The sequence below is a fragment of the Streptomyces sp. NPDC032161 genome, from assembly GCF_040636995.1.
Classification (GTDB): Bacteria; Actinomycetota; Actinomycetes; order Streptomycetales; family Streptomycetaceae; genus Streptomyces.
Genome location: NZ_JBEZVN010000006.1, coordinates 111,878 through 169,548 on the forward strand (window position 1 = coordinate 111,878; position 57,671 = coordinate 169,548).

Annotated in this window: 43 protein-coding genes and 2 pseudogenes (2 of these 45 running past the window's edge); 21 read left to right on the plus strand and 24 right to left on the minus strand. The window is 69.8% G+C overall.

Annotated features, from left to right (window positions below; all coding sequences use genetic code 11):
• The 4 genes in view from AB0E67_RS16550 to AB0E67_RS16565 are tightly spaced (at most 18 nt apart) and all read right to left on the minus strand, a layout consistent with a single transcriptional unit that may run on beyond the window.
• Positions 1 to 5,574, minus strand: the 5' portion of a protein-coding gene (locus AB0E67_RS16550; protein WP_362026736.1) for an SDR family NAD(P)-dependent oxidoreductase. 279 nt of this gene lie to the left of the window's left edge; the window shows 5,574 of its 5,853 coding nt (coding positions 1-5,574); its start codon is at positions 5,572 to 5,574; the stop codon falls past the left edge of the window.
• Positions 5,571 to 6,569 (minus strand): enediyne biosynthesis protein, encoded by a 999-nt coding sequence (locus AB0E67_RS16555; RefSeq protein ID WP_362026739.1) that lies wholly within the window; start codon positions 6,567 to 6,569, stop codon positions 5,571 to 5,573. The genes AB0E67_RS16550 and AB0E67_RS16555 overlap by 4 nt, the downstream gene beginning before the upstream one ends.
• Positions 6,566 to 8,530, minus strand: a complete 1,965-nt coding sequence (locus AB0E67_RS16560; RefSeq protein WP_362026742.1) for a CRTAC1 family protein — start codon at positions 8,528 to 8,530, stop codon at positions 6,566 to 6,568. The genes AB0E67_RS16555 and AB0E67_RS16560 overlap by 4 nt, the downstream gene beginning before the upstream one ends.
• Before the next feature lie 18 nt (positions 8,531 to 8,548).
• Positions 8,549 to 9,529 carry a DUF1702 family protein gene (locus AB0E67_RS16565; RefSeq protein ID WP_362026745.1) on the minus strand — a complete coding sequence of 327 codons (981 nt, stop codon included), beginning with the start codon at positions 9,527 to 9,529 and terminating at the stop codon, positions 8,549 to 8,551.
• A 323-nt stretch (positions 9,530 to 9,852) separates the two neighbouring features.
• Here AB0E67_RS16565 and AB0E67_RS16570 point away from each other — a divergent pair, with 323 nt between their 5' ends.
• From AB0E67_RS16570 to AB0E67_RS16605, 8 genes are all read left to right on the plus strand, one after another.
• Complete coding sequence (locus tag AB0E67_RS16570; protein WP_362026748.1) at positions 9,853 to 10,497, plus strand: winged helix-turn-helix transcriptional regulator; 645 nt, start codon at positions 9,853 to 9,855, stop codon at positions 10,495 to 10,497.
• 305 nt (positions 10,498 to 10,802) lie between these two features.
• Positions 10,803 to 11,273, plus strand: coding sequence for a YdeI/OmpD-associated family protein (locus AB0E67_RS16575; protein WP_362026751.1), 471 nt, complete (start codon positions 10,803 to 10,805; stop codon positions 11,271 to 11,273).
• Between the two features lie 126 nt (positions 11,274 to 11,399).
• Entirely contained in the window at positions 11,400 to 12,437 is a 1,038-nt protein-coding gene (locus tag AB0E67_RS16580) for an SRPBCC domain-containing protein (RefSeq protein ID WP_362026753.1), read from the plus strand.
• A gap of 32 nt (positions 12,438 to 12,469) precedes the next feature.
• Entirely contained in the window at positions 12,470 to 13,729 is a 1,260-nt protein-coding gene (locus AB0E67_RS16585) for a cytochrome P450 (protein WP_362026756.1), read from the plus strand.
• Between the two features lie 40 nt (positions 13,730 to 13,769).
• A complete protein-coding gene (locus AB0E67_RS16590; RefSeq protein ID WP_362026759.1) occupies positions 13,770 to 14,795 on the plus strand; it encodes an ATP-binding cassette domain-containing protein in 1,026 nt (341 codons plus the stop codon).
• Positions 14,792 to 15,592, plus strand: coding sequence for an ABC transporter permease (locus AB0E67_RS16595; protein WP_362026762.1), 801 nt, complete (start codon positions 14,792 to 14,794; stop codon positions 15,590 to 15,592). The genes AB0E67_RS16590 and AB0E67_RS16595 overlap by 4 nt, the downstream gene beginning before the upstream one ends.
• A gap of 33 nt (positions 15,593 to 15,625) precedes the next feature.
• Entirely contained in the window at positions 15,626 to 16,363 is a 738-nt protein-coding gene (locus AB0E67_RS16600) for a sulfotransferase family protein (RefSeq protein ID WP_362026765.1), read from the plus strand.
• Positions 16,364 to 16,409: 46 nt separating this feature from the next.
• The gene (locus AB0E67_RS16605) at positions 16,410 to 17,726 is read left to right on the plus strand and encodes an alkyl sulfatase dimerization domain-containing protein (protein ID WP_362026768.1); all 1,317 of its coding nucleotides are present in this window, start codon (positions 16,410 to 16,412) and stop codon (positions 17,724 to 17,726) included.
• Between the two features lie 89 nt (positions 17,727 to 17,815).
• Here the strand turns inward: AB0E67_RS16605 and AB0E67_RS16610 are convergent, their stop codons facing one another.
• A complete protein-coding gene (locus tag AB0E67_RS16610) occupies positions 17,816 to 18,211 on the minus strand; it encodes a VOC family protein (protein WP_362026771.1) in 396 nt (131 codons plus the stop codon).
• 153 nt (positions 18,212 to 18,364) lie between these two features.
• On the minus strand, positions 18,365 to 19,060 hold the full coding sequence (locus tag AB0E67_RS16615; RefSeq protein WP_362026774.1) for a hypothetical protein: 696 nt from the start codon (positions 19,058 to 19,060) through the stop codon (positions 18,365 to 18,367).
• 187 nt (positions 19,061 to 19,247) lie between these two features.
• On the opposite strand from AB0E67_RS16615, the gene AB0E67_RS16620 reads away from it, so the two are divergent.
• From AB0E67_RS16620 to AB0E67_RS16630, 3 genes are all read left to right on the plus strand, one after another.
• A complete protein-coding gene (locus tag AB0E67_RS16620) occupies positions 19,248 to 20,093 on the plus strand; it encodes a methyltransferase domain-containing protein (protein WP_362026777.1) in 846 nt (281 codons plus the stop codon).
• Between the two features lie 8 nt (positions 20,094 to 20,101).
• Complete coding sequence (locus AB0E67_RS16625; RefSeq protein ID WP_362027073.1) at positions 20,102 to 21,439, plus strand: cytochrome P450; 1,338 nt, start codon at positions 20,102 to 20,104, stop codon at positions 21,437 to 21,439.
• Positions 21,440 to 21,704: 265 nt separating this feature from the next.
• Entirely contained in the window at positions 21,705 to 22,142 is a 438-nt protein-coding gene (locus AB0E67_RS16630; protein WP_362026780.1) for an enediyne antibiotic chromoprotein, read from the plus strand.
• Positions 22,143 to 22,512: 370 nt separating this feature from the next.
• On the opposite strand, the gene AB0E67_RS16635 is transcribed toward AB0E67_RS16630, so the two are convergent.
• Both AB0E67_RS16635 and AB0E67_RS16640 read right to left on the minus strand, forming a co-directional pair.
• Positions 22,513 to 22,932 carry an RNHCP domain-containing protein gene (locus tag AB0E67_RS16635; RefSeq protein ID WP_362026782.1) on the minus strand — a complete coding sequence of 140 codons (420 nt, stop codon included), beginning with the start codon at positions 22,930 to 22,932 and terminating at the stop codon, positions 22,513 to 22,515.
• 39 nt (positions 22,933 to 22,971) lie between these two features.
• Positions 22,972 to 23,310 (minus strand): RNHCP domain-containing protein, encoded by a 339-nt coding sequence (locus AB0E67_RS16640; protein ID WP_362027075.1) that lies wholly within the window; start codon positions 23,308 to 23,310, stop codon positions 22,972 to 22,974.
• 706 nt (positions 23,311 to 24,016) lie between these two features.
• Here AB0E67_RS16640 and AB0E67_RS16645 point away from each other — a divergent pair.
• Positions 24,017 to 26,599, plus strand: a complete 2,583-nt coding sequence (locus AB0E67_RS16645; RefSeq protein WP_362026785.1) for a bifunctional FO biosynthesis protein CofGH — start codon at positions 24,017 to 24,019, stop codon at positions 26,597 to 26,599.
• A 141-nt stretch (positions 26,600 to 26,740) separates the two neighbouring features.
• Here the strand turns inward: AB0E67_RS16645 and AB0E67_RS16650 are convergent, their stop codons facing one another.
• On the minus strand, positions 26,741 to 27,103 hold the full coding sequence (locus AB0E67_RS16650; protein ID WP_362026788.1) for a hypothetical protein: 363 nt from the start codon (positions 27,101 to 27,103) through the stop codon (positions 26,741 to 26,743).
• Positions 27,104 to 27,475: 372 nt separating this feature from the next.
• Between AB0E67_RS16650 and AB0E67_RS16655 the strand changes: the two genes are divergently transcribed.
• A complete protein-coding gene (locus AB0E67_RS16655) occupies positions 27,476 to 28,591 on the plus strand; it encodes an ADP-ribosylglycohydrolase family protein (protein ID WP_362026791.1) in 1,116 nt (371 codons plus the stop codon).
• 141 nt (positions 28,592 to 28,732) lie between these two features.
• Here AB0E67_RS16655 and AB0E67_RS16660 read toward each other — a convergent pair whose 3' ends face one another.
• Complete coding sequence (locus tag AB0E67_RS16660; RefSeq protein ID WP_362026794.1) at positions 28,733 to 29,515, minus strand: SDR family oxidoreductase; 783 nt, start codon at positions 29,513 to 29,515, stop codon at positions 28,733 to 28,735.
• 115 nt (positions 29,516 to 29,630) lie between these two features.
• Between AB0E67_RS16660 and AB0E67_RS16665 the strand changes: the two genes are divergently transcribed.
• Complete coding sequence (locus AB0E67_RS16665) at positions 29,631 to 30,518, plus strand: hypothetical protein (protein WP_362027078.1); 888 nt, start codon at positions 29,631 to 29,633, stop codon at positions 30,516 to 30,518.
• Positions 30,519 to 30,743: 225 nt separating this feature from the next.
• Here AB0E67_RS16665 and AB0E67_RS16670 read toward each other — a convergent pair whose 3' ends face one another.
• The 3 genes from AB0E67_RS16670 to AB0E67_RS16680 all read right to left on the minus strand — a co-directional run bounded on the left by AB0E67_RS16670 (position 30,744) and on the right by AB0E67_RS16680 (position 33,240).
• Positions 30,744 to 30,950, minus strand: a complete 207-nt coding sequence (locus AB0E67_RS16670) for a DUF397 domain-containing protein (RefSeq protein WP_362026797.1) — start codon at positions 30,948 to 30,950, stop codon at positions 30,744 to 30,746.
• A gap of 248 nt (positions 30,951 to 31,198) precedes the next feature.
• On the minus strand, positions 31,199 to 32,068 hold the full coding sequence (locus AB0E67_RS16675; RefSeq protein ID WP_362026800.1) for a helix-turn-helix transcriptional regulator: 870 nt from the start codon (positions 32,066 to 32,068) through the stop codon (positions 31,199 to 31,201).
• A 455-nt stretch (positions 32,069 to 32,523) separates the two neighbouring features.
• Positions 32,524 to 33,240, minus strand: a complete 717-nt coding sequence (locus AB0E67_RS16680; protein WP_073787079.1) for a GPP34 family phosphoprotein — start codon at positions 33,238 to 33,240, stop codon at positions 32,524 to 32,526.
• A gap of 145 nt (positions 33,241 to 33,385) precedes the next feature.
• Between AB0E67_RS16680 and AB0E67_RS16685 the strand changes: the two genes are divergently transcribed.
• The 3 genes from AB0E67_RS16685 to AB0E67_RS16695 all read left to right on the plus strand — a co-directional run bounded on the left by AB0E67_RS16685 (position 33,386) and on the right by AB0E67_RS16695 (position 39,450).
• Positions 33,386 to 35,956, plus strand: a complete 2,571-nt coding sequence (locus AB0E67_RS16685) for a D-alanyl-D-alanine carboxypeptidase (protein WP_362026804.1) — start codon at positions 33,386 to 33,388, stop codon at positions 35,954 to 35,956.
• A gap of 407 nt (positions 35,957 to 36,363) precedes the next feature.
• The gene (locus tag AB0E67_RS16690; RefSeq protein WP_362026807.1) at positions 36,364 to 38,181 is read left to right on the plus strand and encodes an MFS transporter; all 1,818 of its coding nucleotides are present in this window, start codon (positions 36,364 to 36,366) and stop codon (positions 38,179 to 38,181) included.
• 126 nt (positions 38,182 to 38,307) lie between these two features.
• Positions 38,308 to 39,450: an isocitrate lyase/phosphoenolpyruvate mutase family protein gene (locus AB0E67_RS16695; RefSeq protein ID WP_362026810.1), complete on the plus strand. Its 1,143-nt coding sequence runs from the start codon at positions 38,308 to 38,310 to the stop codon at positions 39,448 to 39,450.
• On the opposite strand, the gene AB0E67_RS16700 is transcribed toward AB0E67_RS16695, so the two are convergent.
• Complete coding sequence (locus AB0E67_RS16700; protein WP_362027098.1) at positions 39,416 to 39,904, minus strand: hypothetical protein; 489 nt, start codon at positions 39,902 to 39,904, stop codon at positions 39,416 to 39,418. The genes AB0E67_RS16695 and AB0E67_RS16700 overlap by 35 nt on opposite strands.
• Here AB0E67_RS16700 and AB0E67_RS16705 point away from each other — a divergent pair.
• Together AB0E67_RS16705 and AB0E67_RS16710 are read left to right on the plus strand one after the other, a co-directional pair.
• Positions 39,788 to 40,801, plus strand: a pseudogene (locus tag AB0E67_RS16705) (hypothetical protein); the annotation flags it as partial. The gene AB0E67_RS16700 and the pseudogene AB0E67_RS16705 overlap by 117 nt on opposite strands.
• A gap of 597 nt (positions 40,802 to 41,398) precedes the next feature.
• Positions 41,399 to 42,109 carry a DUF6338 family protein gene (locus AB0E67_RS16710; RefSeq protein ID WP_362026813.1) on the plus strand — a complete coding sequence of 237 codons (711 nt, stop codon included), beginning with the start codon at positions 41,399 to 41,401 and terminating at the stop codon, positions 42,107 to 42,109.
• A 143-nt stretch (positions 42,110 to 42,252) separates the two neighbouring features.
• Here the strand turns inward: AB0E67_RS16710 and AB0E67_RS16715 are convergent, their stop codons facing one another.
• Positions 42,253 to 42,810 carry a hypothetical protein gene (locus tag AB0E67_RS16715; RefSeq protein WP_362026816.1) on the minus strand — a complete coding sequence of 186 codons (558 nt, stop codon included), beginning with the start codon at positions 42,808 to 42,810 and terminating at the stop codon, positions 42,253 to 42,255.
• 191 nt (positions 42,811 to 43,001) lie between these two features.
• Here AB0E67_RS16715 and AB0E67_RS16720 point away from each other — a divergent pair, with 191 nt between their 5' ends.
• Positions 43,002 to 46,217: a CHAT domain-containing protein gene (locus AB0E67_RS16720; RefSeq protein WP_362026819.1), complete on the plus strand. Its 3,216-nt coding sequence runs from the start codon at positions 43,002 to 43,004 to the stop codon at positions 46,215 to 46,217.
• Between the two features lie 620 nt (positions 46,218 to 46,837).
• Here AB0E67_RS16720 and AB0E67_RS16725 read toward each other — a convergent pair.
• Positions 46,838 to 47,914 carry a hypothetical protein gene (locus AB0E67_RS16725; RefSeq protein ID WP_362026822.1) on the minus strand — a complete coding sequence of 359 codons (1,077 nt, stop codon included), beginning with the start codon at positions 47,912 to 47,914 and terminating at the stop codon, positions 46,838 to 46,840.
• Positions 47,915 to 47,944: 30 nt separating this feature from the next.
• The gene (locus AB0E67_RS16730; protein ID WP_362026825.1) at positions 47,945 to 48,583 is read right to left on the minus strand and encodes a hypothetical protein; all 639 of its coding nucleotides are present in this window, start codon (positions 48,581 to 48,583) and stop codon (positions 47,945 to 47,947) included.
• 125 nt (positions 48,584 to 48,708) lie between these two features.
• Between AB0E67_RS16730 and AB0E67_RS16735 the strand changes: the two genes are divergently transcribed.
• The gene (locus AB0E67_RS16735) at positions 48,709 to 48,858 is read left to right on the plus strand and encodes a hypothetical protein (RefSeq protein WP_362026828.1); all 150 of its coding nucleotides are present in this window, start codon (positions 48,709 to 48,711) and stop codon (positions 48,856 to 48,858) included.
• A 128-nt stretch (positions 48,859 to 48,986) separates the two neighbouring features.
• On the opposite strand, the gene AB0E67_RS16740 is transcribed toward AB0E67_RS16735, so the two are convergent.
• The 7 genes and pseudogenes from AB0E67_RS16740 to AB0E67_RS16770 form a co-directional block, all read right to left on the minus strand.
• A complete protein-coding gene (locus AB0E67_RS16740) occupies positions 48,987 to 51,599 on the minus strand; it encodes a tetratricopeptide repeat protein (protein ID WP_362026831.1) in 2,613 nt (870 codons plus the stop codon).
• A 929-nt stretch (positions 51,600 to 52,528) separates the two neighbouring features.
• Positions 52,529 to 52,999 (minus strand): annotated as a pseudogene (locus tag AB0E67_RS16745) (hypothetical protein); the annotation flags it as partial.
• A 159-nt stretch (positions 53,000 to 53,158) separates the two neighbouring features.
• Positions 53,159 to 54,211, minus strand: coding sequence for a serine hydrolase domain-containing protein (locus AB0E67_RS16750; protein ID WP_362026834.1), 1,053 nt, complete (start codon positions 54,209 to 54,211; stop codon positions 53,159 to 53,161).
• 146 nt (positions 54,212 to 54,357) lie between these two features.
• A complete protein-coding gene (locus AB0E67_RS16755) occupies positions 54,358 to 55,455 on the minus strand; it encodes a glycosyltransferase family 4 protein (protein WP_362027081.1) in 1,098 nt (365 codons plus the stop codon).
• 14 nt (positions 55,456 to 55,469) lie between these two features.
• Positions 55,470 to 56,006, minus strand: coding sequence for a deoxycytidine triphosphate deaminase (locus AB0E67_RS16760; RefSeq protein WP_362026837.1), 537 nt, complete (start codon positions 56,004 to 56,006; stop codon positions 55,470 to 55,472).
• Positions 56,003 to 56,542: a dCTP deaminase gene (gene dcd / locus AB0E67_RS16765; protein ID WP_362026840.1), complete on the minus strand. Its 540-nt coding sequence runs from the start codon at positions 56,540 to 56,542 to the stop codon at positions 56,003 to 56,005. Before dcd ends, AB0E67_RS16760 begins: the two co-directional genes overlap by 4 nt.
• On the minus strand, positions 56,539 to 57,671 hold the 3' portion of the coding sequence (locus AB0E67_RS16770; protein ID WP_362026843.1) for a metallophosphoesterase. The gene runs 112 nt beyond the window's last position; 1,133 of the gene's 1,245 nt are visible here — the last part of the coding sequence; its start codon lies beyond the right edge, outside the window; it ends in the stop codon at positions 56,539 to 56,541. Before AB0E67_RS16770 ends, dcd begins: the two co-directional genes overlap by 4 nt.

Sequence of the window (57,671 nt, forward strand, 5' to 3'; positions counted from 1 at the left end):
CCCCAGCAGCCGCTGCCAGTCGGCCTCGGCCCGGTGGACCACTGCCTCGATGTCACAGCCCACGGGTCCGTCCGCGGCGACGGCGAGGGTGACCCCGGCGCCGTGTGACGCGCTCAGGTACCAGCCGTCGGGTGTCCGGCCGGGTCTGCCGTCGGCGCGGCGGACGACGCACGGACGGCCCGCCCCGGCGAGCCGGGCGAGCGCTTCCTGGGAGGCTCCTCGTCGTTTGACGCCCCCTTCCTCGACGACGGCCCGCAGCCGCGGCCCGTGCTCCGTCGTCCCCGCCGTCCGGACGAGGAGCGGGGCCAGCAGCGGCACGGGCCAGTGGCGCGGCCGGTGGCGGCGGTCACCGGTGGCCCGGAAGACCACGTCGTTCCAGTGCTCGACGATGCGGCCGGACCCGTCGGTGACGGTGAGGCGATAGGTGAACGCATCACCCGTGTGCGCGGTCTCCTGGGCGGTGAGGAGCAGGTCGCCGACCGGCGCGGCAGCCGGGCGCACCGTCACCTGACCGACGGAGACCGGCAGCAGTGTCCGGTGCGGGACACAGACCTGCACGGCGTGCAGGAAGGCGTCGCGCGCGCCCGGGTCGGGCAGGGCGAGGGCCGGGACGTGGAACATCCCGAACCACCCCTTGTCGTCGCCCGGCGCGATGACGGCCCGGCACGCGTGTGCGCCGATGTGCCGGTAGCCCGTCACCCGCTGGAAGCGCCCGCTCTGGAACAGCAGGCTCCCGTAGAGGTCGCGGGCGGGGACCAGCCGGGCGGCGGTCGCGTTGCCGACGGGTGCCGCGACGGGCGCCGCGGCCCGTGCGCGGGGGCCGGTCGCCTCGCCGACGTGCACGGTGGCGACGAAGTGGTCGACCGCGAAATCCGTCTCCTGGCTGCGCATCACCACGGCGACGCTTCCGTCCGCCCGTACCAGGGCGGCCGTGCGCACGGCCGTGGTGCCGCGCTCGGGAACCGTGATGGGTCTGAGGAACCGGACATCGCTCAGCGCGGCGACGGGCCACACACCGGTGACCGCGGCCGCGGTCTGTGCCATCGCCTCCATGCCGATGACGCCGGGGAGCAGGGCCTCGCCGTCCAGTACGTGGTCCGCGAGGTAGGGATCCGCACCCAGGGAGAGCTCGGCCTCGGTGACGAGTTCGACCCCGGGGTAGTCGATGAGCACCCGCTCCAGGAACCGCCCGTGGGGGGCGGTCGTCCCCCGGTGGGCGAGGGTCGGCAGTGTGCCGGTGCGGGAGGCGAGCACCAGCGGCCCGCGCAGCTCGTCGTCGGCGAGCACCCGGCCCAGGATCTCCAGGCCGTCGTCGACGGTGACCGGGCTGATGCCCTGCCGGGTGAGGGAGTCGAGCACGCCCAGGCGGTCGCCCATGCCGATACCCGCCCAGACGGACCACTCCAGGGTGAGACCCCGGCACGAGGGACGGGCGCGGCAGTAGTCGTCCACGTAGGCGGCGAGCCATTCGTTCGCGGCGGCGTAGTGGGCCTCGCCCCGGAGGCCGGAGCGGCCGATGATGCTGCCGAACGCCAGGAGCAGCCGGGGCGGGTGGTCGTCCAGGGCGTGGAGCAGCAGCCGTAGGCCGTCGAGCTTCGGCCTGCCGGTGGCCTCGAACTCCTCCTCGTCGAGGTGCTCCAGGGACGTGGGGGAGTTCCTGCCCGCACCGTGCAGCACCACCGTGACGGGACCGAGCTCGGACCGGACGCGGCGCACGGCGGACTCGACGGCCTCGGGATCCGTGATGTCCGCGGGGAAGTAACTCACCCGGGGACCGAACCGCGCGAGGTTCTCGGCGAGCAGCGAGTCGTCCTCGACGCGCGTGCGCCCGAGCACCGCGATCCGCGCACCGCTGTCGCCGACGAGGGCTCCGGCGCACTCGGTGCTGATGCCCTTGCCCCCGCCGGTGACCAGGACCACGTCGTCGGGGCGCAGCCCCGGCCACGGGGCCGTGGGCAGCCGGACCAGCGAGAGGGCGGGCGTGAGCCGCGTACCGTCGGCGCGGTAACGCACCTCGGTGAAGCCCTTCCTGGTGGCGCGGATCTCGGCCGCGACGCGGGCGAGCCACGGCGGGGAGCACAGGTCCTGGTCGCTCGACCCGGGAAGCGTGATCAGGCACACGGCGACGTCCGGCCGTTCGAGGTGCAGCGACTTGACGAAGCCGCCGCCGACCGGTCCCCGCTGGACGACGGCCAGCGTGCCGTGGTGCCCGACCGCGTCGGCCGCGGTGAGCAGCAGACCGGGGATGTCGGCGGTGGCCCGTTCCGGCAGGCACAGAAGTGTTCCGGGCGTGGGCGCTTCACGGGCGAGCGTGTTCGCGAGGGGACCGGCCACGGGGTCCTCCGGCACCGAATGCACGTTCCAGCTCGCGGTACCGGCGACGGACGAGGACCCGTCGGAGGCCGGCGGGTACGGGGGCAGGGGTGCGGGAGCCCAGTCCACGCGGTAGGCGCGTACCCATGACCCCGCACCGGGCACCCGCGTCGGACACGGGTCGTCCGAGGCGCCGGAGCCGCCGTCGAGCAGCGCGGCGATGTCGCCGACCGTGGCCGTGGCGATCGACAGGATGTCCAGGGGCGGTTCGACCCCGACGTCGGCGGCGGCCCGCGCGACGATGTGGCCCACGGTGATCGAGCTGAGGTGCAGTTCGTCCAGCAGCCGGGTGCCGGGGCCGATGGCCTCTGCGGGCAGTTCCGCCCGTTCGGCGATACGGACGCGGAGCGCCGTGAGCGCGTCCGATGGGGGTTCCGCGTCCGCACCGGCGGGGTCGTCGTCGGGGGGGGTGGCGCGCGGCGCGGGTGTGGTGGGTACGGGCTCGCCGGAGGGCGGCGCTTCCGCGAGCGGACCGGGCGGGGCCTCTTCGCAGGGGTTGGCGAGGAACCGCGGCGGGGCGTCGAGGGAGAAGGGGCGGGTGAACCGGTCGGAGAACAGCTTCTCCGGCCGCAGCGGTGAGCCCAGCACGTAGGCGGCGGCCATGACCTCCAGCAGCCCTCGCAGGAGGGGGCTGTCGGTGGCCGTGCTGACCACGGGAACAGCGTCCGCGCAGTCCCTGGTGATCGTCGCAAGTGCGCGACCCGGACCGACCTCGACGAACAGGTCGGTGCTTGCGGCGACCTCTTGTACGGCCTCCGAGAACCGCACCGGGCTGATGAGCTGCTGTCCGAGCAGCGCGGCCAGGTCGGCCTCGGGGCCGATGCGGCGGCCGGTGACGGTGGAGACGACCGGGCGTTGCGGGGCCTTGACCGGTTCGGCCGCCAGCGCGGCCGGCAGGGCCTGGGCGGCGCAGGCCATCTGCGGCGAGTGGAAGGCGTGCGAGACGTCGAGCGCGGTGACGTTCACCCCGGCCTCGCGCGCCGCCCGCGTCACGGCGGCCACGTCGGCCCGCGGCCCGGCGACGACGGTCTGCCTCGGCCCGTTCAGCCCGGCCGGCACACAGTTCGTTCCGCTGGTCCAGCGGGCCGCCGCCTCCGGGCCCGCCGCGAGCGCGGCCATGGCGCCCTCGCCCTGCGGCACCCTGCCCATCAGAGCGGCACGCCGGTCGACCATGCGCAACAGCGCGTCCTCGTCCATGCAGCCGGCCCAGTGCAGCGCGGTCAGCTCCCCCAGACTGTGACCGACGGCGGTGTTCCCGCGGACGCCCGTCTCGTCCAGTACCTTCAGCGCCAGCAACGACGCGCACACGACGCGTGGTTGGGCGAGCCGGGTGTCCGTGCCGTCCCGCAGTCCCGCCCCCTCGATGGCCGTGACCTCGCGGTGGGCGCGGTCGAAGCGGGTGCGCATGGCCGGTCCGACGCCCCCCGATCCCTGGCCGGGGAAGAGGAAGGTGATCCTCGGCCGCCGGTTCCTCCGGCCGAGCCAGACACCGGCCGCCGGGTCGATCGTCCGATCGGCCCCGGACGCGGCCAGGCGGGCCAGGCGCCGCAGACGCGCGGCAGCCTGTCGCGGGGTCGCGGCGACCACCGCGCCCCGTACGCCTGGCCCCGTCTCTCCGCGGGCGTCCGATTCCCGGGCCAGGGCGGCCGCCAGGTCGGTGAGTTCGGCGTAGGAGATACGGTCGGCGAGGGCGGCCAGGTGTGTGCACCGGGCGTCGAGCGCGGGCCCGTCCGCGGCCTCCACGAGGAGCAGTTCGGTGTCCTGCCGCGTGCGGGCCGCCAGCGGCAGGAGGGTCGTGTCAAAGGCCCGTCCGTCGGCGGCCTCCACGGCGATGTGCGTGTTGATGCCGCCGAATCCCATGGCGGAGACGCCCGCCCGTACGGCGCGTCCATCCGGGAAGGCCTCGGGCCGCTCGGCGAGCCGCAGCGCCCGGCCGGCCCCCGTCAGCTGCTGACGGGGCTGCCGCACCCCCGTGGCGGGGGGCAGCACACGGTGCCTGACGGCCTCGACGGTCTTGACGAGTCCCGCGATGCCTGCCGCGGCCTTGGTGTGGCCGATGTTCGCCTTCACGGAGCCGATGACCGCGGGGGGCGTCGAGGTGCCGTGGGCGGAGGAAAGGGCGTTGAGCTCGGTCGCGTCACCCACCGGCGTGCCCGTGCCGTGTCCTTCGAAGTAGCCCACCGACGCGGGTGAGTACCCTGCCATCGCGTAGGCACGCCGGACTGCCAGCAGATGCCCTTCGGCGGCCGGTCGGGTGATGCTGCCGGAACCGTCGGTGGAGATCCCCCACCCGGTGAGTACGGCCCGGACGTCGAGCCCGGCGGCGCGTGCGTCGTGCTCGCGCATGAGGACCACGACGCCGCAGCCCTCGCCCGGCAGGAAGCCCTGGGAGGCCTGGTCGTAGACCAGCATGTCGTCCTTGGCGAGTGCTCCGGTCCGGGCGAAGCCGATGAGTTCGAAAGGATCGATGCTGAGGTCGACGCCGCCGACGAGGGCCGCGTCGGCTTCCCCGGTGGCCAGCATGCGGCACCCGTCGGCGACCGCGAGGAGCGAGGACGCGCACGCGCCGTCCACGGTGAAGGCTCCGCCGTGGAGGTCGAAGTGGTTGCTGACCCGCCCGGCGACGGTGTTGGCCAGACCTCCGGCGAGGCTGTCCTCGTCGGGCTCGGGGAACGGCGCCTTGAACCGCTTCTCCAGCTCCGCCAGCAGTTCCGCCGCGGCGTGCCGGTCCATGCCCCGCTCGTCGAGCAGTCCGGCGAGGACCCGTCGGACGTAGGGGTAGCGGAGTCTCAGGGCCAGCGACCTGCTGCGGTCGCCGGTGAGGGAGTTGCCCAGGACCACCGCCGTCGAGCCGCGGGGCAGGCCGTCGCCCCGGGGCAGGTTCGCGTCCAGCAGCGCGCGGTGGGCCGTGTCGAGCGCGAGCCAGTGCACGGTGTCCGTGGCACGGAACGTCGACCCCGCGACGCCGAAGGTGCCTCGGTCGAACGTGAACCCGTCCAGCAGGGCGGCGTGGGTCACGCCGAAGGAATCGGCTCCGGCCGCCCGGGGGAGGTAGTCCTCCGTGTTCAGCCGCTCGCGCGGGATGGGCCGGAAGGCACGGCGTCCGGCGAGGACGTTCTCCCACAGCCGGCCCGGACTGTCGGCGTCCGGGTAGCGGCAGGCCATGCCCACCACCGCCACGCGGACCGGGACGGCGCTCATGCGGAACCTCCCGTGGAGTGGACGGCGGGAGCCGGGCGGGGGTGTCCGGCCGCGGCCATCGCGTGCCTGATCCACCAGCCGATGCCCCGTGCGAGGCAGACCGCGGTGACGGCGAAGAAGAGGGTGTAGGCGACGTGCAGCGCCATCAGCACGCCGTAGACGAGGCCGACCGCCGCGCCGAAGAGGACCTGGTCCCGGGGGCGGAACGGTGTCGTACCAGGATCGGTGATCATGTAGTTGGTGAACAGGATGAAGGCCACCCCCGTCATCACCGACAGGGCCGAGACGAGACTGTCGCCGAGGAAGGCCCAGCGGGCCACCGCCTGGAGCACGAAGGCCCCGACCCACCCGGCGATCAGCGGCAGCTTGCGTGTCAGCTTGCCGTTGAGCAGCGTTCCGGCCGCCAGGATCACCGCGGGCAGGGCCCAGCTCCCGTACGCGTTCAGGTGCTCAGTGAAGTGGTACGGCGGAGCGATCGCGACCCAGCTGTAGGTCAGCAGGACGACGGTGATGCCGAAGTTCGAGGGGTTCATGAAGTGCCGCATGCGCCCGTGCACCGGCGCGCGCAGCACGGTCTTCTGCCCCACCCCGACGACCACGGCGCATAGCATGGGCAGGATGTGGTCGTTGGCGTAGAGGAGCATGTTGCAGGCGAGTCCGGTGATGTGGGCCGGCAGCAGGAATTCGTAGACGGCCCGCGGGCCACCGGCGAAACGGACCGGCCGCCGCTCGCTCCATGCGCTGAGGGCCTCCAGCAGGAGTTCTGTCGCGTAGGCGGTGGCGACGGCCGCCAGGGGCCAGAGCCAGGGTTGCTCGAAGCCCAGCAGGGTGTAGCCCAGGATGTTGAGCACCGAGATGGAGAGGGCGAAGTTGCGCAGGGCCAGGTAGCGCGGATCGGGGGGCCGGGGCTTTTGGGGCGCTTCCGGTGTCGCCGGGCCGGCGTCGCGCTGCGCCGTCCGTGTGGCGTCCGGCCGGTGTCTGGCGAGATCGGTCATGGTGCCGTCACCTCCGTGGCGCGATCGTCGAGCAGCAGGGTGTGGTGCCCCGGCCGCAGCGTGACCGTCTCCTGGTGCGTGCCGCCCGTTGTGTCGAGCCAGCGCACCTCGACCCGTACCGGGGTGTCCTCGGCCGTGCCGAGTCCGAAGGAGAGGGTGAAGTCGCGTTTGCCGGAATGTCCGCTGCCGCCGTCCACCTGTTGCAGAGACGTTTTTCCGCCGACCGTCACCCGTGCCTGGGCGCCGATGGCCGCGACGGTGGCGCCGGAGTCGACCGGCGCCGCGGAGGCGGGTCTGACGAGGTCGAGCGTCAGCCGCCGGTTCACGGACGGCGAGTCGTTGCGGTAGTAGAGCGGCGGCGCCCACTGCCGGGCGATGGCCAGGTCAGGCGCGCCGTCTCCGTCGCCGTCCCCGATGGCGATGCCGCGGCTCGGGGTGGTGTCGCCGACCTCCAGCCGCCGGGCGATGTCGATGTACGACCCGTCGTCCGCCGGGGCGTACAGCGCCAGGTGCTGATGGCCCGACAGGTCGTCGCCGGGCTTGAAATTCGGCCATACCCCGGGGTGCTTGAGCAGTTCGTCGTTGGCCATGGCCAGTTCCTGGAGTTCGGGCCACCGGTTGGTGTCGCCCTGGACGAATCCGGTGGTCTGCACGATGGCGGGCAGGCCGGAGCCGTTGAAGTCGGCGGCCTTGGCGTCCCAGCTCCAGCCGCTCCACGCGAGCCCGAGGTCCGCGCTGCGATCGGTGAACGGCGCCACACCGTCCCGCAGTTTCCGGCGGGCGTCCGCGGGGTCGGAGGCGTCGTTCATGAAGGCGAAGTTGCTCTCCTGCAGGCCGAAGGACGTCGTGATGTTCGAGACGAAGATGTCCAGGCGGCCGTTGCCGCGCAGATCTGCGAAGTCGACCCCCATGCCCTTGAAGGAGTCGTTGCCCAGCGCCTTGGACTTGGGGGTGGTGGGGCCCAGCCGTCCGCGCATCGTCGTGAACCGCACGCGTCCCGGCGAGGAGACGTTGTGCAGCAGGTGGTCGGGGCCGAAGTCGTTGGCGATGTACAGCTCAGGCAGCAGGTCCCCGTCCAGGTCGGCCGCGGCCGCCGCCAGGGTCCAGCCCGTGGCGTCGCCCGCGGGCAGGGCGTTCTCGACCTCCTTGTACACGGCGCGTCCCGCGTCGGGTTCGCGGCGCAGGACGTGTCCGCCGCCGGCGTTCTTCGCGTGGGACATGGAGTGCTGCATGACGACGCGGTCGTCGTCTCGCGTGCTCAGGACGCCCGAGTCCGGGAAGTAGGTGGTGACAAGGACGTCCGCGTGGCCGTCGCCGTCGAAGTCCGCCACGGAGACCGCGTTGGAGTTCCAGCGTGCGCCGTGGTAGCGGCCGTCGTCGGGACCGTCGGCCGGAACCAGCTCCTGCGGGAGGTACGAGTCGTCCGACAGCCGGCCGGTGGCGCCGCGGTGCAGGAACAGGACGGGGGTGCGCCCCCAGTAGTACACGAGGAGGTCCACGCGACCGTCCTCGTCGTAGTCACCGGGCACGCAGCCCATGGGCGCCATCTCGGTGTCCGTCGGCAGCGGTGCCGGGTCGAGGACGAAGGGCGTGTACCTCCGGCCGGTTCCCGGAACGGGGGTGACGACGACCTCGTCCGTCCGGGAGTCCACGACGCAGAGGTCCGACGAAGTGCCGGTGCCGTCGAGGTCGTTGACAGCGATCCCGGCACCCACGGACGAGATCCACGACTGAATCCCCTGATACGCGGGGTTGACCGTGCGGACCTTCCGGTCGCCCGCGTCGTAGCCGGGTGGAAAGGCGATGGGCAGTTCGGTGAACGCGTAGCGGGAGGCCGCCCTGTCGACCGCCTCGGACGACGGACCGGGCTTGCGGGCCGCCGTCAGAACGGTGGCCATGAGCGCGATGGCGACCAGGACGGGTATTCCCTTGCGCAGACGGTAGGAACGGTCTCCCGGCATGTGCCTCCAATCAGAGGGTCAATCACTGAAGTGGCGCTGTATCCGGCCGCGCCACTCCTGGTAGGCGGGCCGCGATCCGTCCGGTGGCAGTTCCTGCCGGGCCGTGTGGGTGACCTCGGCGGCCTCCGCGGCTCCGACGCCGCACACGAGCCGTACCGCCTGCTCGGTCCAGTCGGTGGCGAGTCCGGCACCGAGCCGTGCCTCCGCGGCGAACGCGGCGCCCTGGCGCAGTTCGGGCAGATGCCTGCCCGCGTACTCCGTCAGCTGACGCAGCGCCTGCGGGGTTCCGGCCTCGGAGTAGACGGCGGCCAGCCCCGCCCCGGCCCACAGGTCGGGGTGGCGGTCCGGGGCGTAGCGCCGGATACGGCCGGCCAGGCGGCCGGGGTCGGCGCACTCGACGAACCACATCGCCCGGCCGATCCCCTGGTCGACCACATGGGCCACCGCCGACTGCGGGCCGGGCCAGGCCGGCAGCCTCGCCGCCCAGCGTCCGTCGGCCCGTGTTCCCGTGCGGAAGTAGGCTTCGTGGAACCCGTATCCGTCCAGTGCCAGCCAGCGCAGCAGCGGATCGTCCGGTACGACGTGCCGCCACAGGGGTGGGGGAAGACGGGCGAGGGCCCATCCCGCGCCCACGTGCACCATGTACCGATGGGCGGTGCCCGAGGAGCCGAGGAGACGGGCCACCCGGTCGCGCCGCCGCGGACCGACGGCGTCCAGCATGGCCAGCCCCATCGCGGCACCCTCGTAGGCGAAGCCCTGGTGCGCGCGCGGAACGCCCGCGCCGAGGACGTGACCGAGCCGCTCGACGTCGGTGCCGGAGGTGGCCGTGCGCAGCCCGGACAGAAAGGCGAGCCCGACGGTCTCCAGGCGGCGTCGGTCCCTCTCCGTTCCCTGATGGAAGCCCCTTCGGGCGAACGTGGTGGCGCCGGGCGGAGGAGTGATGAGAAGGCCGCGGAGTCGCAGCAGGAGCCTGGAGGAGAAGCAGTGGACCGCGGGCACGGACTCTCCCAAAAGTCGGATGTGGCCCAGGGGGTGGGTTCCCCTGCACGGGGCACAAGTGGTTCGCGGCAGGAACTCGGCCCACATTCTTGCGGCTACGGCCGGAGTCGTTGAAGAGCCCGAAGGTTTCTGACTGAAACTACTCGTTCAGTGTGAGTTTTTATAGCTGTAAGCCGTTCACGGAACTCGGGTTCTCACCTTCGGTGTTACTCCTAGGGTGTTGGCAGTTGCCGGGATCACGTCAGCCGGGGCGCCGTATGGCGTCTCTCACATCCCGAGATGTTACTATTCAAACGTATAGTATCTGGCCGAGGTGAGGCAGCGTGGCGCAACGTACGTACGGGCAGATGTGCGGGATAGCCGTCGCCCTGGACGTTCTCGGTGAGCGGTGGACACTGCTCCTCGTCCGCGAGTTGCTGATCGGCCCTCAGCGGTTCAACGAACTGCTCGCCGGGCTGCCCGGCATGGGCCCCAACCTGCTCTCCGAACGGTTGCAGTCGCTCACCGGACGAGGCGTCGTCGAGGCCCAGCGGGTGGCGGATGACAAGCGCGCGCGGCTGTACCGGCTCACCGCGCTCGGCGAGCGGCTGCGCGAACCGGTCCTCCTGCTCGGCCGCTGGGGCATGGCCATGCTGGAGCCCGACGAACACGCCCACACCCGTGCCGAGTGGGGCGTGCTGGCCGTGGAGGCGATGACGCGCGGTCAGGAAGTCGCCGACCGCGACGAGGCCTACGAGTTCCACATCGACGACCTGGTGTTCCACATTGCGGTGGCCGACGGGACGGCGTCGGTGCGGCGGGGGCCGGCACAGGAGCCCACGATGACGGCCGTGTCGTGCTCACAGACCTTCGTCAAGATCGGGGGAGGGCTGATCAGCCCCTTCGAGGCCGTCGCGGCCGGGGAACTCACCCTCGGCGGGGACCGGGAGGCGATCCTGCGCTGCTGCAAGTTGCTGGGCCTGCTGTGACGGCCTGCCGGGCGACCTTCGACCGAAAGCGGACGCGGCGTGGTGCGCGCGATTCCGAGGCGGCGGGATGGCCTGGACGGGTCCCCCTGTTCCAGCGAAGCCGAGAGCTCGGGGAAGGCGCTGCCATGGGATTTCGGCAACGCCGGAAGCGTGCGTGCCAGGGCGTGGCCGCCCGGTCGGAGGTCACCCGGCAGGCTCTGAGCCGGAGTGGCGAAAACCGTCGCCCGCGGCCGCCGGGCCGGTAGAGTCCGCCTCCTTCCGAGCCGCCCGGCACGGGCGGCCGTGTCGAGTGAGAGGAGCCGTTCGTGAGCGAGACCTTCCGCGCCACACTGGTCCGTGAGGCCGGTGTCGGAACGTGGACCTATGTGGCCGTGCCCCCGGAGACGGCGGCACGCCTGGGTACTGCGGCGCGCATCCCGGTGGTGGCCGAGGTGGAGGGCGTTTCCTTCACCGGTTCGGTGATGACGGGACGGGAGCAGTCGCGGTATCTGGTGGTCAACCGGTCCGTACGGGACCAGGCCGGCGTCGCCGAAGGGGACACCGTCTCCGTGCGGTTGCGCGTCGACACGGCCGAGCGCCGGGTCGAGGCCCCCGACGACCTGACCGAGGCGCTGGCGGGCGTCCCTGCCGCACGGAGGACCTACGAGGGCCTGTCGTACTCGCGCCAGAAGGAGTACGTCACGTGGCTGGAGGCGGCGAAGCGGCCCGAGACCAGACAACGCAGGCTCGCGAAGGCCCTGGACCTGCTCGCGGAGGGGCGCGCTCTGAAGGGCTGAGGCAGCGCGACGGGTGCCTGCGGACCGCGGGTTCAGGGCAACCTGCGAGAAGCTTCGCGCGGAAGACACCCCCTAGCGTGATCAAGCGTCACTGACCGGCGTCCACGACCGCTTCGGGGGTTGCCCGTGCCCACAGAGTTCGCCGCACACGATCCCGCCGCCGCCCCCGACTGGCCCCGGTTCCCCGGCCTCGCCCCGGGCGAGGCGGTCAAGGCGTTCCCGCCGCTCGACACCGCACCCGCCCGCTCCATCGTCCAGGACCGCTGGGAGCGGCTCGTCGCGCGTACCGTCGTCCCGGAGCCGCCGGAGCGGGTATGGGCGGCCCTGACCGCTCCGGACGAGGTGCGCCACTGGCTCGCGGTGTGCCGGGGTGTGCCCGCACGCGAGGGCCGGGAGTATCTCCTCGACTTCGAGGACGGTGAGTTCTTCCAGTGCCGTACGGAGGCGGCGACGGCACCGTCCGCCGACGGGAGCGGGATCCTGCGCCACCTCTGGCGCTGGGGCGGCGTGGGTCCGGCGACCCGGGTGATCTGGGAACTCGACCCCGTGGACGGGGGCACCCGGCTCACGGCGACCGAGGAAGCGTTCAACCCGCCCTCCGACTGGCGGTCGTGGAACGGCAACGGCTGGCCCGGCATCCTCGACCAGCTCGCCGGCTATCTGCGCACCGGTACGACGTGGCGCTGGCCCTGGCGACGCATGGGCCCCTACGTGCAGATAGAACTGGAGGCGGCCCCGTACGACGCCTGGGACGTGCTGTCGAAGCCCGAGGCGCTGCGGTACTGGCTCCAGCGGCGTCGCGGCGACTTCACCACGGGATCGAAGCTCGTCCTGGTCATGGGGGACGCCAGCGGCATCGTGGAGATGACCGTGCACCGGCACGTCGAGCCGAACCAGGAGTTCCCCTCGTACCTGCCCTGGCTCGAATTCGGGCTTCGCCGCGCGTCCTGGCCCGTGGAGCTGGGCGGAAAGCTGTACATCGAGCCCGCCGGACTCGACCGCAGCCTCTTCCAGATCTTCGTCGACAACTGGGAGAACGTACCGGCCGCGGCGCAACGGGAGGAGCGCCAGGTCGTCGCGCGGTTCTTCCGCGACTCCATGGTGCGGGCACAACAGCTGGTCGCCCCGCGGCCCAGCCCGTCCCATCCGCACGGCTGGTCCTGATCCGCTCTCCGTCCGGACGACAGAGGTATGCCATGACTGAGCAGGACATCGCCAAGGTGGTGCCGGGCCCTGGCCGGGACGTGCTGCAACTGCTGATGTCGCCCCCGGCCCACCTCGACCCCTACCCGGTCTATGCGTGGCTGCGGGAGAACGCGCCGGTCTGCGCGAGCGCGTACGGGGCCTTCCTCATCAGCAGGTACGCCGACGTGGAGTTCGTGCTGAAGCATCCCGAGATCTTCCCCGGGGTTTCCGAGGAGGCCATGGCGCAGATGTTCCCGCAGGCGGTGGGGCACGAGGCGTACGAGGTGCTGGTGACGTCGCTCGTCGGCAGCAATCCCCCCAGGCACACCCGGCTCCGCGGGCTGATCGGCAGGGAGTTCACCTCCCGGCGCGTGGGCGGACTGCGGGCGTCCGTCGATTCCCTGGCGGACCGCCTGGTGGACGAGGCCGCCGAACGGCTGCGGGCCGGGGAGGCGGTGGACCTGCACACCGCGGTGTCCCTTCCCATGCCCCTGCACGTGATCTCCGACCTGCTGGGCATCCCGTCCGCCGACCGCTCACGGCTGGCGGTGCTGGTGCCGGCGATGATGAACGTGGTCGACCCCGCTGCCTCGCCCGAGGCGGTGAGCGCCGCCGATGCCGCCTTTTGCGAACTTGGCGAATATCTCGACGGGTTGATCGCCGAACGACGCAGGGCGCCGCGGGACGACCTCGTGTCCGCGCTGGTCCTCGTGCACGACGAGGACCACGACCGGCTCGGTGACGACGAGTTGCGCACGCTGTTGTTCACCTTGTGGTCGGCGGGGTTCGAGACCACCGCCACGGGCATCGACAACGCGCTGCTGGTCCTCATCGAGCGGCCGGAGACGCGGAAGTGGCTGCTCGGCGACGAGTCCGGCACGGCCGCCTTCGTGGAGGAGACGCTGCGGCACGACCCCTCCGTGCAGGTCGCGCCAGGCATCCGGTTTGCCGCCATGGACACGGTTCTGAGCGGGGTGACCATTCCGCGGGGCACACAGGTACGGCTCATGCTCGGCGCCGCCAGCCGGGACCCCGCCGCCTATCCGCAGCCTGACGAATTCCTGCCGGGGCGCGAAGGCGCCGCCCCGCTGAGCTTCGGAGCCGGCATCCACTACTGCCTCGGGGCCGGACTGTCCCGCCTGGAGATGACGGCCGTACTGCCACGGATGCAGCGCAGGCTGCCGGCTCTCGCCCTGGACGGCCCGCCCGGGCGCCGTCGGTCCATCCCGCTGAGGGACTTCACGTCCCTCGTGGTGCGACTCGCGGAGTGACATGGGGCCCGGTACGCAAGAGCGACAGAAAGGGGTGGCCGTGGCGGACTCGATCACGGTGGAAGGACTCGGCAAGCGACTCGGCAAGAAGCAGGTCCTGGAGGGCATATCGCTGTCGGCGCCCCCGGGGTCGGTGGTCGCGCTGCTGGGGCCGAACGGTGCCGGCAAGACGACGATGGTGAGGGTGCTCTCGACGCTGCTGCGGCCCGATGCCGGACGGGTGGTGATCTGCGGAGTCGACGTGGTGGCCCATCCCCGGCGCATCCGCGCGATGATCGGTCTGACGGGCCAGTTCGCCGCGGTGGACGACGTGCTGACGGGCCGGGAGAACCTCGAACTGGTCGCCCGGCTGTACCGGATGGGCAGGACCCCGGCCCGGGCCAGAACGGAGGAGCTGCTGGACCGGTTCGGGCTCGGCGAGGCGGCGGACCGGCTGGTGCGCACGTACTCGGGCGGTATGCGCCGACGTCTGGACCTCGCCGCGAGCCTGCTGACAAGGCCTGCGGTGCTGTTCCTCGACGAACCGACGACCGGGCTCGACCTGCGATCCCGGCTGGGCCTGTGGTCGGAGATCGAGCAGCTTGTCAGGGACGGGACCACACTGCTGCTGACGACGCAGTATCTGGAGGAGGCGGACCGGCTCGCCAGTACGGTGACCGTCCTCGATCAGGGCCGGACGGTGGCCCAGGGGACACCGGCCGCGCTCAAGGACCAGATCGGCGGCGACCGCGTCGAGTTCGCGCTGGCGGACCCCGCGGACCTGGACCGCGCCACGGGCATCCTGCGGTCCCACGTCGGCGAGGAGCCGCAGCTCGACCGGACACTGGCCCGGGTGACGTTGCGCCTGCCCGACGGTGAGGACTCGGTCGGCGCCATGCTTCGGGACCTGCGCCACGACGGGGTGGGGGTGTCCACCCACGTGGTCCGCAGTCCGACTCTGGACGATGTCTTCCTCGCCCTGACGGGCAGTGGCATCGCCGACAGCGGTGGAGCACACGACGACACGGGCGGCGGGCGCACCTCGCGTCGTGGGCCGGGCCGCCCGGCGAGAGGAGAAGGACGATGAGCACACCCGTGTCCACCGGGGGGCCGGGGATGCTGCGGGGCCTCAACGACGCCTGGCTGCTGGCCGGCCGGAACATGCGGCACATCCGGCGGCGCCCCGACCAGCTCATGGCGGCGGTTCTCCAGCCGATCATGTTCTTCATCCTGTTCGCCTACATCTTCGGCGGTGCGATCACCGTGCCGGGCGGTGAGTACAAGCAGTTCCTGCTGCCCGGGGTCTTCGGCCAGGTCATCGTCTTCGGCGGGCTGGCCGGCATGTGCGTCGGCATCGCCGAGGACATGCGCAACGGCATGATGGACCGCTTCCGTTCCCTTCCCATCAACAGTGCCTCCGTCCTGTTCGGAAGGACCATCGCGGAGTCGGTGCGCAACCTGATCGCACTGATCGTGACCGGTGCCGTGGGGCTCGCATTCGGGTTCCGCTTCCACGGATCGTTCACCGACACGCTCGCCGGCGCCGGCATCCTGCTGCTCTTCGGCTTCGCGCTCTCCTGGGTCCTCGCTTGTGTCGGCATCACCGCGTCCAGCGCGGAGGGCGCCCAGACCACGGCGATGCCCTGGCTGTTCCTCCTGGGTTTCGTCAGCTCGGCCTTCGTCCCCACCACCGCGATGCCTGACTGGCTGCGGACGGTGGCGGACCACAGCCCGGTGACGCTGACGATCAACGCGGCACGGGCCTGGTTCAACGGCGCGTCGCCGGGCGACCAGTGGTGGCAGTCCGTGGTGTGGTCGGCGGCGCTGCTGGTCGTCTTCGTTCCGCTCGCGACGCGGCTCTTCCGCCGCGCCGTCGCCGCCTGACGCCGCGCCTCCGCTGAAGAGGAAGGCAGCTTTGTGGACATCATCGGCGCCGGCCTCGGCCGCACCGGAACGACATCGCTCCAGCAGGCCCTCGACATCCTGGGATTCGGCCCCGTCTATCACACCAAGGAGATCTTCCGAGATCCCCGGCGGCTTGCCGACTGGGAATCCGTCGTGAACGGTGGCCCACAGGACTGGAGCCGGATCTTCGACGGCTACCGATCGACGGTGGACTGGCCCGGGGCGGCGTTCTGGAAGGAATTGTCCGAGTACTATCCACAGGCCCGGGTCATCCTCACCGTCCGGAATCCCCAGACCTGGTACGCGAGCTGCCGGAACACCATCTTCATCTCGTACCGCCGGGGAATCGTGTGGCGGATCCTCCTTCCTCTCCTGCGCATCCCGCTACTGGCCGCGGACAAGCGGCTCCGGAATTTCCGGCAGGTCTTCGATGCCCTCTTCCGACGGCATTTCGGCAGTCGGCCCATCGGGGACCGGGACACAGCGGTCGCGGTATTCCAGGAGCACGTGGAGAGGGTGAGAAAGGATGTTCCCGCAGAACGACTGCTGGAATATCAGGTCACACAGGGATGGGAACCCCTCTGTGCTTTCCTCGGTGTCCCGGTGCCGGACGCGCCCTTTCCCCATGAGAACGATCGCGGTGCCTGGAAGCGCTTCACCCGCTCCCACGTCCTGCGGGGGCTGCGGAAGATCGCCGCCCGGCCGTTCCGCGGTCCGGCGAGCAGGGGCCGGTCCCCCGGCGACGGATGAGGCCCGGCGGCACCGACCAACTGGACACGTCCGAGAAGGGGGAGACGTGAACGACCTGATGAAGTACGCCGAACGAGTCTGGACGGGGGAGGAGGACCTGTCCGCCTACTTCGGCGGAGCCCTGCGCAAGGAGGGGCTCCGGCCGGTCGCCGACGACGTCTGGATGTGGCCCGCCACCGGCAACGTCTATGTCTTCCGTTCGTCCGAGGGCCTGCTCCTGTTCGACTCCGGCGACCGCCGTACGGCGCGGGACCTGCACGCCGCGGTCCGGGCGCTGACGAAGGACCCCGTGCACAGCATCGTCTACTCGCACGGCCACGTCGACCACGTCCTCGGAGTGCCCCCGTTCGACGAGGAGGCGGCCGGTGGTGACGGCGCGGGCCCCCGGGTGATCGCGCACGAGGCGGTGCAGCGGAGATTCGACCGCTATGTGCTGACCGCCGGCTACAACACCGTGATCAACCGTCGGCAGTTCCGTGCGCCGAGGATGACGTGGCCCACGGTGTTCCGGAGCCCCGACCGGACCTACAGCGACCGGACGGACCTGCGGATCGGCGGGGTGGACGTGCACCTCAGACACGGCAGGGGAGAGACGGACGACGCCACGATGGCGTGGTTCCCCGACGCCGGAATCCTGTGCTGCGGCGACTTCTACGCCTGGAACGCGCCGAACGCCGGCAATCCGCAGAAGGTCCAGCGCCATGTCGCCGAGTGGGCCCGGGCGCTGCGCTGGATGGCGGGTCTCGGGGCAAAACTCCTGCTGCCCGGGCACGGCGTGCCGATCGCCGGCGGCGACCGGATCGAGGAGACCCTCACGGCCTCGGCCACGTTCCTGGAACAGCTGCACGACCAGGTGCTGGAGCTGATGAACCGGGGTGCCTCCCTGGACGAGGTGCTGCGCGGAGTGACGCCGGACCAGTCCCTGCTGAGCAGGCCCTATCTGCGCCCGACCTATGACGACCCGGAGTTCGTCGTCCGCAACCTGTGGCGCTGCTACGGGGGTTGGTACGACGGTGACCCGTCCGCGCTGCGACCGGCTCCCAGGGAAGAACTCGCCGGTGAGATCGCAGGGCTGGCCGGAGGAGCTCTGGTGCTGGCCCGCAGGGCGAGCGACCTCGTCGACCGCGGGCAGTACCGACTGGCCGGCCATCTGGCGGAGTTGGCCGCGCTGTGCGTGTCCGCGGACGACCCCGGCCACGCCGAGGTGCACGCGACCCGGGCCCGGGTCTTTTCCGCACTGGAGGAATCGTCGGGCTCCTTCATGGCCCGCTCCGTCTACGGCTGGACGGCAGCACGGTCGAGGTCCCTTGCCGCGGGAGGGGACGGCGAACACGAAGCGGACGGCGACCGCTGGGCACCGTGACACCGGCGGCCGAAGGACCCCGCCGCCGTACGAACGAGCGGTGCCCGGCCGGAAGGCGTCCGGCCGGGCACCGCTCGCTCGGGTCGCGCTCAGCGGGCCTCGGGCTCCTCGACGATCAGAAGGTGGTTCCCGTCGGGGTCGTTGATCGAGAAGAACGAACCCCAAGGCGCTTCCATCAGCGGCCCGTTCGACTGAAGTCCCTTGCCGGTGATTTCCGCGTGGAGAGCCGACACATCGTCGGCCGCCACGGAGAACTGCTGCATTCCGGGCTTCATTCCGCCGACGTCCCAGGTGACCAGGACGATGGAGCAACCGCCACCCGGCGCGGCAAGCTGGAGCCAGCGCAGACCGGGCTCCGGAGGCATTTCCTCAGGCGTCATCTCGTGGTCGTTGATGACAGCGAATCCCAGTTTTTCGTAGAAGCCCTTTGCGACCTCCTGATCGGTCACCGGGACGGAAAGGAGCGTGATGTGGCGGATGCCCATGCGTGAACTCCAACTGAAAGTCGGGCAGTCGGCTTTTGACGCTGTCAGGCTAACCGATACGGGCGGCATCCCGCGGCGGTACATGGCAGGGAGTCATGGGCCTCATTCCTCCGCCGCGGGAGCCGCGCTCCGTTCCCGGCCGGCCGGGCGCCGTTACTCGCCGATTCCGGCGGCTGCCGCCTCGGACGGATTGACATCACAGACCCGGACCAGGACGTCATAGGCCACCAGAGCGCCACGGACGACTTCGTTGTAGAGGTCCTGCGAGGCCAGCGCGAGGTCGCGCATCGGCTGCATGTACATCATGAAGAAAGCGTTGAAATCGTAGTTGGCCAGAATGGTGTGGCCGTTTTCCTCCATGGCCTGCAGCAATTGCACCCTGACACGCAGCTTGCGCAGTCGAGAGATGCGCGCCTGGGCCATGCCGGTGAACCCGCCCTCGCCGAGCTGACGCAGCGTCTGCTCGTAGCACTCGTCGCGCCCCTTGGCCAACGCCGCGGCCGCGTATGCCTGCAGGCTCTGGTAGTGGCCGACGGCCAGGTCGATCTGGCCCACGGTGCCGTCCAGCGCCCGGAAGCAGGCGTCATAGGTCGAACGGACCTGCTTCATGGCCGAGGTCACCTTGTCGGGGTCCACCTCGCCACTCGGTGAGACGGCCGTCCCGGAAGCCTCCACGACGTACCGGACCGTGTCGTCGAGCGCTGCCAGCGCGTCCATCGTGTCGCGTACGGACCGAAGGGTCGCGGCGGTCGCCACGGCGTCGGCGACCAGCCCCTCGGAGATCTCCGCTGCCTCGTCGGTCGAGTAGTTGGTCGGAGGACATTCGTTGTGCAGGCCGAGCACGCCCACTGTCTTCTCCTGTCGCCGGGGATGGAGAGAGTGCTCCTCGACGATAGGAAGCGCACCGCTCGGGCCACTACTTCCAGGTTGCGTGCCGGGTCGCGGTACAACCGAGCAATACGGGAGAAGACGGCGTCGGCCGTGGCGGGGAAGGATGCGTGTCACGGCGTGCCCGAGCGAAGGGAAGTGCCGCTCCATGAAGCAGAGAACCTCCGAGGCCGGTGAGGGGTCCGCGGTTCCCGAGGTGTTCGAGCGCGCGGCGCCCGCCTACGACAGGACCGGGGTCGAGTTCTTCGCGCCGCTCGGTCGGCGCCTCGTCGAGAGCGCACGGCTCGGCCGCGGTCAGTACGTCCTGGACGTCGGCTGCGGGCGTGGTGCATGCACCTTGCCCGCAGCCGAGGCGGTGGGGGACGAAGGGCGGGTGACGGCCATCGACGCCTCACCGGCCATGGTCCGTGCCACGGCCCGCATGGTGGCCGAGCGCTCGTTGCGGCAGGTCGCCGTCGAGGAGGGGGACGCCATGTCCCCGACCTTCCCCGCAGACTCCTTCGACGCCGTGATCGCCGGCCTCGTCGTCTTCATGCTTCCCGATCCGGCGACCGCGCTGCGCAACTACGCCACACTGTTGCGGCCTGGCGGCCGGCTCACGATGAGCTCCTTCGGACCGGTCGATCCTCGCTTCTTCCACGTCACGGACGTGCTTCTGGGCTTCCTGCCGGACGGGCCGCCGGACATCCCCGGACAGGGGAACTCGCCGTTCGGGAGCAGGGACTCGCTGACGCGCCTGGTCGGCTCGGCGGGTTTCACGGGGGTGAAGGTGGACGAGGCCGACTTCGACCTCGGCTTCGACACACCCGGCCAGTGGTGGGACTGGCTGTGGCAGACCGGAGGGCGGGTGGTGCTGGAGGCGGTCCCGCCGGACCGGCTCGACGCCGCCCGGGAGGCCGCGTACCGGCGCATGGACGAGGTGCGCGACGCGGAAGGACGACTGACCGTGCGCTGGAACCTGTGGTTCACGCACGCGGTCTCCCGGAAGGGATGACACGGAAGATGCCGGGGCAGCCTCCTCTCGCGCCGGGTGCTCTGCCTCTGGTGGGACACGCGGCGTCGTTCCTCAGTGATCCCGTCGCCGTGATGAGCGCCGGCCGACGGACGCACGGACCGGTCTTCTCCATCCGGCTGGGGCCGAAGCGGGCGGCTGTCGTGGTGGGCCCCGAGGAGAGCCGGGCGACCCTGGCGCTTCCGGAGAGCACACTCGCGGTGCGGCCGGTCTACCAGTGGCTGAGACCGATGTTCGGTGAGGTCATGCAGGCCGCCGTCCACACGGACTACCTCACGCAGCGCACGGCGCTGCTGCCCGTGTTCCGAGGGCGGCACGTGTCCGACCGGGTGGCCCCCGTGGCCCAGGACATCCATGCCTGGACGACGACGCTGGGCCATGCCGGGCGGTTCGACGCCCACCGGGACCTGGAGCGCCTCACACTCGACATCGCGATCGGGCTCGTGCTGGGCACGGACTTCCGGTCGCGCCGCGGCGAGGAGTTCCGCTCCCTCTTCCTCGATGTGGCCGCGGGCATGGACTTCTTCCTGCCGGAACACTTTCCCGCGCCGCGCCTGATACGCCGCAACCGTGCGCGGCGCCGGCTCTTCGCCATGCTGTCGCCGGAGCTGGAGGCGGCGCGGACCGACCCGGACCCGGAGCGGCGCGGATACCTCGGCCGTATCGCCGGGAGCCACGACCGTTCCGGGGCTCCGTTCGACGACGACACCGCCGTTGGGCTCGCGCTCATCCTGTGCTACGCGTCGTACGAGACCACCGCCGCGCAGCTGGCCTGGGTGCTGGTGCTGCTGCTTCAGCACCCAGGCCGGCTCAAACGGGTGCTCGACGAGGTCCACACACTTCTTCCCGACCGCCGGGCACTGCCCTCCCTCACCGATCTGCGAAGGCTGGAGCTGCTGGGAGCCTGCCTGCTCGAAGCCCAGCGCCTGCGTCCCGCCACCAGCATGCTGACCCGATTCGTGGCGGAGCCCTTCACGGTCGGTGGCTACGAGATACCTCAAGGATGGAACACCTTGTTCTGTCCGCCGGTCACACACCGTTCACCGGACCTCTATCCCGATCCCGACTCCTTCGACCCGGAGCGTTTCTCCTCGGAACGCGACCCCGACGGGCGTGCCGCGGGGCGGTTGCTGAACCTTGGCGGCGGGGGCCACGCCTGTCTCGGCGGTCACCTCGCCGACATCGAGATGCGCCTGGTCGTCGCGCTGCTCGTGCGCCGGTTCGAGATGAGACTCGTCGACCCCCGGCCCGCACCCACGAGGAAGCCCGGGCCGAGCAGGCCCGCAGGCCCTTGTCTGATCGAGTACCGCGTCCGCTCCCATGTCTGAGAGGGAGGAGGCGGCGAACCGCGACCGGAAGATCAGAGGCGGTCGGCAGGGTGCTTCCACGGGGCGGGGAAACAGAAGCGGAGGGGCAAGGAGGCGAGGGGTGCGGAAAATTGGCTGAATTTCTCCGTGTCGAAATCGGTGGAGGATTAACACGCCTCGCCCGATAGGCGCTTCTTCTGTATTGCCGTGGGGAAATTGACAACCGGTCGAGCGCTCCTTAGTTTTATTGGAGATTCCTGAAGTCAGCACTCAAGGAGTGTTCCTGGTGTCTTTACGGAAAAGGCTCGTGCAAGCTACGGGATCTCTCACGGTACTGGCCGCGGCTGCGGCCCTCGGCCTCCAGACGCCCGCTTCGGCGGCGGCCCCGAAAGCCGTGGTGACGCCGTCGTCGGGACTCTCGAACGGTGCCGTCGTCAAGGTCACGGCCACCGGCCTGAAGCCCGGGACGACCTATAACGTGGGTCAGTGTTCCTCGGTGGACGGCGGCTCGCTCGCCTGCGACATGCCGGGGTTCACGCCGGTGACCGCGGACGGGAGCGGAAATCTGGAAGTGCAGGTGACCGTGCACAGCTCCTTCACCGGCTATCTGTACGACGGCAAGGCATGGGGCTCCGTCGACTGTGCGAAGCTGCAGTGCCTCGTCGGGATGGGGGATTCGTCGGGAAATGGCCCCGAGGGTATACCGATTTCGTTCTCGCGATAGACGCGAGAACGACAACGGCCAAGGGCTGTCCCGTGAATTCCCGGCGGGCGCCGGCCGCTGGCTGCGACACCTCGCCGCGTTGTCGGAACATCCGCATGCACCCGGCATGCGGACGTCTCCCCGCCTCGCGATGCGCCACGTCCGACGCCGCGCGCCTGCCCACCACGGATCACGGGACGGCCCTTGGGGCCGAGATCGGCATCGGCGCAGGGCCTTTCCGGTGAATCACGTGACTGGGGGCCGGGCGGTGCGGTTCCGTGATGCCTCGTATCGCCCGGCGCGTGGGCGGCCGTCGTGGCGAGGTGTGCCCTCCGGCCCCGGTCGCCGCCACCGTCCCCTGTCGGGCGGCGGCGACCGGGGCCGGTCCGCGTCACAGCACGAGCAGGGCCCGTACGGGGACGGCGGTGCCCGCCAGGGGGCGCACCGCCATCCGCATCAGCGCGAGGGCGTTGTCGTCCCCCGCGATGCGGTTGGCGCTCAGCTCGCCGCAGGACAGGCACTCGTGGATGAGCGCCCACTCCCCGTCCGGGCGGACGGACAGGCTCAGCGCCGCCATCCTGCCGCGGCACTCCGACGCCCGGTCGCCCGGTATCCGACGGTCGACGTGCAGGCTGGTCAGGCAGTGCGGGCAGTGGTTGCGGTGGGCGGTGCCCGGTGCGCTCAGCGGCACGTCGAGCCGGCAGCCGACGCAGCGGAACGCGTCGCCCCGGGCGCCGTCCGGGCCGTGCAGGACGTCCTTGCGGCGCTGTGGCCGGTGATGGGCCGATCGGCGCGGTCTACGTCGTGGCATGGCGGGACCTCCGTCCTCTCCTCGGTAGCGGCCGGGCGGTCACAGGTCACCGAACGCTTCGAGCGGGAAGGGCGGTTGGGCCAGCGGGCGCACGGCCATCCGCATCAGGATGAGCTGGTTGTCGTCCCCGCAGACCGGGTTGGAGGTCAGCTCGTCGCAGCGGGTGCAGCGGTGGATGACCATCCAGTCGCCGGTGCGCAGTACCGCGATGGAGATCGGGGTCATGCGGCCCCCGCAGTCGGACGGTCCGCCCTCGACGTGGTCGAGGCAGTGCTGCGAGTGCAGGCAGCTGGGGCAGTGGTTGCGGCGGTTGCCGTCCGGGGCGAGCGTGGCGATGGTCAGTCCGCACCACAGGCAGGTGAAGGTGCCGGTTCTCAGGACGGCACCGGCGCCGTGACCGTGCGGGACGGGCGTGGACGAGGAGGAGGTGGAGGAAGTGGAAGACGTCGACGAGCGGTGGCGGGGATGCTTGGTGGACACCCGGTGTTCTCCTTGCCGAAGAGGATGAGCAATGCAGCAGGGAAGGACCGAGTCGCCCTCGCGGGGCATGGAACCGGAGAACCACGACATCCGCACGGCAGGACGTGTCGGCGCACGGGAGCGAAGCGAAACCGCGCAGAAGCGAAACCGTGCAGAAGCGAAGCCACGTATCAGTGGGATCGCGTGCCGACGTCACCGCGTGTCGGCGGGGCCTCGTGCCGAGGACCTCGCGTCAGCGGGACCGTGTGTCAGGCCGTGTGTCAGTGGGATGCCGCGAGGTGCCGCGGGAGCGCGGGCACGCGCGGGTCCGGTCGCCCCGACGCCCTGGGAGCGCGACGAGGGAGGCTCGGAACCACTGGCCGGGGCATACATCAACTACTTTCCAGGGCAAGCGCCCACAGGTCATCCACGGTCGACACCGTGGCGGGTCCGAGCACGGTAACAACGCGCCCGGTTCCCGGGCCACCGGTTTTACGGTGTGCTCCGCGGGGTGCTTCACGGTGCCGGGCCCCGGTGCCCACCCCCGTCGGGAGCCCGCCCGGCCGGGAACCCGCCCCGCCGAGGCCCTGGTCCGGGGCGCGGCTCTCGCTCGTATGCTCGGTCCATGACCGATCCCCAGAGCGGACGCCCGACCACCAACGCCATGCGGCGCGCCCTGAAGCGCGCCCGTGACGGCGTCGCCCTCGACGTCACCGAGGCCGCGGTGCTGCTCCAGGCACGGGGCGACGACCTGACGGATCTGGCCGCGTCGGCGGCCCGGGTGCGCGACGCCGGTCTCGAAGCCGCCGGACGGCCCGGGGTGATCACGTACTCGCGCAAGGTCTTCATCCCGCTGACCCGGCTCTGCCGCGACAGGTGCCACTACTGCACGTTCGTCACCGTCCCCGGCAAGCTCCGGCGCGCCGGCCACGGGATGTTCCTGTCGCCCGACGAGGTGCTGGCCATCGCCCGTGAGGGCGCGGCCCTGGGCTGCAAGGAAGCGCTGTTCACGCTCGGCGACCGGCCCGAGGACCGCTGGCCCGAGGCCCGGGAGTGGCTGGAGGCCGAGGGATACGACGACACCCTCGCCTACGTACGTGCCATGGCGATCCGGGTCCTGGAGGAGACCGGCCTCCTGCCGCACCTCAACCCCGGCGTGCTGACCTGGACCGACCTCCAGCGCCTCAAGCCGGTCGCCCCCTCCATGGGCATGATGCTGGAGACGACCGCGACCCGCCTGTGGTCCGAGCCGGGCGGCCCGCACCACGGCTCCCCGGACAAGGAACCCGCCGTGCGCCTGCGCGTCCTGGAGGACGCGGGCCGCTCCAACGTCCCGTTCACCACCGGCGTCCTGATCGGCATCGGCGAGACGTACGAGGAACGCGCCGGCGCCCTCTTCGAGCTCCGCCGGATCGCCCGCGCCTACCACGGCGTCCAGGAAGTCATCGTCCAGAACTTCCGCGCCAAGCCGGACACAGCGATGCGCGGCATGCCCGACGCCGAGCTGGAGGAACTCGCCGCGGCCATCGCCGTCGCCCGGCACATCCTCGGCCCGTCCGCCCGCATCCAGGCCCCGCCCAATCTCGTCGACGCCGAGTACGCGCTGCTCATCGGCGCGGGCATCGACGACTGGGGCGGCGTCTCCCCGCTCACCCCCGACCATGTCAACCCCGAACGCCCCTGGCCGCACATCGACGAACTCGCCGCCAGGACCGCCGAGTCGGGCTTCACGCTGCGCGAACGTCTCACCATCTACCCGGAGTTCATCCGGCGCGGCGAACCCTGGCTCGACCCGCGCCTGCTCCCGCACGTCCGCGCCCTCGCCGACCCGGAGACTGGGCTGGCGAAGGAGGGCGCGATCCCGTCCGGACTGCCCTGGCAGGAACCCGACGAGGAGTTCGGCGCCACCGGCCGCACCGACCTGCACCGCACCATCGACACCGAGGGCCGCACCGGCGACCGTCGCGAGGACTTCGACGAGGTGTACGGGGACTGGGACGCGCTGCGCGAGGCCGCAGCCCCCGGCATGGTCCCGTCCCGCATCGACACCGACGTGCGCGAGGCGCTGAGCCAGGCCGCCGCCGACCCGACGAGGCTCACCGACGACCAGGCGCTCGCCCTGCTCCACGCCGACGGCCCGGCCCTCGACGAACTGTGCCGGATCGCGGACACCCTACGCCGTGACGTCGTCGGCGACGACGTCACGTACATCGTCACCAGGAACATCAACTTCACCAACGTCTGCTACACCGGCTGCCGTTTCTGCGCCTTCGCGCAGCGGCGCACCGACGCCGACGCGTACACCCTCTCCCTGGACCAGGTCGCGGACCGGGCCGCGCAGGCGTGGGACGTCGGCGCCGTCGAGGTCTGCATGCAGGGCGGCATCCATCCCGACCTGCCCGGCACCGCGTACTTCGACATCGCCCGCGCGGTGCGGGAACGCGTTCCCGGCATGCACGTGCACGCCTTCTCCCCGATGGAGGTCGTCAACGGGGCCACCCGCACCGGCATGTCCATCCGCGACTGGCTGATCGCCGCGAAGGAGGCCGGGCTCGGCTCGATCCCCGGCACCGCGGCCGAGATCCTGGACGACGAGGTCCGTTGGGTCCTCACCAAGGGCAAGCTGCCCACCGCCACCTGGCTGGAGGTCATCCGCACCGCCCACGAGGTGGGCCTGCGCTCCTCCTCAACCATGATGTACGGACACGTCGACCAGCCCCGGCACTGGCTCGGCCACCTGCGGACCCTCGCCGAACTCCAGCAGGAGACCGGCGGGTTCACCGAATTCGTCACTCTCCCGTTCATCCACACCAACGCCCCGGTCTACCTGGCGGGCATCGCCCGCCCCGGCCCCACCGACCGCGACAACCGGGCCGTCACGGCCATGGCCCGGCTGCTGCTCCACCCGCACATCACCAACATCCAGACCAGTTGGGTGAAGCTGGGCACGGAGGGCGCGGCCGAGATGCTGCGCTCCGGCGCGAACGACCTCGGCGGCACGCTGATGGAGGAAACCATCTCCCGTATGGCCGGGTCGGGTTACGGCTCGTACCGGTCGATCCAGGACCTGGTCGCCATCGCCGAACTGGCCGGCCGCCCGGCGAAGCCGCGTACGACGCTGTACGGCGAGGTGCCCGAGGAACGGGTGGCGGCGGCCACCGCGTCCGACGGCCACCTCCCGGAACTGCTGCCCGTGCTGCCGGACTGAGCCGGGCGCTTCCGGCCCGGCCCTGAGGCCATCAGACGGGGCGAGCCGCCATAGGGCCGATACGAGCGCCTGCCGGGCCGATACGAGCGCCTGCCGGGCCGATACGAGCGACCGTCGGCCCTGTCGGCGCTGGGGGTCCCGTCAGCCTTTGAGGTCCCGGGGCCGGGCCTGGGCCAGGGCCCGCCGCAGCCGGTCGGCCCCGGGCAGCCCGCTCGGGCCCGAGCCGTCCGGGTCCCGGTACAGCCGACAGGCGAGCCCCGGAGTGCGGCCGGGCTCGGCAAAGGGGTCGCGGCCGTCGATCAGGAAGGTGGGGGAGCCGGTGAACGCGACCGCCTCGGCCTCCGCCCGGTCCGCGATCACCCGCGTGGAGAAGCCGGTGTCGTGCAGCCCCATGCCGTCGAGCACCTGACGCAGCAGCTCGGCCGCGGGCCCGGTGTTCGGGCAGTCCGGCACGACCAGGATCTCGATGTCCATGCCCTCGGCCTCCCTGTTCTCGGCGTCCATGCCTCCAGCATCGCGCATCCCGCACCGGGGCGCGGCTCGCCCCCCCAGCCGCTGAGGCACGAGCCCGGCGCTGTGCCGGACGAGCCCGCGCTCCTCGTGGAACCGGAGCGTGGCGACGGGCGGTCCGCACGACGACGGTGACCCGATCCGTACCCGCGCACGTACCTCGACGCCCGGCGACGCATCCCGCGAACGCGGCCCGGCCGACATGTCCGAGAGGCCTCCGGGCAGCCGTCCGGCCGGTCAAAAACGACCTGCGGGACGTCCGTCCACATACCCACGCGTACCCAGATCGGCGCCCTCTACCGGCCGTTCCTGTTCGATTACAGTGCTGCGCAGTCACAGGCGGGCTGCCCGACGGGGAGGGGCGCGGTGAGCACAGGGACCACGGCTGTCTGGGGTCGTGTGGAGCAGCAGGACTTCCGCAGCCGGGTGCGTGGCGCGTTGTTGGGCGGGGCCATCGGGGACGCGCTGGGAGCCGGGGTCCACGGGCTCACGCTCGAAGAGATCCGGGCCGCCCACGGCGCCGACGGCGTCACCGACTTCGAGCCCGCGCACGGCGGGCGCGGTACCGTCACCGCCGTCACCCAGCTCAGCCTGTTCACCGTCGACGGGCTGATCCGCGCCCAGGTGCGGCGCGACACGGGTGCCTGGCACCCGCCCACCGATGTGCACCGGGCCCATCTGCGGTGGGCGGCCACCCAGCACGACTGGGGGCCCGACGAGCGGCGCGAGGACAACGGCTGGCTCGCCCGGCAGGAGTGGCTGTACGCGCGGCGCGCCCCCGCCCGTACCTGCCTCAACGGCCTGGGCGACACCACCATGGGCACGCTCGACAAGCCCAAGAACCCCACCGCACGGGATTCGGCGGCCCTCACCCGGTCCGCGCCGTTCGGCCTGCTCGTCGGCTGGGAGTCCCAGCTCGTCCTCCAATTGGCCGTCGAATGCGCCGCCCAGACCCACGGCCACCCGGCCGCCCTGCTCTCCGCGGGCGGTCTCGCCGTCATCATGCACGGACTGGCCCGGGGCGAGACCCTGGACGGTTCCGTCCAGCAAGCCCTGGCGCTGCTCGCGGAGCGTCAGGGGCACGAACCCGTCACCGAGGCGCTGAAACGGGCCCTCGGCACGGTGTGCCAGGGCATACCGGGCCCTGCGCTGATCGAGTCGCTGGGCGTCACGGACACCGCGGAGGACGTGCTGGCCGCCGCCGTGTACTGCGCCCTGGTCAGCGAGGACATACGGCACGGCCTGAGGCTGGCCGTCAACCACGGCGGTCCTTCCGCGGCCACCGGCTCCCTGTGCGGGGCGCTGCTCGGCGCGCTGCACGGCGAGACCGCACTGCCGCCCGCCTGGCTCGCGGAACTTGAGGGGCGGCCCACCGTCCTGGAGCTGGCCGACGACTTCGCGATGGAGATGACCCAGGGGCCGGCCCTGCACAGCCCCTCCGCTGCCGCGCGCGGTTGGCTGAACCGCTACCCGCGCCTCTGACCCTCCGGCGGCCGGCCGGCCATCCGCGCGTGGACCGTTGCCCGTACGTCCGACCCGCCGACCGCGCGTGTGACGTGCCGCGGATCCGGTGGCGGTCCGGCCGCCGACCACGGGCGTCGTCCGCCGGCTGCCCACCACCGGCTACCGCATCAGCTCGCCCGCGTTGACCAGGAGCGACTGCCCGGTGATCGCTCTCGCCCGGTCCGAGGCCAGGAACGCGGCGGCCTCGGCGACGTCGCCGTCCGTGGCGAGGTCCGGCAGGGCCATGCGCCCGGTGAGCCGGCCGAGCACCTCGTCCTCGGGCACGCCCTCGGAGTGCGCCGCGAACCGTACGTACGCCTGCACCGGAGGGCCCCACATCCAGCCGGGCAGCACCGTGTTCACCCGGATCCGGTACGGGCCGAACTCCTGGGCCATGGAGTACATCGCCGAGGTCAGCGCCCCCTTCGAGGCCGCGTACGCCGTCTGTCGCACCTGGGTCGGGGCGGCCACCGACGACTGTGTGCCGATGAGGACCACCGAGCCGCCCCGCTCCTTGAGCCCGGGCAGGCAGGCGCGGGTCATCCGCAGCGTGCCGAGCAGATTGACGTCGACCACCGATCGCCAGGCGGCGAAGTCGGCGTCCTCGACCCCGCCGAAGTGGTCGTCGCGCGCCGCCACGTGGATCACCGCGTCGAGTCGCCCGAACCGCTCCAGCGCCAGCCCGGCGAGCGCCTCGCACTGGGCCTCGTCCGTGATGTCGGTGGCCCGGTGGGCGGTACGGCGGCCCTCCGGGTCGATCTCCGCGGCCGACCTGGCGAGGTTCGCGCCGGTGCGCGCCCCGAGGACCGCGTTGCCGCCGTCCCGTACCACCGTCGCCGCGATGCGATGTCCGAGCCCGGCGCCCACTCCGGACACGACGACGGTCTTCCCCGTGAGCGGCATCGTCGTCCTCCCGGCTCTGGCGGATTATCTGACGGAACGTCAGAGTAGATCGCCGTAGCGGAGTACGGAAGGGACACGGAAGGGACAAGGAGGTGGGGACGGCATGAGCGATGGCATGAGTGGTGGCGTGAGTGGCGGCTCGGGCGATGGCGTCGTTGACGGCGTGGACGACGGGGCGCGCAGCGACATCTATGCCGAACTGGCCGCGTCGGGACCGTACGGAGTCCGCCCCGGCCATGCGCTGATCACCCTGGTCGAGCCGCACCCGGGCCACGAGTACGCGTACAACCGCTGGTACGAGGACGACCACTACTACGCGGGCGCCATGGCGATGCCCTGGATGTTCGCGGGCCGCCGCTGGGTGGCCACCCGTGAACTGCGGGAAATGCGCTACCCGGAGAAGTCCGCCGTGGCCGAACCGGTCGGCGCCGGCTGTTACTTGTCGACGTACTGGGTGACGGAAGGGCGCTACGACGACCACATGCGCTGGACCGTCACGATCAACAAGCGGCTGAACCGGGACGGCCGGGTCCACCACGACCGTACGCACGTCTTCACGTCGTTCCAGGACCACGAGGCGACGGTCTACCGCGACGGTGCCGTGGGGCCGCGGGACTTCCACGCGCTCGACCACCCCTATCGGGGCCTGGTCCTCCAGGTGGTCGACGCCGAAGAGGCGGGACGGCGGGCGGAGTTGCTGGAATGGCTGCGCTCGCGGCACCTGCCGGAGCGGCTGGCGGGTTCACCGGCGGCGATGGTGACCGTCTTCCGACCCACCCCGCTGCCCGGCGACCGCATGGCCTATGTGAAACAGGTCGAGGGCGTCGACACCCGGCTGACCCTGCTGTGGTTCCTCCAGGAGGACCCGCGCGACTGCTGGGACGGTCACTTCTCCGGACTCGACGCGGTTGTCGCGGAAACCGGGCTGGGGCGGGTGGAGTTGGTGGCGCCGTTCATTCCGACCGTGCCCGGTACGGACGCGTATGTCGATCAGCTGCGCTGAGGGGCGGTCCGGCCGTGCACCGAGTCGAGCCCTTTGGGGCGGCCGGGGGCCGGGTGCGGCGGGAAGTGTTGGTGTGGCCGTCGGGTGGCCGGCGGTGGGGGCACGGCCGCCGGGGCGAGGCCCCGGTGGAGCGGTGAGCCCTCTCGGCCAGGACGGCGAACCGGTCGAGAGGGCTGCCGGCAGCACCGGAACCGGTGCTGCGACGCGGGCTCCGAACGACATCGATCAGGCGTCGACGGCGCCCTTGCCGATGTCACGTACGAAGGCGTTCCACGCGGCGGGGACGAAGTTGATCGAAGGGCCCTCGGGAGCCTTCGAATCGCGTACGCCGACGGCCTGCGCGAAAGGCGACCTGACTTCGACGCATGCGCCGTTGCCCCCGGAATACGAGGACTTCGTCCACTTGTCCGTAGCACCCTGACGAATGGCCATTTTCACTCCGCTTCAGTTTCAGAGAGTCGTGTGGTCGTGCGAAAGGCGCCAACAACGTTTTCGGTCAACGTTTTTCGTTGGCGTGATCGACGCTACTCGGCCAGCTCCTGGAGCGAAGGGGGCGTTCACTCGACCTAGTGGTATGTACCAGCCAGGTCTTCCCTCGTGGGGCAGTGGCGGTGTACCTTGCCGTCGCCGCCCCGAGAAATAGGGTCATTTCCAGCATCACGGACTTTTTGGTTCTCCTGTCAGAGGTCGGTGCGCTGGGCGTATTCCTTCGCGATCTCGCCGATGAAAATCCGGCTTTGTTCCACATTCAGCGACTGCGCCCGCAGATGTTCGTACATGACGCTGTACCGCTGTACGTCGTGGGCCTTCTCCAGGTACAGATCGCTGGTGACGCCCTCGATGTAGACGACGCTGGAATCCGCGGCGTCCGGGAATTCCAGAACGGCGTACTGCCCGTTGATGCCGGGGTGGGCGCCCATGTCGAACGGCAGCACCTGCACGGTGACATGCGGCAGGTGCGACAGCTCGACCAGCTGTTCCAGCTGCTCGATCATCACCTGCTTGCCGCCGACCATGCGGCGCAGCGCCGACTCGTCGATGACCGCCCACAGTCGCAGGGGCTGCTCGGGCGTGGTGATCCGGTCCTGGCGGCGGGCCCGGACGGTGACGCGCTTCTCGATGTCGTTCGGCGGGGCCTCGGGCAACGCGCCGCTGATCAGCGCCTCGGCGTAGCCCCGGGTCTGCAACAGGCCCGGAACCACCTGGGGTTCGTACACGCGAAGGGACTCGGCGTCGGTCTCCAGGCCGATGTAGACGCTGTACGGGATGTCGCCGAAGGCGTGCCACCAGCCCTGCTGGCGCGAGTCCTTGGCCATCTGCATGAGCGATTCGACGATCCGGTGGTCCTCGACCTCGTACACTCCGCAGAGGTCGCGGACGTCGCGCTGGCTGATGGAGCGGCGGCCGTTCTCGAGTCTGCTGATCTTCGACTGGGAGACCAGCAGCCGTTCGGCCACCTCCTCGGCCGTCATGCCTTTGAGTTCGCGCAGTCGGCGCAATTCCTGGCCCAACCGGCGTCGCCTGACGGTGGGATTGACGTGGGACGGCACGGAAACAGCACCTCCGGCTATGTAGCTGTACGTAGTAGCTGTGCGTATCTACTGCTGAGCAGATTGCCACCCCCGACAGGGGGTGCGCTGAGAAATGGACACAGACGAGTGCGCGGGGCAGCCGTGGTTGACGGCTGCCCCGCGCTCGGTGCGGCTCCCGGACCGGCTCCTGGGGATGACGGTGCGGCGGTGTTCGGTTGGGGTGGTCCCGTGGTGCTGATGGTGCTGATGGGGGTGGTGCTGTTCGTCTTGCTCGTGGCGTTGATGGTGCTGGTGGTTCTGGGGTTCGACGTGTTGCCGTGGTACGGCGCTTTGACGTCGTGAGGTGCTGCGGTGGTGTGGTGCCGGTGTGGCTGTGCGGTGCTGCCGGTTGTCGCGGTGGAGCGACATCATGCGATGTGGCGTGATGTGGTGCTTGTGTGCAGCGGTGGTGCGGTGCGTGGGCCGGTGCGGTCCTAGCGGGCCGCGGTGTGCGCCATGCGGCCGCGACGCGACTGTGCTTGCGGTTGCAACGGCATTCCGCCTGCCTGGGTGCGGCGCGGTTGCGCGACCGCTCCGTTCTGGACGTCCATCACGGCGTGCGCCACGAGTCCGCCCATCGGGTCGTGCCTGATCAGGTCCCGGAGCCGGGAGCGGGATGAACGCCCCTCGTTCCCGGGGTACAGATGCTTGCCGAGTCCGACCGCGTGGGCCAGTGCGGCGAGCGCCGCGGTCCGCGGGTCCGGCGGTACGCCGGTGCGGATCGCGCTGTCCAGCCTGGCCCTGATGTCCCGGCTGATTGCCGTGTCCGTCGCCTGGTAGCGAGTCGTCGGCAGTACTCCGCACATCTGGCCCGCCACGGCGTGCACCATGCCGCACCGCTCCAGGTGCGCGAGGTAGATCTGACGGAGCCCCAGCCGGGGTCCGCCGATCCAGTGGACCGCCCGGACCGGGCTGCCGCGTCGGCGCAGCAGTTCCAGTGCGGAGTCCAGAGTCGGATCTCCTGTCGGCCGCGGCATCACCACGGCGATACGATCCCCGTCAGGGGCTATCCGTCCTGCCAGAGCCAGCTCCACTAGCTGAGCTCCGGCGAGGCCGAGGTCGAGCGACTGCGGCTGCGCTGTGGTACCCGTGGCCGGGTCCAGAGCGAGCAACAGAAGCTCCTCCGGAATTGTTCTGCGGCTCCTGCCCATCCATGCCTCCCCGCGTGGATGAATGACAGGGTGACCCCTCTCACATTGGTCTGTCGAGAGTGCCTGGGCGCTTTGTATGGGAACCAGTAGGTATGTCGTTCTCGTCTAGCAGCCGAGGCCGGTGGTTCACACAGGACACTGGTAGATGGTTCGGACAGCGCGGGAATCCACCCCGCGGCGCATGGAGGAGGCATCGGTGGCGGGCGAGTCCCCCGACAGGTCGAAGCAGCAGAAGTCGTCGGGCACGGCTCGGAGCGAGAGTGATCCGCGGCTCGCCGTCTTCCGCGAAGAGTCCGCCGGGGGCGAGGGAGGCGGCGCCACGGACACCGCGACGGCCGTCCTCCGTACCGGGTCGTCCGGCGACGGTGACGGCGGGGACGAGGGCGCGGACGCCCAGGGCACCGGGAACGGCAAGGCGGACACGGCGACGGCCGTCTTCCGTACGCCGTCGTCGGTACGCACCGAGGGCTCTGGCGGCTCCGACGGCGACACCGACGACTCCGATGTCCCTGACGGCTCCGATGCGGCGGGGCGCGCTGCCGAGGGCCGGGAGGACGCGGAGAGCCAGGCGGCTGGGGAGGGTTCGAAGGGCTCCGACGGTGCTGCCGACGCGGACGCCGTGAAGCCCGAGCCGGGTGACGCGCGGCTGCGTGAGGCGGTCGCGGCTTGGGTGGCCAAGGAGGAGGGCCCGAGGAGCGGCGACGACGCCGTGGAGCCCGCGGCGGCCGAGGACGCGGGAGCGGACCGTACGGACGGCGAGGAGGTCGACTCCGAGGCTGCCGGGGCTTCAGGGAAGGACGCGGGGTCCGGCGCGGCCGAGGCCGGCACGGACACGACCGCCGAGGGCGACGTGGACGACGCGGACGACGCCGAAGGGGCGGATGCGGGGCGGACGACAGAGCCCGGGGCCAAGTCCGAGTCCGGGACCGGACCCGAGGCCGGGAAGCCCGACTCCCGGCCCGCGGCGGGTACGGAGGCGGACGAGGCCGACTCCGAGGCTGTCGGCGAGGCCGAAGAGGAGGACAAGGGCTCCAGGAACTCCGGGGACTCCAAGGCCGACGCCGACGAAGCACCCCGGGGCGACACGGAGACCAAGGGCGACAAGGACGCCAAGAACGCCAAGGCGGCCGACAAGGAGGCCAAGGGCGACGAGCGCGGGGTCGATCAGCCGACCGCCGTCTTCAGGACGCCCGCCGCCGGGGTCGACCAGCCGACGACCGCGCTGAAGGTCACCCCGCCCCCGTCGAGGACGAGGCCGGGCTCGGAGCCGAAGCCCGAGTCCGACGCCGAGCGGACGAGCAAGTTCGTACCCCTGCGGCAGGACGACATACGACCGGCGAAGGAACCGGCGGCCGCCCCCGTGGCGACGCCCGGCGCACGCCCCGCCGCGCCCTCGTTCGTCACCGCCGAGCGGACGACGCAGCAGCCGATGCCGCCCAAGCCGCCGCTCGACCTGCTGGCCGAGCTGACGAACACGCCGCCGCCGCCGGACACGCCGGTCCGCGTAGCCGTCCGCAGGGTCAAGATCTGGACGCCGCTGGTCCTGCTCCTGCTGATCGTCTTTGCGATCGTGCAGACGGTGCGCCCGCTCCCGGACCCCGAGCTCCAGATGTCGGCGAAGCCGACGTACACCTTCAAGGGCAGCAAGCCGTCCCTGCCGTGGCCCGACGAGGGTCAGGGCTACATGGCGGCCACCGGGCTGGGCGAGGTGGATTCGTTCGGCGAGCAGAAGGCCGTGCCGATCGGCAGCGTGGCCAAGGCGATGACGGCGTACATCGTGCTCAAGGACCACCCGCTGAAGAAGGGTGAAAAGGGCCCTTCCATCAAGGTCGACGCCAAGGCGGAGGCCGACGGAAAGCTCGACGCGGAAGGGGAGTCGACGCTCAACACGGTGAAGGCCAGCGACACGCTCACGGAGCAGGAGGCGCTTGCCGCGATCATGATTCCCTCCGCGAACAACATCGCGAGGCTGCTGGCGCGCTGGGACGCGGGCTCCGAGGAGGCGTTCGTCAAGAAGATGAACGACACCGCCAAGTCGCTCGGCATGAAGAACACCACTTACACCGACCCGTCCGGCCTCACCGCGACCACGGTCAGTTCGGCCGAGGACCAGGTGAAGCTGGGGCAGAAGCTGGTGGAGATCCCGGCGCTGATGGCCATCACCAAGCTGCCGTCGTGGACCGACCCGTCGGGCAAGAACTGGCGGAACTACAACACCCTCGTCCCGTACGACGGCGCGCTCGGGATCAAGACCGGCTCCACCACCAAGGCCGGAGGCAACCTGCTCTTCGCCGCGCACAAGATGGTCGGCGACACCGATCAGCTGATCGTCGGCGCTGTGCTGGGGCAGCACAAGCCCCCGATCATCGACACCGTCAACGCGGTGAGCAAGGAAGCCATGCTGGCCACCCAGGACCTGCTGGAGAACGCCAAGGTCGTGAAGAAGGGTGACGTCGTCGGCACCGTCTCCGACGGACTCGGCGGCAGCATCTCGGTGATCGCGACCAAGGACGTGTCGGCGGTCGGCTGGCCCGGCCTCACGGTCAAGATCGAACTGACCGACGACGGAAAGGCGATCCCGCACTCGGCGTCGGCAGGCACTCGCGTCGGTACGCTCACCGTGGGTGAGGGCACCAGCCAGGTGAAGGTGCCCGTGGCACTGCAGAGCGATCTGGTGGAGCCGACGTTCGGCCAGAAGCTGACCCGGCTCGGCTGACCCGGGTCGGTCGGGCCCGCTCGGCTGACGCGGCCCGGCTGACCCGCCCCGGTCCCGTCGGGCTCGTCCGGCCGGTCCCGCTCCCCTGCTGGTCCGCCCGGCCGATCCCGGCCGATCCCGGCCGATCCCGGTCGGTCCCGGTCGGTCCCGGTCGGGCGGACGGCGAGGCGGCGCAGTGGCGTAGGACCGTGCCCATGCCCCCGCAACGCGACGGCGTTGCGGGGGCATGGTGTACGGCCGAGGGGCAGCGCCCTTGTTTGCCGGAAACCGTCCGGACGGGGCGAAATCCCTCGTGCTAGCGTCCCCGGAGCAACGTAGGGGACAGAAGGACGCGTCTTCCGGCAATGACGCCCGTACAGCAGATCGTCGGTTCCGGCGCGTCGGGGCGAGGACGGGAGAGAGCCGCAGTGACCACTGCTGAGCCCACGTGGGCGAAGCGTCCTACAGCCGGTGCGGACTCCGCCGAGGGTTCCGCGCGGGCCGACGTACCGGGGGAGCGGGTCCGGGCGGGCCGTTTCAGGGAGCGATGCCGCCGCCATCCGGTCCTGCTGACGACTCTGGTCGCGGGCGCCGCGCATGTGCTCTGGTTCTTCCTCTTCGCGAACAGCGGCGGCGACCTCGCGGCGCAGGACGCCTGGGCCGAGTTCGTCGGCCGGCATCCCGGTACGGCGTACAACCTCGCCTGGTACGGAGGCATGCACCCCGTCTCGTACAGCGTGGTCTCGCCGTACGTGATGTCGGTGCTCGGTGTGCGCACCACGATGATGGTCGCCGGGACGGTGTCGGCCGGGCTGACCGCGCTGGTCCTGGTCCGGGTCCGGGCCGTCCGCAACCCGTTGGCCTGCTCCTTCGCCGGAGTGTTCGCGTACGTGTGCAACGCGGTGTCGGGGCGGGTGACCTTCGGGCTCGGCATGATGTTCGCGGTCGGCGCGGTCGCCGCGGTGTTCTGCTGGCCGTACCGGTGGCGGCACCGGCGTTGGGCGAAGGCCGCCGTCGCCGTCCCGCTCGCCGGGCTCGCGACCGCCAGCAGCCCCGTGGCCGGGCTCTTCCTCGGGATGGTCGCCGCCGCGCTCTTCCTGAACAAACGACGCCCCGGTGCGTACGCCCTGGGGCTGGCACCGGTCGTGGTCGTGGCCGTGTCGGCGCTGCTGTTCCCGTTCTCCGGCACGCAGCCCATGTCGCTGGCGACGCTGTCGCTCCCCTTCCTCTTCGCGGTGCTCGTCTTCGTCCTCGTGCCGCGCGACTGGAAGACGGTCCGCGCCGTGGCCGCCGTGTACGGCGTGGGGACGCTGCTGACCTATGTGATCGACTCGCAGATCGGGTCGAACATCACCCGCATGGCGATGCTGTTCGCCGGTGTGGCGCTGCTCGCCGCGCTGCCGTACACCGAGCCGCGCTCCCGGCGCTGGTACGCGCTGGTGCTCGCATTCGTCGGGATGAACTTCTGGATCGGGTTCAAGAGCGTCGACGACGTCGTACGGACCGCCCCGGCCGCCTCCTGGACGCGCGAGCTGGCCCCGCTGGTCCATCAGCTCCAGGAGGTCGGGGCGGAGCGCGGAAGGGTCGAGGTCGTGCCCGCGAGCAGCCACCGGGAGGCGTCCGCTCTCGCGCCGTACGTGAACCTGGCCCGGGGTTGGAACCGGCAGGCGGACATGGAGCGCAACCCGCTCTTCTACGACGACACCCTGAACAGCGCCAATTACCGGCAGTGGCTCGACCGCTGGGCCGTGCACTACGTGGTGCTGCCCAAGGGGACGCCGGATTCCAGCGGTGCGGTGCAGGAAGCGGAACTGGTCGACGCGGGGCTGCCGTACCTGAAGCGGGTCTGGTCGGATGCCAACTGGCGGCTCTTCGAGGTCGACGACCCGGTTCCGCTGGCCGATCCGCCGGCCACGGTCGAGCGGGCCGCCGCAGGGGAGCTGACCATCCGTGTGAAGACACCCGGTCGGATACTGATCCGTGTTCCGTACTCGCGCTGGCTGGCCCTCGTCGACGACACGGGCAAGAGCGTCGGGCGACCCCAGGAGACCGAGGAGTCCAAGGGACGCGCGGACGAGAACGGCCGCCGGACCTTCGTCAACACCAACGGCTGCCTGTCCAAGGTCGAGGAGGACGCGGACGGCGACGAGTGGACGGAACTGCTCGCGCCGAGGCCGGGCGTGTACCGGTTGGCCGCGCCCTACCAGCTGCTGCCCGGTACGCCGTGCCCGGACGAGCTGCGCTGAGCCGGATGCCGGCGCGACGGCTTTTCGTTCGTGGCCGCGCCCGGTACGCCGATGTCTCGCGCCGCCGGAGGGCACAGCGGGGACGGTTCGGCCATCACCGAACCGTTCCCGGCCTAGCGTCGGGGCATGACACCCAGCCCTGACCCGTCCGCCTCGCCCGTCTCGTCCGTTCCATCCGTCCCGCCTGCCCTGTCTGTCTCGTCCGCGCTGCCCGCCTCGTCTGTCCCGTCCGCTCGCTCAGTCGACGCCTTTGAGCCCTTTGAGGCCTTCGCCGCACTGCATCGTGCGGCCGGATCGCCGCTCCTGATCCCCAACGCCTGGGACCACGCCTCGGCGTCCGCCCTCGCCGCGCAGGGCTTCCCGGCCATCGGGACGACCAGTCTCGGAGTGGCGGCCTCGGCGGGCGTGCCGGACGGTACCGGGGCGACCCGGGCGGAGACGCTGCTACTGGCCCGGCGGCTGGGGCGGGAGCCGTATCTGCTGTCCGTGGACGTGGAGGGCGGGTTCGGCGACGAGCCCGGCGAGGTCGCCGAACTGGCCCGCGAGCTGGCGGACGCCGGGGCGGTCGGCATCAACCTGGAGGACGGCCTTCCCGACGGCACACTCGCTCCGACGGGGGTGCATACGGCGAAGATCGCGGCGGTGAAGTCCGCCGTGCCGGAGCTCTTCGTCAACGCCCGTACGGACACGTACTGGTTGGGCGTCGACCGGGCAGCGGAGGAGACCGAGCGCAGGCTCCACGCGTACGAACAGGCGGGCGCGGACGGCGTGTTCGTGCCGGGGCTGGCCGACCCCGTGGCGATCGCCACTCTGGTGAAGCGGCTCGAAGCGCCGCTCAACATCCTCTACAGCCCTTCCGGGCCGACCGTTTCCCAGCTCGGTGATCTGGGCGTACGCCGGGTGAGTCTCGGATCGCTGCTGTTCCGGACGGCGCTCGGCGCGGCGGTGCGCGCGGCGACGGACATCCGCGTGGGCCGGTCCGCGGCGGACATTCCCGTGGGCAGATCCGTGGCGGACGGTGGCGTGCCTACGTATGCGTGGGTACGGGCCCTGAGCGATCGAGCGGCCCCCGGGGCTCCGGCCGCTGTTCCGTCTGCGCCGACCGTTCGGCCTGCCCCCGCCCCTGCTCCGCCTGCCCTGTCTGCGCCGACCGTTCAATCCGGCCCGGCCGCTCCGGTCGCTCCGTCTGCCCCAGCTGTTCCGCCTGCGTCGGCTGCCCTGTCCGATCCGTCTGTCACAGACGCTCCAGGAAGCGGCGCTGACCGGTGAGGACTCCATCGGCGAACAGGGCTCGGGGCGCGAACAGCGCGGTCAGGGTGAGAGCGGTGTCGGAGCGCTCGATGTCGTGCCTCACCAGGGAGTGCGTGGCGTCCGGGAAGTTCCGGACCTCAAGGGTGTCGGGCGGGAGGATCGCGCGGTAGGCCCGCTCCGTCTCGGCGACGTCCACGTTGATGTCGTGACCGTCCAGAACCAGCAGGACGGGCGTACCGCGCATCGCCCGCAGGTCCGCGGTGGCGTCGGAGGTGTAGTTCTTGGCGACGAACCGCCAACGGTCGGCTGTCATTCCCTCGTCGCCCCCGGAGGCTTCACGGCCTTCCTCGGAGACGCCGACCAGGGACTTGCATCCTCTGTCTACAACCAGGCCGCGCTCATCGCCTCCGACCTCGGCCTTCCCGCCCTCGCCCGCGAGATATGCCACCAGCACGCCGCCGCCTATCTCCATGCCTGCCCCCTGCCCGGCATGAGCACGATTCGCGGGCTGCAGCCTCTCGTCAACCTCGCCCGCCTCCAGATCCGTGGCGGGCACGCCGATGTGGGCCGTCAGCGGCTGCTCGACCTGTACGCGGCTGTTGTGGCGGGCTCACCTGCCCGGCTCGAAGGCGTTGCGGTGCCGGCGGACCTCACCGCGAACGACAAGGACCGCCACGAGGTCGGCGCGTGGCCGTGGCGCGTGCTCCTCGCCGACGGCACGCGCGCTCTTACCACCGAGGGACGCTGGGCCGAGGCCCTGGCACATGTCGAAGCCCAACGAGGCGTGGGCAAGCGGATGCTCGACAGGCGCCAGGTGGCCGTACTCGCCTACCTCGTTACGGGTGATACAGCACATGCCTCTGCTCTCCTCGCCGAGACGATGACCGGCGATGCATGGGAGCAGGCCGTCACGGCATGCCTGACCGTCCTGGGCAGGCGCGACGCCGGACATCCGGTCGGCGGTCACCTGACGGACCTGGCCGCCATGTGCCTTGGGCGGCAGGCCGAACCAGGGCTGATCGTCTTCGATATCCGACTCGGCCTTACCGTCCTTGACGCTATCGATTCCGCCGATTCGCCTAGCGCGCGTTGCATCGTCGAAGACCTTTACCGCAGGGCGACGGACGTGGAAGACGGCTACGCGGCACGCGAGAACTTGGCACATCCCCTGTTCACCGCGATCGCTACGGATCGGCAAGCACGGGACTGCCGTGCATTGGTGCGTGCCTGTGCTCTCGGAGCAGGGACTCTCCCGGACCGGCTAGGACGAGAGCTGAGGGCGGCTTTGCGCGCCAGCGACAGCGTCATCCGGGAAAGCCATGCACGTGCTTCCCAACCCGGACGTCCAAGCCCTCTGGAGACAGCATGAGGGATGCATGGCCACTGGAGCTCGTCGAGGTGCCTGGACCTGCTTGGCCCCAGGTTGCCCGCAGGGTCGTGATCAAATCTTTGTCCGGTCACGCAAAACGGCCCCGGACGAGGACGTCCGAGGCCGAAAAGAACCCTCCCTGGGGAAGAAACCCCAGGTCAGAGCGCTAATACGTTGTGCCCCCGGCAGGATTCGAACCTGCGACACCCGCTTTAGGAGCGGGATTGGATCCTTGCCGGGGGGTGCTCGGCGCTGTTCCGTGGTGCTGTCTTCCCTGGTCAGCGGCGCACGAGCTGTGTACTCGATCCTGCGCATGACGCTTCGTGCCGGACAGTCCGCTCACGCATCGCGCACGCACGACGCCCGCGTCCTGGGGGCGACGGTGCAGCTGGCGGCCGGTCGGGCCCATTCCGGCAAGCGATGACGCGGACGCCTCGGTACCAAGAGCCAACGCCAACATCCTTTCCAAATGTTGGGCTGGGGGAATCGCTGGGGTCGCCGCGATTCGCGTGGCCCTGGCGGGGTGACGGTGACAACGGCAGACCGGAACTGTGATCTTTGTGGGAGACTTCGAGGGCTCGATGAGCAGGGGGAGGTATGCAACCACCGTCCACGACGAGTCAACTTCTGGCCCTTGTGTTGCTCGTTCTGCCTGGGCTGACCTATCAGTTTCTGCGTGAACGCTGGCGGGGTCCGGTTGCCACGGAGGCGCAGCTCGGCGAGCGGATGCTGCGCGCCATCACCGCTAGCGTCGTTCTGAACGGGGGGTATGCAGTCATCGCCGGACCGGCCCTAGTCCGGGCATGGCGCAGGGCCGAGCGGTCTGGCTTGAGCGCGGTGGCTGCGGAGAGCCCACGGGCGGTCGGCATGTGGGCTCTGGTGCTCTTTCTCGGCGTACCGGCTGCGACCGCCGCGGTGATCTCGTACCGGGAACGGCGCCGTGCCGCTTCCGTGTACAGGCCGGTGCCGACGGCGTGGGACTACGCTTTCGGCGCGAGTTCCGACAGCGGACCGCGTTTCGTTCGGGCGCGGCTGAAGGACGGCACTTGGGTGGGCGGTTGGTTCGGTACACGGTCGTACGCCTCGAGTCATCCGCAGGAGGCCGACCTGTATCTGCAGGCGTCGTACCGGATGACTGCAGATGGCTCCTTCGTCTCCAGGGTGGAGCACACCGGCGGGATCTATCTGCGCATGGCCGACGTTGACGTGGTGGAAATGGTGAAGGTCCCGGAACAGCATTCCGCAGGGAGGCGAGATGACAGCACCGCAGGAGGAACTGACCCCGTGGGAGCGGGCATTCCTGGCTGATCCTGGTGACCCGCGTGGCTATCAACCGCAAGGCGGAGCCGGCACCCCCGAGGAGCCGCCGGAGCCGCCGCCGGGGCCCGCGGGTGCCTCTCCGTCCGGTCCTGCGGCTCAGCAGCCGCGTACCGAGAACGCCTAGCGCGCTCTCACCGTTGCATCATGCTGAATTCGTATCCCGCCTCCTGTAGCTTGATCGCCGTCTCCTGGATGTCCTCGTGCCGGAACTCCCGCCATACCTCCAATAGTTCCTCGATCGGCGCCAGCAGCGGCACGCTCTCGTAGCGGGCAGGTGTGCCCCAGTGTGGGGTGACCGTGGGTATGCCATGCGGGCTGGTGCCCCCGACCTCGATGTCGAAAGGGTGCCAGTTCAGGGTGTGCTGATCTAGGCCGGCGTCGAGGATGACCACGGCGGTCGGGAAGGACTCTCCCGGTAGCTCCAATGCCGTACGCAGGTCGCAGTCCTCCCAGACGACGAGGAGTCGCGTCGCCATGAGGACCGAGGGGAACAGCCCCAGGTTCGCGAGTGCGGACGCCGCGTCATCGCCGCGGTAGAACAGCCGGCAGGTGACGAAGCCCACGTAGGGCTGGTCCATGTCCTCCGCCAGGATGTGGACCTGGGGCCGGGGACAGGCGCCGTGTGCTCGGAGCAGTGCCTCGCTGGACTTCAGAATGACGTCGGACAGGGTCTCGACCAGATCTGCCATGTGGTCACGTTACGTGCTGGGCCGTATGGTTCACGCGCGAATGTGATGTTGAGAGGCGCACTGTGAAGTCGGGGGCGCACGAATGGCGTTGGGGGCGTATGCGGAAGAGGTGGGCGGCGGCTGTCCGGTCAAGGCTCGACGCGGCGGCCGGTCCGTACGGCCTGCTCGACACTGCTGCCCTCACCGAAGCGGTGGAGCTCTTCGCCGGGACAATCCGGACGCAGGACATTGTGGAGACCTGCCACCTCGTCGGGATGCTGCACTGGCAGCGGGGGCTGGCTCTCGCCGACAAGCGCGCGCTTCCAGAGGTGCGGACGGCCACGGCACTGCTCGTCGTCGTGAGTTTGTTGAAGCCCGAGCTGCCCTTGCCGGAGCCGGTGCCGCGACCGCCCGGGGCACCCTTGAGACCGGACGGCGAGGCGACGTGGGAGGACCTGCTCCAGGCGCTGGTGCTGCATCTCGACGATGGAGCTGATGCGCACAGCGCGCGGCTGACGATCTGCTCCGCGCGTAACGCGGTAGCTGACGCTGCTGAGGATCCTGCCCTGCTCACCGGCCGGCTGAGGACCCTGGGGGCGGCCTGGCAGCGCCTGTATGAGCACACGGGGGAGCTCGCTGACATCCAGCAGGCTGTCGCGGTCGCCCGTCGCGCGGCCAAGCAGCCCGCCATCACCAGCACGGACCAGACGATGTCCTTGCACAACCTGGCCGAGTCCCTCCGAGCGCTTTTCAATCGCACAGGTGATGTTCGACACCTGCGGGAGGCAGTCGACGTCGGCAGGGAGGTCGTCCGCGAGGTGTCACAGGCTGACCCCAAGCGCTACGTGTCCTTGGGCGGGCTGGCCGACTCCTTGCGGATGCTGTACGAGCGCACGGACGACGGCGCCTTGCTGGACGAGGCCCTCCGGCTGAGCACTGCCGCGCTAGCGGCCGTGCCGGAGTCCGACCGGGGTCGGTCGGTGGCGCTCGTGAACTCCACGATCCTGCTGCGCTACCAGTTCGAGCGCACGGGCGACCAGTCGGTCCTGAACGAGGCCATCGCCTTGTCGCGTAGCGCGGTAAGGGAGGCGCCACGCGGTACGCCGGTCCAGCAGACCGCTCTGTACAACATGGGCAACCTGCTCCACGTGCTCTCCGAACGTACCGGGGACATGACCGCGCTCGACGAGGCCATCAAGGCCACGAGCGCAGTGGTCGACCTCACGTCCCCCGAACACCCCGACGGACCGCTGTACCGGTCGACCCTCGTTGGGATGCTGAACCAGCGGTTCAACCAGGCAGGAGACACTCACGCCCTGGACCGCGCGATCGCGCTAGGCAGTGAAGCGGTAGCGGCGACGCCCGGCGACCACCCGAATCGATGGATGTACCTGGCGAATCTCGCCGTCGTGCTGAAGGCCAAGGCCCACCACACCAAGGACCTCGGCAGCCTGCGGCACGCCATCGCGTTCGAGCGCGAGATGACGGATCTCGCCTCCGGCTCGGGCGGCCGCCACCAAGCCGCCGTGCTGACGAACCTCGGCAACTCCTTGCGGTCGTATTTCGAGCAGTTCGGGCAGTTCGAGCAGCCGAGGGATACGTCCTTGCTGGAGGAGGCGATCTCGTTGGGCCGCACAGCCGTCGATGGGACCTCCGAGGACCACCCCTTCCGAGCGCAGTGCGAGGTTAATCTGGCACTGTCGCTGAGCGTCCACGATGTCACCGCCGAGACCGATCGGCGAGTTGAGGAGGCGATCGGTCTCCTGGAAACGGCAGCATCCAGGCGCAGCGCCCCGACTGCGGTCCGGCTGTTTGCCGCCCGACAATGGGGCGAGCTTGCGATGGCGATCGACCAGCCCGAGCAGGCGGCGCGTGGATTCGCGCTCGGCGTGGAACTGTTGCCCCGCCTTGCCGCTCGTGGCCTCCCGAGGTCCGATGCGACGCGATGGATGGCCGAGTACGCACGTCTGGCGAGCGACGCGGCGGCATGCGCGCTTGCCGCTGGGCAGCCGGACCGGGCAGTCGAAGCACTCGAAATGGGACGGGGTGTGCTGCTGGCACAGGCGCTGGAGTCTCGAACGGATCTCGCCGAGCTGCGTGAACGCGCACCGGCCCTGGCGGATCGATTTGATCGCCTGTGCGCCCGGTTGGACGACTCCGCCACCGCCGGCCCCGACCTGATCGCCGGCACCGAGGTCTCTGGAGGCGAAGACGATCCGGATCTCCGGCACAAGCTGGCGCAGGAGCTGGACGGTCTGGTCGCACGGATCCGGACACTGTCCGGTCTGGAGCGCTTCTTGCTGCCCCCGCACGCCGCTCAGCTTGCCGCCGAAGCCCACAGTGGCCCCATCGTCATGGTCAACATCAGCCGGTACCGGTGCGACGCTCTCGTTCTGACCGTCCACGGCACCCAGGTATGCGAATTGCCGGATGTCGACCACGACGATGTCCACGATCGCCTCAGTGACCTGCGGTACCTCCTGAGGCGGAGCGGCAACTCCCGTGATGCACGCATCGAGGCCGAACGGGTCATGGCAGAGGACACGTTGCCTTGGCTCTGGGACAGAGTGGCCGAACCCGTTCTCGACCTGTTGGGCCTCACCCAGCCGTCGGGCGGACCTGGCACGCGGCGCATGTGGTGGATTCCCTGCGGCCCACTGGCGCACTTCCCGCTGCACGCCGCCGGCCATCACCTTCAGGCGCCCCCCGAGGGCGAGCCTCGCCGAACGGTCATGGACAGAGTGGTGTCCTCGTACGCGCCCACCGTGCGTGCGCTGTCCCATGCCAGGGCCCAGCACGCCCGCCGGAAGACTCCGTCTGGCGAATCCGGCCCACCGCGCGTGCTGGTGGTTGCCATGCCGCATACACCAGGCGCACGAGACCTGCCGGGTGCCCAGACCGAGTACGAGCACGTGGCTCAGCTCTTTCCCATGGTGGAGGGCCTGATCGGGGAGGAGGCAACCTGCCAGGCCGTGCTCGCCAGCCTCGCCACCCACCCCTGGGCGCATTTCGCCTGCCACGCAGGTGCGGATCCCGACGACCCCTACCGCAGCCACTTGCTGGTCCACGACCATGCCGTCAACCCGCTCAACGTGCTGGAGATCTCCCGGCTGCGCCTGGAGAGATGCGAGTTCGCCTATCTCTCCGCTTGCAGTACCGCCGTGACCAGGGGCGACCTGGCCGACGAGTCCCTCCACGTCGTCACTGCGTTCCAACTCGCCGGATTTCCGCAGGTTGTCGGGACGCTGTGGCAGATCAACGACAGTATCGCCGTCGAGATCGCCGAACGCGTCTACGCGCAACTTGCCGCAGACGACTTCGATCCCACCCGCACTGGCGCCTCTGTACACGCTGCGATCCGACTGACCCGAGACCGCTACCCCAGGTTTCCGACTCTCTGGGCTGCGCACATCCACATGGGCCCGTGACCCGGGCCCATTGGCAGACGCCATGATGCCGATCCGTCGGGCGACATTCGGGAGGTCAACTTCCCATCCGCTCACGCAAACGGCCTGGACGAAGAGTCCGAAGCAGGTTAAAGCGCCCCCTGGAGGAGAAAACCCAGGTCAGAGCGGTAACGCGTTGTGCCCCCGCAGGATTCGAACCTGCGACACCCGTTTTAGGAGTTTTCTCGGGGCGGGGCTGTGACCTGCGGAAACGTCGGCGCTGAGGTGTCTGAGCTGGGAAAACACCCCTTCGTAGTTCTCGTGGGTTTACGGCGCTTCCCGGCCTCATGTGTGCTGAATACGTTCTGGGCGTCAATCAGCGGGGCTCTGCTGTCCCGGCACCTGCGATGCGCAGCCGGGGCGCGCACTTGATGACTTGGGTGGGCCAGCAAACGGGTTCAAGCACTTGCAGCGGGCACGGCTCGCCGTGGAACACCTGACGGGCACGCCAGTCGCGACGGGTGGACGCAAACAAGGCAGGATTCTCCGCCTCGCCCTGCGTCCTCATCATTTACCTCATCCGCACTGCCTACGACACCGAAAGACGAGCCGACGTGGGCTATGAGGGCGAGGAAAGTCGCCGCGCAACCAGGGGGCAGCCCTTACCGTGGCACGGTCACTGCCATCAGCTTGCCGTCCCCAAGGTGGAGCCAGCCCCGGCCAGGAGTGAGAGGGCGGCCGACAACGGAGTCTCCCGTCTTGATGCCGATCCAATCACCAGCGCGCCGCTCCTGAGGCGACAGCAGGAGGCCACGGTGGGCTCTCTTCGCTTTGCCCAGCCAGGGGTAGCTCGGCCCGAGCTTGTCTTCATCGCCGGCCAAGACCAGCGCTGTACCCTCGTCGAACCCATGCTCTAGCAAGTTCCGCAGCACACGCTGGGCATCGCACTTGCCCAAGACCTCCGCGTCGTCCATCACGACAACGACCGGTTCCTCAGCGGACGCCACTGACAGGGCCTCCTCAAGTTCGTCGTGCCCGATGTCGCCCTGATCGAAGCAAGCAACCACGCCGTCCCGATCGGCCAATTCCCGGAGAGGCGACGGCGTGGGCGTGGCTAAGACGAGCTGGGCACCAGATGCGAGGAGAGAGCGTGCGATGTTCACCAGTGCCGTGGAGCGGCCTGACTTCGCGGGCCCGGCCACAACGAACGCGGGAGCAGTGCCGGAGGCCAGATCAGGGCCATATGCGGCCAGGTTGTCGCCCCCGACACCCGCCAGCGCCCACAACCTCGGTGCCGTCGGATCACGCATGGTCCACGCTTCATCGAAGCTGATGTCGGACGGCAATGAGGCAGAGCGTTTCTGCACTTCCAACGCTTCATGGGCTGCGTCCCACAGGCCAAGCAACAGCACGTGATCCTCTTGCGTCAGGCTCGCCATGTGGGAGAACGCGACAAGTGCTTCTCGCTCGGGCAGTTCGTCGTGGGTGTACCAGCGGATCCATGCATCGGACGAAATCCCGGTCTGCTCCTCCATATCAGTGAAGGACCACTTGCGCTTCAGCCTGTGTTCGTCAAGGCGGCGATGCAGCGTGACCAACTCCAGCCGCGCCGGGGAGCGGTCCACCTCGAACTCTCTGCTCTTCACGCCGTAGAACGTCGCGTTCGCAGGCCGTTGCTCCTCCGCGGCGTCAGCCATCCTGACGAAGCCTTCACTACGGCGAACTACACCGAGGAACACCCTTAATGCGTCCTTGTCGTGCCACAGAGCCTACGCCGCGTTCAGGATCAGTCCCTTCAATGACTCATGCGCGTAGTTGAACTGCACAGAGTCTTTGCTGGCGTTGGTCGGTGTCTCCGTGCCGGCTGGTGGCTCTTGTGCCGCCTGCCCACTTGAGGCCCCGGTGTCCTGCTTCGGCGATCCCTGGGAAGGGGCAGTCGTGTCGTTCACGTCATCGTCTCCGGCGGATCCTGTGGTATCTGCCGGAGCGTGTACTGATGCTTGGGCGACCGTTTCCCTGACGACCTGCTTCCACAGAGCCTTGAAACGATCAACTTCGCCGTCTGTGTCGCTGTGTCGAGCGAATTCGGCCAGGACACGGACAATCATCTCAAGGCGGCCCCACGGCGGTAGGTCTGGCCTCTGGAAAGTGTCCAACACTGCTTGGTGATTCACGATCCAGTAGTCCTGCGCGTCCTTCCCGACGCGGTCGCGAATAGCGCGGGCTGACGGGAGACCCGCGTCCAGCCTCAGATCGTGGAGCTCGTCGTTCAGCTTCTTCAGGTCAGGCTGGTCAGCCAGATCGGGCCTCTTCCACGGCTGAGCGACCACTATCTCTGCCCCCTCCTGTGCTTCTGCATCGTCTGTGGCGCATTGGCGCCTGTAATCACGGGCGTCAGGATCTGTCATGCGTGTCATACAGCGGCTGTTCTTGGCCGATGCTGTCAGCGATCGTCTTGAGCCGTCAGGGCCGTTCCGGAAGTGCCCACGCTGGATGCACAACCCAGTCGGTGCCATACGGAAGGTAGATCCTCATGGAACAGATCAGCTTGCGCCTCGTAGTTCTCCTGCTGGTCGGAGTCCTTGTCGTTGCCCTGACGCTGCATGCACCCGAAGTCGGCGCGGCCTTGGTGGGAGCCACTGCGGTGGTGGCACTACTCGCCCAACTCATGGGTCGCGAATGACTCAGCTGAGCGGAGAAGCTTGCAGCCATGGGGCACCTCATCTCCCAATCTGTGGTCCGATTCCATGCGGACAGCTCCACCGAACCCAGGGCACATCTGCGGCTTTCATGGAACCTGTGGTTTTGGTCTCAGCTTCGGTGGCGTTCCTCAATGTCGGCCTGATTCAGCCAGCGGGCGATGTTGTTGCTGATGGTGGTGATGATGGGATGAGCAGGGTCTACGAGGCGTCGTGTGTCTGTGAGCAGCCGAGTGAGAATGCCGACTGCTTCCCTGGGGTGGCCAGCGCGTCCGCGCCACATGGCGAGCTTGTCCAGTACCGGCAGTGTGGCGGTGTGATCAGTGCCAAGGTGGCGTTCGATGTGGGTCAGCAGGGCCTGGTAGGTGTCGCTTGCCGTCTGCGCGTCGCCCGTTTTGCCCTGCCAGTGGCCTAGGTTGTCGAAGGTCGTCAGGGTTTGGAGGTGGCCAGGGCCCAAGACGCGTTCCTGGTCGGGGAGGAGCTCTTGCAGTGCGGCGACGGCTGCCTGGGGTGCTCCTGCAAAGCCACGCATGACGGCGAGGCTGAAGCGGGTGCTGAGAATGTCTGCGCCTTCTGGCACGAGGAGGCGCTGCTGATCACGGAGGACGTCCTCCATTGCTTGTACAGCCTTCTGGGTCTCTCCTGCCCAGCCCAGGCACAGGGCGCGGCTGTGCCGGGAGTTGAGTGTGTCGGGGTGGTGAGGGCCGAGGACTCGGGTTCTGTCGGCGATGACGGCGGCGAGGTTCTCAGATGCGGTGGCCGGATCGGTTCTTGCCTGCAAACGGGCGAGGTTGTGGCGCGCGGCGAGCAGCTCGGGATGGTCTGGGCCCAGGATCTCACCCATGTCGGGGATCAGCGCCCGATACCCGTCGATGGCCCTATCCGTCTCGCCCGCTGCTCCCTGCCAACGGGCAAGGCTTTGCCTGGTGGTCAGGGCGCGCAGGTGCCGGGGCCCGAGCACTCGTGTCTGGTCGGGTAGTAGCGCTTCGAGCAAGCTGACGGCCTCGGCAGCGTTGCCTGCTTCGCCCAGCCAGCGGGCCAGATTGTGGCGGGCGGTCAGGGTGCCATCGGCATCGGGACCGAACTCCTCTTCCATGAGGGGGATCAGCTTGCGGTAGGCGGCAGCAGCCTCTACTGCGTCACCCGCGACGCCCTTCCAGTAACAAAGGTTGTGGAGAGTCGCGAGGATCGCCCCGCGGCTCGCTCCGTTGCGCTGCCGGACAGCGAGAATCTCCTTGAGTGCCGTGATGGCGCCGCTAATGTCGCCCGCCGCACCTCGCTCGATTGCCAGGTTGTGACGAGTCACGAGCGTTTCGGGGTCCTCGTGGCCGAACAACCGGATGTGGTCCGTCTCAAGACTTTCAAGGGTCTGGATTGCTCCGGCGTGATCTCCGGTTTGGCTTTGCCAGCGGGACAGCTCGCTTCGGGCGACAAGGGTGTGCTGGTGGTCGGCTCCGAGGTGCCGGTGCGCGAGGGAGCGCAGCGCGTCGAAATGGTCGCGTGCCCAGGAAATGTCGCCGGATTCGCCCGTGCTGGTGCCCAGTCGGAAGAGGAGGGTGTACGCGGTGTCGTCCTGCCACAAGGGGTGGCTCTCGCCGTCCTGGTCGTGAGTGGCCAGCGAGCGGGCGCTGGCCCGCAGCCGCAGTGCGTGGTCCTGGTCGTGCTCGGCGTCGGGCCAGATGTCAAGCAGGGCGTGGGCAGCCGCCGGTAGGACGGTATACCTACGCTGTATTCGGACGTCGGGCGACGAACCAGGAGGTCGCTGCTCGCGCACGGCACGCTGGATGAGCTGGTGCACGCGGACCAGCCATGCGTCGTCACAGCGCTCGCCCGGGGTGTGATCGATGAGATGGAGTCGGTCCAGCGTTGCCAAGGTGTGCTCGGCCGCGAGCTCGTCGACGGGTCGGTCTGTGCTGCTGCGCTCGGTCAGCCAAGCGCGGGCGGCGCGGCTGGTGAACAGCGGGGCGGGAATGCCGGTTGTCCCGTCGAGGACGGCGGCCAGTTCCAGCATGGGGCGAGCCAGCGCGTCGGTGTGCTGGTCGGCCTGGTCGACGGAGATGTCCCACAGCGCTGCCACTGAGCTTGCCGTAGCACTGCCGCGCACGGCAGGTATCAGTCGTTCAAGGGTAAGCCGACGGTCCGCCAGCAGGCTTCGGTAACGGGCGATGCTGCACGAGGCGTTGTAGTCGAGGTATGCGCCGGCCCGTGACAGCGCCAAGGGAAGATGACCGAGGTCATCGGCGAGCCCCGCCAGATCCGTGTCGGCATCGGGCACGGACCGTTGCAGCGTGTTGCGCAGGTGGGTGAGGGATTCCTCGACCGTGAAGACGCCAACCGAAAGGAAAGGGTGTCCACTTGCCGTGACGAAATCTCTTTCGCGGCTTCGCGTGGTGACGATAACCCTCCCACGGCCAGCGGTGCGTCGAGGCACCCACAATCCCTCAAGTGCACCGGGGGAGTGCACGTCGTCGAGGACGATGAGCCAGCTGAGTTCGGTGACACGGAGCCAGTTGAGGAATTGCTCAGCGGCATGCGTGGTGTCCTTACCGCCGGGCACCAGCTCAAGATCGCGGGCTGCCTGAGCGTAGGCACCGGTCACGGCAGGCGTGTTGTTCGCCGTCACCCACATCAGCATGTCCACTCCGCCGCCCGCCACGTCAGCGGTACGGCGGCAGTAGTCGGCGGCCAGGCTGGTTTTGCCGACGCCTCCGGCTCCTGTGATCACGCGCCCCTTCACGACTGCGCTTGCTGCGTCCCCGATGTCACTGTCCTCGGAGTGACCCAGAGCGCGTGCCAGGGCATCGCGATGTTCCCGCTCGACGAGCACATCGGATGGTTCAGGGACCAGACCTATGCGCAACGGCTTTGCGCTGCGGGGCCTAACGCCAAGCGGCTTCTGCGTGCGGGGCCCGGACGCCACTGTGTCGCGGCGGGCTGTGGTCCTGCTTTGCTCGGCCGCTCGGCGTAGGTTCTCCCACCGAGCACGGGACTGTGGCCCGGGCTTCGAACCAGCGCGGCTATCGAGGAGTTCGGTCAGGAAGGCGAAAGGCGCCCCGGCCCGCGGAACACTCTGAGCGTTGAACCACGCGCTGAGAGTGCTCTTGGTCAAGGTGATGGGAGGAGACTGCCGCTTGGCCTGCTGGATGATCTGACCGAACGTAAGCCCGGATGCCTGCCGAATTGCCCCCAGCTCCTCGGCCAGGCGTGAGGCTGCCGCCGGGACGTCCACCATGCCGTTCCCCCGTTCGTTCCGAACCTTCTACGAACCCTATTCCTTGTCTGTCTGACCACCACATGCCTGTAGTTCGGCGGGAGTTACTTCTCGCCGAACCCTGATCCGAACAGGTCGAGTTCCGTGTGGCCGATCGCTTGGTTGGTCAAGTCCACGGATGGGGCAGAAAGTGCGCATTCTCTGTCGTAAGGTGCGGTACGTGTGGCGAACGCGGAGGCTGCGGCGGCGGGTCGCCGCGCTCGTTGTGCGGTGGATTGTCGGTGCCGCGCTGCGGACGCTGGCGAGCCTTTTGTGGGGGTGGTGGACCAGCTAGGGACGGCGCGGGTGGGGTCTGATCCAGCCGCGGCCCCGGTGTCCACCGAATCGCTGCGAAGAGAATTGGCGATCGACGTGGACAACGGAGCCGTACTGGGTGCCCGCCAGCGTGAGGCGCCCTCCGGCCACAGCACCCGGACGGGCACGCCGTTCCGCTCGGCGTAGGCCACGACGTCCGCAGTGCCGCCGTACCCTCATGCCGGCTTCCCGTCCCATACGGCGACCACCTCGTCAGCGAGCCCGACGAGGATCTCAGAGCCGGTCATGTGCGCTTCGGAGTCGGATGCGGTCGCGCCGGTCTCGTGCACGTCGCTTGCTCGGGACTTCAGCGCGTCGTAGGTGGAGTGGTGCCACTCCGGCAGGCTGTCGCGGTACTCGGTGGCCGGGACGACGACCTCAAGGCGTCCGCCGCCGGACAGCACGGCCTCGGCGAGCCATGCGTCGGGGCCGTCCGCGATGCACGAGACGCCCACCAGTTCCGCCGCGTCGTACCCGCTCACCGCATCGGCCAGGAGCGTCCGCACGCCCTCCTCAACCTCTGCGCTCAATCCGCGGTGACCGGTGATCCCCACCCGCATGTTTGTCCTCCTACAGATAGACGCCGTGCAGCCGCTCGTCGAACTCGAGCACCACCTTGGGCGGTTAGCTGGTGGTCAGTGATCGGCGTACCGTACGCGCCCTTTCCACGATCCGGCCGGAACCGTAGCGGGGCCAGATTCCAGCGTGTGGGAGTGGCTTCAGGCGAAGGCGAGAGTGCGGAAGGCGTTGCGGCTGTCGGTCAGGGGCTGGCGGTCGCGGGTGTAGTAGAGCTTGTTGGTGAGCAGTACTGCCCACCGCCCCTGCTGCGGGGAGATCCACATGCCGGTGCCGGTGAAGCCGTAGTGGACCCAGATGTCGTCATCGGGGTGGGTGCCAGGGGCGGGGTGCCAGAACAGGCCGCGCACGGGTTCGAGGGTGCCGGTCTGGACGGTCAGTGACTGTCTGGTCCAGGCGGGGCCGAATCCGGCTCGTCCCGGGCTGGTTGAGGTGTCCAGCATGTGGCGCAGGAAGAGGGCGAGGTCGTCGAGGACGGTGAAGGCGCCGGCGATCCCGCACACTCCGCCCAGGAGCCGGGCGGAGAAGTCGTGGGCGACGCCCTTGAGGTGGGTGTCGCTGTCCTGGTCGAGTTCGGTCGGCGCGCAGCGGGCGGTGATCTCGGCGGGCAGCGGCCCGAAGCGGGTGGAGGCCATGTTCAGTGGCTGCCAGATGCGTTCCGTGGCGAGCCGGTCGAGGCGCTGGCCGGAGAGGTGTTCGGCGAGGTAGCCGAGGATGAGGGCGGCCCGGTCGGTGTACTCGACCGCCTCGCCGGGCGGGCGGTGCAGGGTTTCGTGGAGGACACCGTCGCGTACGTCCTGTGGGTCGGTGCCGTAGAGGTTCTTCAGCTGGGCTCGCAGGGGGACGCCAGCGGTGTGGGTCAGCAAGTGGCGGGCGGTCACGGCCCCGAGCGGGTGGTCGGCGACTTCGGGCCAGAAGTCGCCCAGGGGGACGTCGAGGTCGAGCTTGCCTTCCTCCCACAGGGCGCCGATTGAGGACCAGACGGCGAGGACCTTGGTGAGGCTGGCGGCGTCGAAGACGGTCTCGCGCCGCATTGGCGTGTCCGGCTCGTCTGGGTCGAGGACGCCTGTGGCGCCGTGGGCCGAGGTCCCGGCGGCGTCGCCGACGGCCCACACGGCACCGGGGTAGACCTTGTCGCGGACGCCTTCGTTCAGGAGCTGCTCGATGCTGTTGATGCAGTCGGTGCCGTACGTCATGGTCTCCCTCTTCGCCGTGGGCGTCCCGCCGGGTCAGCGTAGTGAGGCGGAGCGGGCAGGACTGGCGGTGCAACGGTGTGTCGGACATTGGCCCCGCACCGGCGTTCTGGCCGCCGGTCCGTCGTCGGCAGGGGTGTTTGCTCGGTTCAGGCGAGCTGGTGACTGAGGTCGGTCAGTGCCTGGGCGGTCGCTGAGAGCGGGTAGCGGGCGGCGTTCGCGTAGCCCGCCTCTCGTAGGGTGGGCAGGAGGCCAGGTGCGGTTCGTAGCCGATCGAGGTCCCGGGCGAGGGCGGCCGAGTGGGTGAAGTCGGTGGCTGAGCCGGAGGCGGCGAGTACTTCATTGAGGCCGGGCACGGGCTGGTAGAGGACGGGCAGCCCGCAGGCTTGGGCCTCCAGCGCAACCAGGCCCATGGCCTCCAGGGTGGTGGACGACATGACGAGTACGTCGTGCTCGGTGAAGGCTTTCCACAGCTGTGGACGGCGGAGCCAGCCGAGGTAGCGGGCTCTCACGCCGGCCCGTTGCAACAACGGGGCCAAGGCATGGAATTGGGCTCTGGGCGCGGCCATGCTCAGTTCGACGCCCGGTATTGGAGCCAGGCTCTTGATCAGGGCCTCGACGCCCTTCTCGGCGGTCAGCCGTCCGGCGTAGAGCAGGCGCAGGTGGCTGGAGGGGGTGCGGGCGGGCCGGGGCGGCGGATCGGTGAGCAGGTGGTCGGGGATGCCCCAGGGTATGGGGGTGATCTTCCGGCGGTCGACTTGTGGGGCGAGCTTGAGGAGTCGGTCGGCCGTTGCCCCTGTGGGTACGACGATCGCGTCGGCCGCTCTTGCGGCTTCGCGCAGCACCTGCAGTTGGTCGCGGTGGGCCTCGGCGAAGATCAGGTCCGTGCCGTGGACCAGGGCGATGCGGGGATGCAGGGGGAGCGCCCGGATCAGGGCGGGAGTGGCGCCGAAGGTGAGGTGCTGCAGGTGCAGTACGTCGATCTGGGCTGGGTCAATCGCGAGCGCGAGAGCCTTGCGCAGGGCTGCGACGTAGCGGCCGAAGGCGGGGCCCTCAAGGCATTTCCCGGCCACGGACAGCAGGTCGAGCCCGGTGGGGACGCGAGGTTTGGGACCCGACGGGCCCAGCATGAAAGCGCGTGCGGGGATGAGGGGGCGGTCGCCGGTGTAGAGGTCGAGGAAGAGTTCGACGCTGCCGCCGGGGCTTCCGGCGGGCAGGTCCAGGAAAGTGGCGGCCAGCGGCCCCATGGCCGGAGCGGGGCTCACAGGAGTCCTCCGGGAAGCTCTTCGTAGAGTCGGGAGATGTCGATGCCGTCTGTCGTCGCGTACTTGGCGGGCTGCTGTTGATAGCTGGCCGGGGTGCCGTAGGCAGTGAGGAAGACGAGCTTGCCGAAGGTCATGCCCGGATAGATCCGCACTGGTTTGGCGGCGCGGATCTCCAGGGTCCAGCGGATGGCGTGGCCCTGGTGGCCGAGTGGGGCGGAGACGTGCACCCAGATGCCGAGGGCGCCGATGGTGCGGTCGCCGTTGAGTATCTGCGCGTACGTCTCCGAGCCCGTCTGTTCGTGTGTGACACCGAGGTAGAGCAGCCCGGGCTCCAGTACCAATCCGGTGGTGGGGATGGTCTGCTCGGTGAACGCGGTGGGGACGGCAGCGTCCAAGGCGCCGGCGCAGACACGGATCGTGCCGCCGAGCCGCCAGTCGTAGGAGTTCGGGGAGAGCCGGGCGGGGTCATAGGGGTCGATGGTGATCTCGCCGGTCTGGATTGCGGCGTCGATCTCGGAGCCGGTGAGGATCACGACGCGACCGCCTCGATTCCCGCTACGTCCTGCCAGTACCGCGATGGCTGCGGTCCGTGGGCGGCCTGGTATTTGCCGCGGTAGAGGTCGATGGCGCCGGTGGAGACGAAGAACATGATCTGCCCGATCTTCATGCCGGCGTAGACCCGTAAGGGGCGGATCGGGGAGAGCATGAGCGTCCACTGGCCGTGGAAGCCGATGTCTCCGATGGGTGCGGTGATCTCGACGAACAGTCCGAGTCGGCCGACGGAGGAGCGGCCGAACAGCAGTGGCACGAAGGCGTTGGAGCCGACCTGTTCGAGGGTGTGGCCGAGATAGAGCTCGCCAGGCTGGAGTACGTATCCGCCCTGGCCGATCTCGACCTCGCGGGTGGGGTTGGGGCGGTGGGCGTCGATCACAGGGGCGGTGTAGGTCAGCAGGGTGGGGCCGAGGCGGACGTTGTAGCTGTTGGGGTTGACCTGGTCCGGCTCGAAGGGGGTGATGGTCAGACGGCCGTCGTGTGCTGCGGCGGTGATCTCGTGCCCGGTGAGGATCATTGCTCGCCTCGTTCGGTGGAGTCGGCAGTGGAGGGGAAGGCCGGCGTGGCCAGGACGCGGCGTACGGCCTGCCCCAGCCGCAGTCCTGCCTGATGCGTACGTCCGCCGAGGTGGCTGTCGGCGAGGTAGTCGGTGGTCAGCACGGTGCGTATCGCCGACGGCAGGGGCGTGGGGGTGATGACCAAGGTGCCGACGCATTCGGTGAGGTGGTCGAGCAGCTTGTCTCGGTCCTGGGCGTGTTCGTCGGGGAGGAAGGCGTGGACGAGCTGGTTGTCGAAGGGCTCGATGGTCAGCAGGTCGCCGAGGGTCAGGATGTCGCCGAGCGGAGTGGGGCGCAGGGCGGTCTCGTTGAGGATGACCGCGTCCGCGCCGAGACCGGAGTGCAGACGGCCGGCGATCTCTGTCAGCAGGTGGCGTCGGTCCAACGTGGTGTTGCGATAACGCTCGTTCACGGTGCCGATCGGGCTCGCCAGTGTCCGTGCGACGAAGGCGATCCTGGCGTGCAGCACGGCGAGGTCCTCGGGAACCGCGGCCGAGTCCGGGAAGGCGCACGCGCGGGCGGCCCAGCCGCCGCTGACGGGCTCGGCGGTGGCATATCCGCGGCCGAGTTCGAGGCCCTTGACGACGAGTGTGGCGCCGACGGGCGCAGGGCCGTAGGTGTCGCTGTGGCAGTGGCCGGAGAAGATGACATCCGCGAACGGGCACGCGGCGGCGAGCTTCAGGTCCTCGTCAAAGCCGGAGTGGGACAACACCACCCAGGCGGCGGCGCGGTGGTGGTGCTCCAGCATCACCTCGCGCAGGGCCTGGGCCGGATCGGTGACATGGTGGCCTGCGCGCTGGTCGGCAGGGATCGCGTTGAACGCTTGCGGTCCGATCACCGCGGTGACGGCGACTCGACGGCCGCCGATGCGTTTGATGCGTACGCGGTCGAAGAAGGGGTTGCCGTTGCCGTTGTCGTCGGTCACGTTGGCGCACACGGTCATCTCGTGCAGCCCCGGTTCGAAGTAGTGCGGCCAGCCGTGGTTTCCGGGTGCGAGCAGGTCGTATAGGCCGGTGAGGATCTTGTGCTCGATGCTGCCCTGGCCGAAGCGGTAGAAGCCGCTGCCCTCGAAGAAGTCGCCGCAGTCCA

Bases quoted from the DNA above. Each gene is read 5' to 3' on its own strand.
- AB0E67_RS16555 (WP_362026739.1), bottom strand. From the start codon at position 6,569: ATGACCGATCTCGCCAGACACCGGCCGGACGCCACACGGACGGCGCAG.
- AB0E67_RS16560 (WP_362026742.1), bottom strand. From the start codon at position 8,530: ATGCCGGGAGACCGTTCCTACCGTCTGCGCAAGGGAATACCCGTCCTG.
- AB0E67_RS16585 (WP_362026756.1), top strand. From the start codon at position 12,470: ATGACTGAGCAGGACATCGCCAAGGTGGTGCCGGGCCCTGGCCGGGAC.
- AB0E67_RS16595 (WP_362026762.1), top strand. From the start codon at position 14,792: ATGAGCACACCCGTGTCCACCGGGGGGCCGGGGATGCTGCGGGGCCTC.
- AB0E67_RS16610 (WP_362026771.1), bottom strand. From the start codon at position 18,211: ATGGGCATCCGCCACATCACGCTCCTTTCCGTCCCGGTGACCGATCAG.
- AB0E67_RS16620 (WP_362026777.1), top strand. From the start codon at position 19,248: ATGAAGCAGAGAACCTCCGAGGCCGGTGAGGGGTCCGCGGTTCCCGAG.
- AB0E67_RS16625 (WP_362027073.1), top strand. From the start codon at position 20,102: ATGCCGGGGCAGCCTCCTCTCGCGCCGGGTGCTCTGCCTCTGGTGGGA.
- AB0E67_RS16635 (WP_362026782.1), bottom strand. From the start codon at position 22,932: ATGCCACGACGTAGACCGCGCCGATCGGCCCATCACCGGCCACAGCGC.
- AB0E67_RS16645 (WP_362026785.1), top strand. From the start codon at position 24,017: ATGACCGATCCCCAGAGCGGACGCCCGACCACCAACGCCATGCGGCGC.
- AB0E67_RS16650 (WP_362026788.1), bottom strand. From the start codon at position 27,103: ATGGACGCCGAGAACAGGGAGGCCGAGGGCATGGACATCGAGATCCTG.
- AB0E67_RS16660 (WP_362026794.1), bottom strand. From the start codon at position 29,515: ATGCCGCTCACGGGGAAGACCGTCGTCGTGTCCGGAGTGGGCGCCGGG.
- AB0E67_RS16665 (WP_362027078.1), top strand. From the start codon at position 29,631: ATGAGTGGTGGCGTGAGTGGCGGCTCGGGCGATGGCGTCGTTGACGGC.
- AB0E67_RS16670 (WP_362026797.1), bottom strand. From the start codon at position 30,950: ATGGCCATTCGTCAGGGTGCTACGGACAAGTGGACGAAGTCCTCGTAT.
- AB0E67_RS16680 (WP_073787079.1), bottom strand. From the start codon at position 33,240: ATGGGCAGGAGCCGCAGAACAATTCCGGAGGAGCTTCTGTTGCTCGCT.
- AB0E67_RS16685 (WP_362026804.1), top strand. From the start codon at position 33,386: ATGGTTCGGACAGCGCGGGAATCCACCCCGCGGCGCATGGAGGAGGCA.
- AB0E67_RS16695 (WP_362026810.1), top strand. From the start codon at position 38,308: ATGACACCCAGCCCTGACCCGTCCGCCTCGCCCGTCTCGTCCGTTCCA.
- AB0E67_RS16700 (WP_362027098.1), bottom strand. From the start codon at position 39,904: ATGGAGATAGGCGGCGGCGTGCTGGTGGCATATCTCGCGGGCGAGGGC.
- AB0E67_RS16710 (WP_362026813.1), top strand. From the start codon at position 41,399: ATGCAACCACCGTCCACGACGAGTCAACTTCTGGCCCTTGTGTTGCTC.
- AB0E67_RS16715 (WP_362026816.1), bottom strand. From the start codon at position 42,810: ATGGCAGATCTGGTCGAGACCCTGTCCGACGTCATTCTGAAGTCCAGC.
- AB0E67_RS16730 (WP_362026825.1), bottom strand. From the start codon at position 48,583: ATGACAGATCCTGACGCCCGTGATTACAGGCGCCAATGCGCCACAGAC.
- AB0E67_RS16735 (WP_362026828.1), top strand. From the start codon at position 48,709: ATGGAACAGATCAGCTTGCGCCTCGTAGTTCTCCTGCTGGTCGGAGTC.
- AB0E67_RS16750 (WP_362026834.1), bottom strand. From the start codon at position 54,211: ATGACGTACGGCACCGACTGCATCAACAGCATCGAGCAGCTCCTGAAC.
- AB0E67_RS16755 (WP_362027081.1), bottom strand. From the start codon at position 55,455: ATGGGGCCGCTGGCCGCCACTTTCCTGGACCTGCCCGCCGGAAGCCCC.
- dcd (WP_362026840.1), bottom strand. From the start codon at position 56,542: ATGATCCTCACCGGGCACGAGATCACCGCCGCAGCACACGACGGCCGT.